Below are 55,350 nucleotides of genomic sequence, written 5' to 3'. Positions count from 1 at the left end.
CGCTCTCCGGCGCCGGCAATTTCCGCTCCGGCTCGACGCCGTTCTCCAATCTCGTGATGCAATTGAAATTCCAGGACGGCATCGCCACGGCGCAGGACATCCGCATCGACGGCCCCGCCTCGAAACTGACCCTCACCGGCACCGCCTCGGTCCCAGCCCGTGAATACGACATGAAGGGCACCGCCAGCCTCAAGGCGGCCGCCAACGGCACCGGCGGCTTCGATCTGCCTTTTGTCATCCAGGGCCCGTGGGACGATCCGCTGATCTTTCCGGACCCGGAGAGCCTGATCCGTCGCTCGCCTGGCGCCGCCCCGCTGCTGGATGCCGTGAAGGACCGCAAGACCAAGGACGCCGTACGTTCGGTGATCGAGCGCTTCACGACAGCACCGAAGGCGCTGCAGCCGGATGCGGAGAAGAAGGACGAAGCACCGGCAGCAGCAGCTCCCGCGGCCACCGCGCCGGTTGAGCCCGAAAAAGCGAACTAGCTCCGCTAAAGCGGCGCAGCGCTCTCACCCTTGCTGCTCGACAGCTTCGTCGCCAGTGACGCCAGCACGATCAGCACCGTGATGAAGCCCACGATCAGCGTGCAGATCGCATTGATCTCCGGCTTCACGCCCAGGCGCACTTCCGAATAGATGCGGATCGGTAGCGTGGCCGAGCCCGGACCTGTCGTGAAACTCGCGATCACCAGATCATCCAGCGACAGCGTGAAAGCCAGCATCCAGCCAGCGGCGATCGCTGGCCAGATCAGCGGCAGCGTCACCGAGACGAACGCGCGAAACGGATCGCGGCCGAGATCCATCGCAGCTTCCTCCAGGCTGCGATCCAGCGCGGCCAGGCGTGACTGCACCACCACCGTGACGAAGCACATAGTCAGCGTCGTATGGGCAATGGTCACCGTCCAGAAGCCGCGGCCGGCGTCGATGGCGACGAACAGCAGCAGCAGCGACAGGCCGGTGATCACCTCGGGCATCACCAGCGGCGCATAGAGCATGCCGGACATGACAGCCCGCCCGCGAAAGCCACCGCCACGCGCCAGCGCCACGGCCGCCAGCGTGCCGAGCACAGTCGCCAAGGTCGCCGAGGCAACGCCGACGCGGATGCTCATCCACGCGGCATCCAGCATCGCGCGGTCGTTGAAGAATTCGGTGTACCAGCGCGTCGACCAGCCGCCCCACACCGTGACAAGGCGCGAGGCGTTGAACGAATAGATGACCAGAATGACGATCGGCAGATACAGGAACGCAAAGCCGAGCACGAGCGAGACGAGATTGAAGCGCGACAGGCGCAGCGGATGCGATGTCATCAGCGGCGCTCCAGCTGGCGGCGCTGCACCTGGTCATAGACCACGAGCGGCACCAGCAGCACGGCGAGCAGCACGACGGCCAGTGCCGAGGCCAGCGGCCAGTCCTTGTTGGTGAAGAATTCCAGCCACAGCGTCTGCCCGATCATCATCGACTCCGAGCCCGCCAGCAAATCGGGGATCACGAATTCGCCGGTGATCGGAATGAAGCACAGCAGCGCACCGGCAAAGATGCCGCGCCAGGACAGCGGCACCGTCACCATCCAGAACGCATCGAAGCGCGATACGCCAAGATCGGCCGCGGCTTCCAGCAGCGACGGATCGGCCTTCGCCAACGTCGCATAAAGCGGCAGGATCATGAAGGGCAGATAGGAATAGACGATGCCGAGATACATGGCGGTATCGGTGGAGAGCCACACCACGGGCGCGCTGACGATATGCAGCGTCATCAGGATCTGGTTGAGCAGGCCATCATGCTGCAGGATATTGATCCAGGCATAGATGCGGATCAGGAACGAGGTCCAGAACGGCACGATCACCAGCATCATGGCGATGCCCTGCCAGCGCGACGGCAGCCGCGCCATGGCATAGGCGATGGGATAGCCGATGATGAGCAACAGCAAGGTCGCGGTGAGCGCAACGATGATGCTGCGGAGATAGGACGAGATGTAAAGCTGGTCCGCCAGCAGCGAGCGGAAATTATCGAAAGACAGCGCGCCAAACGCATCCTTCAAGCCCGCAAAGCCATCGGCCAATCCGAACACCGGCAGATAAGGCGGCTGCGCCAATGTGGTCTGCGACAGGCTTATCTTCACCACGAAAGCAAACGGCAGCAGGAAGAACAGCAGCATCCAGACATAAGGCGGGATCGCCATCCGCCGTGCCGGTGCAGTGAACAGGCGCTTTGCGTTCATCGCGGCAGCACCACGCAATCGTCCGGCGTGAACCAGGCGGTGACGCGCTCGCCGATCCCATAGGCATCGACATCGAGCCGTGCCGTATTCGCCAGAGCCACGCGCAGGGTCGCGCCGTGATCGAGCTTCAATTTGTAGATCGAGCGTCCGCCGAGATAGCCGACCTCATCGACCATGCCCTCGAGGCTATTCATGCCCCCGGAATGATTGAGCCCCGCCGCCAGCCCACGTCGTGACAGTCGGATCTTCTCAGGCCGGATCGCGACACAAATCGCGAGACTATCGATCGGCTCCTTGGGCAGCGTCGCAAACAGCGTGCCGGTGCCGCGGCCTTCGACGGTCAGCCGATGGCCATCGCGCACGCGGATATCGCCTTCGACGAGATTGATGTCGCCGACGAATTCCGCCACCCAGCGCGACGCCGGCGCTTCATAAAGCTGCCGCGGCGTCGCCACCTGCTGCAGGCGGCCGTCCTTCATCACGCCGATGCGGTCCGCCATGGACATCGCCTCGTCCTGATCATGGGTCACGATCACGAAAGTGAGCCCGAGCTGGCGCTGCAGCCGCATCAGCTCCACCTGCGTCTCTTCACGCAGCTTCTTGTCGAGGGCCGCCAGCGGCTCGTCGAGCAGCAGCAGTTTTGGATGCCGCGCCAATGCGCGCGCCAGTGCCACGCGCTGCTTCTGCCCACCGGAGAGCTGGTGCGGCTTGCGCTTCTCCAGCCCGTTCAGCTTGACCAGCGAGATCATCTGCGCCACCCGCGCATCGATGCCGGGGCGCGTCAGGCCAGCGTTCTTCAGCCCGAAGCCGATATTGTCGCGCACGCTGAGATGCGGAAACAGCGCATAGTTCTGGAACATCATATTGACCGGCCGCTGATGCGGCGGCACCGCAGCGATGTCCTCGCCGTTCAGCGCGATACGGCCGCTGTCCGGCGTCTCGAAACCCGCCAGCATGCGCAGCAGCGTGGTCTTGCCGCAGCCCGATGGTCCGAGAAGCGCGAAGAACTCCCCTTCCTTGATATCGAGCGAGAGCTCATTGACGGCCGCATGCGCACCAAAGCGCTTCGACACGGCGTCGATCCGGAGCAGCGGCGTGGGATAGGCGACGGCGAGATTGTCCTCGGTCGCGACATCGATGGTGGCGGCAGGATTCGTCATGCCCGCAAACTAGCGGCGGAACCGGGCGGGCTCAACACTCACCGTCATTGCGCGATCGTAGGATGGGTTGAGCGCAGCGATACCCATCACGGCCGGGCGCTGGTGGTGATGGGTATTGCTACGCTCAACCCATCCTACAACTTATCCAGCCCTGCGCACACCCGTCGCTTTGCCCACCAGTGAGGCATATTGGGCAATCGGCGCGGGGCGACCGATGAAATAGCCCTGCACGCCGTCGCAGCCCTCATTGGCGAGGAACGTCAGCTGCTCCTGCGTCTCGACGCCCTCGGCGACGATGGACACATCGAGACCATGGCCGAGATTGATCACCGCCTTGACGATGGCGGCCGATTGCGGATTGCGGCCGAGATGCATGACGAAAGCGCGGTCGATCTTGATCTTGTCGAACGGGAAGGCCTGCAAATAGGTCAGCGACGAATAGCCCGAGCCGAAATCGTCCATCGAGATGCGCACACCGAGCGCCTTCAGCCGGCGCAGCAAGGCGAGACCGCGGTCAAAATCCTCGATCAGCACGCCTTCGGTGATTTCCAGTTCCAGCCGGCCGGGCGCGAGGCCCGTCTCCAGCAGAATCGCATGCACGACACCCACCACGTCGCCGCGCATGAATTGCGCGGGCGAGAGATTGACGGCGACCTGCAGCGGCACCGTCCATGACGCCGCCTCGCGACACGCCTGGCGCAAGATCCATTCGCCCATCTCGACGATCAGGCCGCTTTCTTCCGCCAGCGGAATGAAATCGGCCGGCGAGACGAAGCCGCGGGTCGGATGGATCCAGCGTGCCAGCGCCTCGAAGCCGGTGATGTCGGCATCCAGCACATTCTCGCTGGCACGCGCCTGCGGCTGGTAATGCAGCGACAATTCGCCATTGCGGATGGCCGTCGACAGATCCTGATGCAGCACGCGACGGTCGCGCAACTGGCGATCCATTTCCGGCTCGAACACGCTGATCGATCCGCGCGAGCGCGATTTGGCACGGAACAAGGCCGCCCCGGAATTGGCCAGCAACGCCGCCGCATCGCCGCCATCGCGCGGAAACAGCGAGAGACCTGTGGTGACCGCGATACGCACGGATTTGCCGTCGATCGGGAACGGCTCGGCCAGTGAGGCCGCAATGCGCTCAGCCAGTGCCTGTCCCACCTTCGGCTGCGCGCCATCGATGATGACGCCGAATTCGTCGCCGCCGAGACGCGCGACGACGCCGCCGCCGACCGCAGCCTCGATCCGGCGCGACACGTCCTTCAGCAGCCTGTCGCCAATGGCGTGACCGAAGACGTCGTTGATCTCCTTGAGGCCGTCGAGATCGATCGACAGCACCGCGAATTCTTCCGAAGCCTCGGTGCAGGCATCGATCATCTGCGTCAGCGCCTGCAGGAAGGCCGCGCGGTTCGGCAGATCGGTGAGGCCGTCGTGATAGGCCATATGCGCCATCCGCGCCTCGGTCTGGCGGCGGTCGGTGACGTCTTCATGGGTCTTGATGAGATATTGCGGTTCACCGTCTTCATCCATCACGGTGACACGGCGGGTGAGGAACAGGCGCAGCCCGTCGCGCGTCGAAATCGGGTGTTCTTCGGCAATGGGCGTCCGGCTATTGATAGCGGCCTGATCGCGCGCCACGATGATCCTGGCCTCTTCCGGCCGCAGCATATCGGGCACGGTCTTGCCGATCGCATCTTCGCGACGCCGGCCGAGGATCACCTCGGAATTGCGATTGGCGAACAGATAGCGGCCGGTGGCCACTTCCTGCACCATCAGCGAAACCGGGATATTATCCAGCACGGTCTGCTGGAACTGCTTGGTGCTCGCCAGTTCATCCTGCATCAGGCGCTGCTGCGTGCAGTCCTCGTGAATGCCGATCCAGCCGCCATTGGGCAGGCGATTGAACTTCACATGGACGAATTGCTCACCGGGCAGCTCGGCGACATAGCCTCCCGACGACAACGCCTTGTCGAAATGGATATCCTCGTTCACATCGGCCGAGCCGCGCTGGCGGCGCAACTCACGGAGACCGGGCCCGGTCATGCCGCGGGTGATATCGGCTCGCGCAAGCCTGTAGATCTCGAGGTAGCGATCATTGCAGAAGACGACGCGCTTCTGCGCATCGAGCATGACGATGCCCTGGCCGAGATGATTGAGCGCGGAGCCGACGAATTCATTGCGTTGCTGCTGCTGGCGCTGGACGCTGCGCAAGGCCGATGCGACCCAGAACACGATCGCCGTGGTGAAGGCACCGACGACCAGTCCGCCGATGACGACATGCCAGATGAAATAGGGATCGGCGCTCTGCGTGACGGCGGTGACGTCTTCGGCGATCGCCCGGCCAGGCGTGGCGAAGAGCCAAGCGGCGGCGCTGACGCACCCGATCGCCCTCTTCGTCACTTGCTCGATCTTGCCAGTCATTGCGCACCCGCGTATTCGCAGAGTGCAAGTCTTCAATTCCAGGTATTGGGATCAGGTAAATGCGTCTGAATGCAGCCTGACCAAATTGCCGAATTGATGGGTAAATAGCTGCGATGCTTAATAATTTGCTAAAATGCGGGATCGCAGGACAACACGGGGCTGGAGCGAATGGACAGGGTTGAATGCGTCGTCGTCGGCGCTGGCGTCGTAGGCCTCGCCATCGCCCGCCGACTGGCCGAAGCTGGCCGCGAAGTCATCGTGCTCGAAGCCGCCGATGCCATCGGCACCGTCACCTCCTCGCGCAACAGCGAAGTGATCCATGCCGGCATCTATTATGCCGCCGGCAGCCTGATGGCGAAGCTCTGCGTCGAGGGTAAGCACAAGCTCTATGATTACTGCCGCAGCCGCGGCATCCCGCACAGCAATTGCGGCAAGCTGATCGTCGCGACCCGGCCGGAGGAAATGGCCAAACTCGCCTCGATCAAGGCCCATGCTGAAGCCAATGGCGTTGCCGACATGCAGGTGCTGTCGGGCGATGAAGCGCGCGCGCTGGAGCCGGCGCTGGCCTGCGAAGGCGCCCTGCTGTCGCCTTCCACAGGGATCATCGACAGCCATTCTTATATGCTGTCGCTACGCGGCGAGGCCGAAGCTGCCGGCGCCGCCTTCGCCTTCCTCGCGCCCTTCGAGCGCGGCCGCGTGACGGCTGATGGGTTCGAGGTCGAGGTCGGCGGCGATGCGCCGATGGTGCTCGGCTGCGACATGCTGATCAATTCCGCCGGCTTGTCAGCGACGATGATCGCACGCCTGCTCGAAGGCATGCCGCTGGATCTGATCCCGCCGGCCTATCTCGCCAAAGGTTGTTATTTTAGCTGTAGTGCAAAGGCACCTTTCTCGCGCCTGATCTATCCCGTGCCCGAGCCCGGCGGCCTCGGCGTGCATCTGACGCTCGATCTCGCCGGCCAGGCGCGTTTCGGCCCCGATGTGGAATGGGTCGATCACATCGACTACGAAGTCGATCCTGCGCGAGGGGAGAAATTCTACCCTGCCATCCGCCGCTACTGGCCATCGCTGCCGGACGGCGCCTTGATGCCAAGCTATTCCGGCATGCGACCGAAGATCGTGCCGCCGGCCGTCGCAACACAGGACTTCATGATCCAAGGCCCGCAGCTGCATGGCGTGCCCGGCCTGATCAACCTGTTCGGCATCGAGTCACCGGGGCTGACGTCGTCGCTGGCGATCGCGGATTATGTGGCGGAGGTGGCGGGGATTGAGAGCGGCGGGTAGCGCCTGAGACCACTGGCGCGCCGTATCAATTTATGATACATATTTTCGATGATCCGGAATTTCAAAAATGAAATGACCCGGGCCGCATTCGATGGCGAAGCTGTAAAAGGCTTCCCCGCCGATCTGCTTTCTGTCGCGCGACGTAAGCTGAATTATTTGGACGCAGCCACATCGCTCAGTGACCTGAGATCACCGCCTGGCAATCGCCTCGAAGCTTTGAAGGCCGACCGGATCGGTCAACATTCCATCCGGGTGAACGATCAGTTTCGTATCTGCTTCGTCTGGACCGTCGAAGGTCCAACGAATGTAGAATTCACCGATTATCACTGACCGGCGAGAAGGAAATCGACATGTCCCGAAAACTTCCGCCCAAAAAACTTCCCCCAATGCATCCGGGTGAAGTGCTGCGTGAAGAATTCCTCGTCCCGCTCGAAATGTCCGCAGGTATGCTGGCAAAGGTCTGCGGCATCCCCCGCACGCGCATCGAGCGGCTTGCTAATGAAGAGACGGGCGTCACAGCCGATACCGCGCTCCGTCTCGGCAAAGCACTCGGCACATCGGCGCAGCTCTGGCTAAACCTGCAAAATGCTTACGACATTCGAGTGGCAGAGAATGAAATCGGCAAGGATCTCGCCGCAATCACGCAGGTAGATGGCGTAGCCGCAGCATAGCTATGCATCACTCTATGTATTGAAGATCCGCGCCTGCGTCCGAAGCAATCTGGTCCAACCATACTCTCAGATGGCTTCGTCGCAAGGCGGAGGCGTATCGCATCATGATTGCGCGATGCGGACACGCAGACCTGACAACGCCATGGGATGAGGCATCATGTCAGGCGTAGTGCGGGGAATGTCAGTGGAGTGTTGCGCGGGTCTGTCGAAGGCGTTCGATCTCGTCCTTGACCATCAGTTTCCGGCGCTTGAGTTCCACGATGCGAAGATCATCCGTGGAGAGATGCAGCAAGGCATCGTGGAGTTCGGTTTCGAGAACCTTGTGCTTGCGTTCCAGTTCGACCAGATGCGCCTGAAGTGCCATTCGAAACTCCTCGGTAGGTTGAGAAACCACATTTCGGATTCGGTTGGACGATGAAGTCTACATGACAGTGGACATCTGTCGATGGGTCTTGAAAATTGTACCGCCGCGCTCCGCACATCGTGAAAAACGAATCGTAACGAATGCAGTGCAAAAATGCCGGAACCGTCCGGCTTGCGCGGTGCGCGCCCACCGGCGATAGTTGTGTTGAGGATTCCCGCCCGTTCGGTGGCGGGCCAGGTCAGCGAAGATTCAGCGAAGATCATGAACGACGACGAAGATCGCGAACTCCCTGCCGAATTGGCCCGATTGCAGCAAGAACACCGCGACCTCGACGCCGCCATCGATGCCTTGCAGCGATCGCCCGCCCCCGATCTGTTACAGTTGCAGCGGCTGAAGAAGCGCAAGCTGCAATTGCGCGATCGCATCTCGGTGATCTCGGATCAGATTACCCCCGACATCATTGCCTGAGACAACGAGTCACGTGCGCCACCCGGCCTGAAAAACGCTGCCGCATAATCGCCGCAAGTCTGCCGCTGTGCTGCCGCACCGACTAGCGCTGAAAGCTCGCCAAACTGCGCCAAATGCAGTCGAGCAGTGCCCGTCCGTCGGGTTTTCTTTTGCATCGGATTTGTTACAAGGCTGTCCCGTCATCATTGACGCGATTATTCGTTCGACGCTCCCTGCCCGGCAGGGGGCGAATTTTGGTATTTCCAGCTATCCTTCTGGATTCGCGAAAGAAATCACGGAATGCCCGCGCCCGTCGCCATTATCATGGGAAGCCAGTCCGACTGGGAAACCATGCGCCACGCCGCCGAAACCCTGACGGCGCTGGGCATTGCCCATGATACCCGCATCGTTTCGGCGCATCGGACGCCTGACCGGCTGGTGGCATTCGCGAAAGGCGCCAAAGCGGCCGGATTCCAGATCATCATCGCCGGCGCCGGTGGCGCGGCGCATCTGCCGGGCATGGCCGCCGCGCTGACGGAGCTGCCGGTATTCGGCGTGCCCGTGGAATCCAAGGCGCTGTCGGGCGTCGATTCCCTTTATTCGATCGTGCAGATGCCCGGCGGTATTCCAGTCGGAACACTGGCCATCGGAAAGCCCGGCGCGATCAATGCAGCGCTGCTCGCAGCCTCCGTGCTTGCTTTGCATGACGATGCCCTCGCGACCCGCCTCAAGGCCTGGCGCAAGGCGCAGACCGATGCCGTGGCCGAGAAGCCGGAAGGCGCGGCGTAATGGCTCCTGCGATCAACGTGCTGAAGCCCGGCGACACGATCGGCATTCTCGGTGGCGGCCAGCTTGGCCGTATGCTCGCGCTTGCTGCTGCGCGGCTTGGTCTGAAGTGCCAGGTGTTTTCGCCAGACCCGGATTCACCGGCGTTCGATGTGGTGCAGAACGCGACTTGTGCCGAATATGCCGATGTCGAAGCGCTCGAACTGTTCGCGAATGATTGCGACGTCATTACCTATGAATTCGAGAATGTTCCCGCTGCGACTGCGCTGATCCTCGATGCGCGGCGTCCCGTTTTGCCGGCACAGAGCATTCTGCAGACAACGCAGGATCGCCTCGTAGAAAAGGACTTCGTCACCGGCCTTGGCATCGCCACGGCCGGCTATGCCGGCGTGTCCAGCGCCGGCGAATTGCGCGATGCTGTGAAGAAGCTAGGCCTGCCCGCGGTCATCAAGACACGCCGTTTCGGCTATGACGGCAAGGGTCAGGCGATGATCCGCGAAGGCGACGATCTCGATCAGGTCTGGGACGATCTCGGCACCAAGGAAGCTATTCTCGAAGCCTTCGTACCTTTCGAGCGCGAAGTCTCGGTGATTGCCGCCCGCAGCGCCGACGGCAATGTCGAGAGCTTCGACGTCACCGAAAACGAGCACCGCGATCACATCCTGAAATTCTCCTACGCGCCCGCCCGCATTCCCGATGCACTCGCCGCCAAGGCCCGCGAGATCGCGGAAAAGATCGGCACCGCGCTCGGTTATGTCGGCACCTTCGCCGTCGAATTGTTCGTCGTGCCGGGCAAGGACGGCCCAACGCTGGTGGTCAACGAGATCGCTCCGCGCGTGCACAATTCCGGCCACTGGACGCTGGACGGCGCCTCGGTGTCGCAATTCGAGCAGCATATCCGCGCCATTGCCGGCTGGCCGCTCGGCAAGCCGGTGCGTCACGGACAGGTCACCATGACCAACCTGATCGGCGACGACATCCTCGATTATCCGAAATGGCTGACGGTCCCCGGCGCGACCGTGCATCTTTACGGAAAGGGCTCGCCCCGCCCCGGCCGTAAGATGGGCCACGTGGTCGAGGTCAAACCGCAGGTTTGAGGGTGCGGACGCCGTTCCGGCCTGAGAGGTCCGGAACCCGTCCGGTTTTTCCCCACAGGCCATGCAGAAACCTCCGATTTTCCGCGGCAAAATCGATCTAATTGCCGCGGCGCGAGGTGGACATTCACTATTTCGTCTGATACATGAGCGCCCTTACAGGTTAAGGGCATGGCCTTCGTCGGCCCTTTAACTTACCCGAAATTCCGGAAATTCCGATCCGATTGAAGAAGAGGATGCCGCGTGCAGGTTCTCGTTCGCGATAACAATGTTGACCAGGCTCTCAAGGCGCTGAAGAAGAAGATGCAGCGCGAGGGCATTTTCCGCGAGATGAAGCTCCGCGGTCACTACGAGAAGCCCTCTGAGAAGAAGGCCCGCGAAAAGGCTGAAGCCGTGCGCCGTGCACGCAAGCTCGCCCGCAAGAAGCTGCAGCGCGAAGGCCTGCTGCCGATGAAGCCGAAGCCGGTGTTCGGCGCTGGCCCCGGCGGCGAGCGCGGTGGCCGTCCCGGTGCTGGCGGCCCAGGTGCCGGCGCTCCGCGTCCGGCTCGCTAAGCAACAGACATTCGATTTCGATAACGCGGGCCTCAAGCCCGCGTTATTTTTTTGCGCTCATGAACAAAAGCGCGCCGCTTTGTCCGGATGCAATTCGCCGGCTGACGCGGTAGGAATCCGCATCGATGTTGCGAGAGATTGCCCTGCATGGACCCACGGCCGACCACATCGCCATCCTGCATCGGCAAGCGCACCTCCTTCGCGCTGGCTCTGCTACTGACGGGCCTGTGCGCGAGCGGCTGTTCGTTCAATCTCGCATCGCTTTCGCCCGGCTCCGACAAGGACGAACCGAAAGCGACCGCGACTGCCGCACCGCAGACACGCAGCCTTACGACCAAGGCCAATCCGCAGGAGGCCAAGGTGCAGGCGGCACGCGGCGCCAGTCTTGCGCAAGCCGGCCAAAGCCGTGAAGCGCTCGCAGCCTACAATACGGCGATCGATCTGGATCCATCCAGCGCGCAGGCCTTCTATCAGCGCGGCCTGCTGTATCAGTCCGAACAGAAATACGAATTCGCGATCGCCGATTTCACCTCGGCCAATGGCCTGACGCCGCAGCAGGCGGATCCATTGCTCGGCCGCGCGCAATGCTATCTCGCGCTCGGTAAGAACCAGGAGGCCGCTGCAGACCTTGACGAAGCCTCCAGCGTGGCGCCGGGCAATGCGCAGATCTGGATCACCCGCGGCAATATCTATGAGAAACTCGGCAATCGCGAGAAAGCCGCGGATTCATTCAGCCGCGCTGTACTGCTGCGACCGGACGACGATGCCGCACGCAACGGCATGACGCGAAACGGCGGACGGGCGGGGTAGCCCCTACCGCTCGAACGACCGTGGGATGACCTTGTCGAACATCGACTTGGCGCCGCTCAGCACGTCCTCAACGACATTGGTGCGGCCACCGCGATCGTCTGCATTCGCCTGCATGTCGCCGCGAATCGGAACGGGGACGCTGCCGGGCGGGCGCGGACCGCGCGATGGCTCGGCGCGATCGGCTGCTTGCGGATTCTCGATATTCGGAGTTGAGACAACGATCGGCGGCGGCAGTTGCTGCATCGGCTGCGCCTGCTGGACCGGCGGCTGCAGGACGATTGGCGCGGTCTGCGGCTGTGCTGACGCCGTACGCTCAGGTGCACGTGTGGCTTCAGGCGCGCGGGGCGCCTCCGCCTTCTCGCCACGGCTCAACCGCTCGATGGCGGCACGTGCGAGATCATTGGCATCGCCTGCAGGCGCGGTGCCGACGGTGGCGAGAACCGGCGTCGGCGCGGGAACGACCACTGTCGGCTCGGCTTTAGCGACGGCCTTTTCACGGGCAGGCGTATGGCGACGCGATTCGGCGGCCTTGTCGGATTTCTCAGTGCTGGCCTTCTCGACCGGCTTCCTGGCAGGCGCCGGCGCAGGCTGCTCGGGCGCATCCACCACATCGGTGGAGGTCTCGGCCGGCTTGGCATCTACAGGCTTCGCCTGGGACGCTTCCGGCGGCTTGGCAGACACGGCAGCGGCGGCCGCAGGCGGGCGATCCTCACGCGCTTTCGGGATGATGTAGTAATTGACGATGTAGGCGCCGACGACCGTCGCAAAAACCGACGGCAAAATATCGATAGTGAATTTCGAGAGATATTTCTTCAGCATGAACCCGGCCTCATTCCCCGGCTGCTACATGCTGGAAATTTGAGGCTGATTCAGGGATCAATCGCGACGGATCAAAGGCAAGTTCCTATCCGTCGCGCGCGAATGTTTCGGAAGATGACAGCGCGGTCTCGTAGGATGGGTTGGGCGTCAGCGATACCCATCACCGCAGGCGCCCGGCCGTGACGGGTATCGCTTCGCTCAACCCATCCTGCGACTACGCCCCTACTTCTGCTTGATCTCGACTTCCAGGAAGACGATTTCCTTGTCGGTCTCGTTGAGCACGTCATGCTCGACGCCCGCTTTCCGGAAATAGGACTTGCCGGCGACGATGTTGGAGGCCGAGCGGGTGCCGTCGGGCGCGACGATGGTCATCGTGCTGGTGGTGACCGGCACGATCACATAGTCCATGCCATGGGTGTGGTGGCCGGTTGCTGCCCCCGGCGCCAGGCGCCATTCGGTGACGCGAACTTCGGGCGTGTCCTGCTGGACGTCAGACTGGGCAGCGAGCATCTGGGCTTCCTTGATTACGGTGCGAATACCGTCAGCAGGAATACAGCAAAGACCAGCATGTGCACCATGCCGAACAGGATGTTCGTCACGCCCGTGGCGAATGTCAGCATGCTGATGGCGAATGTCATGATCAGCAGCGTGGTTTCGCTCGGCGGCAGGCCGAGCACCAGCGGCTGGCCGAGCAGCGTCGCGACCAAAGCGACCGCCGGAATGGTCAGGCTGATGGTGGCGAGCGCCGATCCCAGAGAGAGATTGATGCTCTTCTGCAGCTTGTTGTGGCGGGCCGCGGTAAATGCGGCGACGCCTTCTGGCATCAGAACGAGCAAGGCCACGACAATGCCGGTAAAGGCTGCCGGCGCGCCGATGGCGGCACCGCCGGCATCGACGACCACCGAGAATGACTTGGCGAGCGCCACGACGCTGACCAGCGCGACCACCAGCAGAACGGCGTTCATGGTGATGGAATGTTTGGGCGGCTCGCCGTCATCGTCTTCATCGTCATTGATGAAGTAGTCCCGGTGCAGCACGGTCTGCGTGTAGAGAAACAGGCCATACAGGATCATGGTGACGACGCTGACGAACGCCAGCTGCAGGGCGGAGAACAACGGCCCGGGCGTGGTCAGCGTGTAATTCGGCAAGATCAGCGTGATGGTGGAGAGCACGATCAGCACGCTGAGATAGATCTTGGCGCCCGAGACCTGGAATTCCTGCTCGCTGTAGCGCAGCCCACCCGCGAGGATGCAGAGGCCTACCATACCGTTGCAGACGATCATGACCACGGCGAACACGGTGTCGCGCGCGAGTGTCGGGGCCGACTTGTCGCCGATCATGATGGTGGCGATGACGGCCACCTCGATGATGATAACGGACAGGGTCAGCAGCAGCGTCCCATAGGGCTCGCCGATCTTGTGGGCTATGACCTCGGCATGGTGCACGGCCGCGAAGACCGTCCCGAACAGGATCGCCAGCAGAACGACTGCGAAGACGAGGCCAAACGCGGACGGCGTGAAGCCTATGCCCAGCGCTCCGGTGACAGCAACGAATGCCGCGGCCGCAGCCGGAAACATCCATGACGAACGGGGCACGGGGTGTGCAGACATCGCGCAATAACCTGAGGGATTCGAGAAACGGGAGGGGCAACATATGACAATGCCGACCCCGGCGTCAGGTTGCAGGGCTGCGTCAAGCTGACCCCACTCGCCAACCATCACACGCCTTGCTTATAGTCGGGCATCACCGTGTGGTGAGTTCGAAAAAGAACAAAGGGAGCGAACGAGATGTTTTCGCATGTCATGATCGGCACCAACGACCTGGAAAAGGCAAAAGCCTTCTACGACAAGCTGCTCGGCACACTGGGCGTCGAGCCCGCCGTAGTTGATCGCCACCGCATCTTCTACCGCACCAAGACCGGGACTTTCTCGGTGTCGAAGCCGATCGACGGCAAGCCGGCGACCCCTGCCAATGGCGGTACCATCGGCTTCCTGGCCAAGTCGAAGGAAGAGGCCGACGCCTGGCACGCCACCGGCATCGCCAATGGCGCGACGACCTGCGAAGAGCCGCCCGGCATCCGCGAAGGCGGCGTGAAGATGTATCTGGCCTATCTGCGAGATCCGGATGGCAACAAGCTGTGCGCACTGCACAGGATGCCGAAAGAGGAAGCGACGGGCTGAGCCCGGCAGCGTCTTCTAGCTGAGGAGCGCGGCACTTGGCGTGTCCTCGAACCATGCGCTGACGGCGCTCCGGCTCCATCCTTCGAGACGCGGACGAAGACGCCCGCTCCTCAGGATGAGGGGGAGAGATTGCTGCGCCAAACAAAAATGCCCGGCTTGTCGCCGGGCATTTTCATTCCACTCCGTTCCTCATGGTGAGGAGCGCGCCTCTTCGCGCGCGTGCCGAACCATGCGCTGGCGGGGCTCCGGCTCCATCCTTCGAGACGCGGTCGAAGACGCCCGCTCCTCAGGATGAGGCGGAGAGATTGCCGCGCCAGACAAAAATGCCCGGCTTGTCGCCGGGCATTCTCATTCCACTCCGTCCCTCATGGTGAGGAGCGCGCCTCTTCGCGCGCGTCCCGAACCATGAGCTGGCCTGGCGCCGCCCTTGCAGCCATCCTTCGAGACGCCGCTACGCGGCTCCTCAGGATGAGGGCAAGAGATTGCTGCCCCAAACAAGAATGCCCGGCTTGTCGCCGGGCATTCTCATGCCACTCCGTTCCTCATGGTGAGGAGCGCGCCTCTTCGCGCGCGTCTCGAACCATGAGCTGGCCTGGCGCCGCCCTTGCAGCCATCCTTCGAGACGCCGCTACGCGGCCCCTCAGGATGAGGGGCGGAGCCCTTGAGGGATCGAGAATGATCACATCGCCTTGACGATGTTCTCCGTGACCTTCTTCGCGTCGCCCAGCAGCATCATGGTATTGTCGCGATAGAACAGCGGGTTGTCGATGCCGGCATAGCCCGAGGCCAGCGAGCGCTTGATGAACATCACAGTGCCGGCCTTCCAGACCTGCAGCACCGGCATGCCGTAGATCGGCGAGGTCTTGTCGTCCTCGGCCGCAGGATTGGTGACGTCATTGGCGCCGATGACGAAAGCGATGTCGGCCTGGGCGAATTCCGAATTGATGTCTTCGAGTTCGAACACCTCATCGTAAGGCACATTGGCCTCCGCCAGCAGCACGTTCATGTGGCCTGGCATGCGGCCCGCGACCGGGTGGATGGCGTATTTCACCTCGACGCCTTCCTTCTTCAGCGTGTCGGCCATTTCGCGCAGCGCGTGCTGGGCCTGCGCCACCGCCATGCCGTAGCCAGGCACGATGATGACCTTCTGCGCGTTCTTCATGATGAAGGCCGCATCATCCGCCGAACCGAGCTTGGCCGGCTTCTGCTCACCCGAACCGCCACCGGCGACAGCGCTCTCGCCACCGAAGCCGCCGAGGATGACCGAGATGAAGGAACGGTTCATCGCGTGGCACATGATGTAGGACAGGATCGCGCCCGACGAGCCCACCAGCGCGCCGGTGATGATCAATGCCGAATTGCCCAGCGTGAAACCGATGCCGGCCGCCGCCCAGCCCGAATAGGAATTCAGCATCGAGATCACGACCGGCATGTCGGCGCCGCCGATCGGGATGATCAGGAGGGCGCCAAGCGCCAGAGCGAGCACGGTGACGATCCAGAAGTCGATCGCCGAGCCCGAATGCACGAGGCCGTAGATGAAGAAGATCAATGCCAGGCCGAGCACGATATTGATGATGTGGCGGGCCGGCAGGATGATCGGCGCGCCGCTCATGCGGCCCGACAGTTTGGCGAAAGCGATCACCGAGCCGGTGAAGGTCAGCGCGCCGATGGCGACGCCCAGCGACATTTCGACAAGGCTCGCAGCCACGATCTTGTTGGTGGCGGGATCGAGAATGCCGAAAGCTTCCGGCGCGTAGAAGGCACCGGCGGCGACCAGCACCGCGGCCATGCCGACCAGCGAGTGGAAGGCGGCGACCAGTTCCGGCATCGAGGTCATCGGCACGCGCTTGGCGATGACGGCACCGATGCCGCCGCCGATGGCAATGCCGAGGATGACCAGGATCCAGCCCAGCGCATCGGCCGGCGGATGCGCGGCCAGCGTGGTGCCGACGGCGATGGCCATGCCGACCATGCCGAAGAAATTGCCCTGACGACTCGAGGCCGGGCTCGACAGGCCGCGCAGCGACATGATGAAGAGCACGCCGGCAACAAGATACAGAAGTGCAGACAGATTGGCGTTCATCTCAGAGCCCCGTTGTCAGTGTGATCGCGAGATGCGCCGTTCACTTGGATTTCTTCTTGTACATCGCGAGCATGCGCTGGGTGACCAGGAAGCCGCCAAAGATATTCACGCAGGCAAAAATCAGCGCCACGAAGCCGAAGCCACGGGCGAGCACGCCGCCACTGCCGGCCAGCTTGACGCCGACCGCGAGCAGCGCGCCGACCACGATCACCGAGGAGATCGCGTTGGTCACGGACATCAGCGGCGTATGCAACGCGGGGGTCACCGACCACACCACGAAATAGCCGACGAACACCGCGAGCACGAAAATAGAGAGCTGAAAAACGAAAGGAGAAACCAGCGAAGCATGATCCATAATGGGTCTCCTTAAGCAGTCTTCGGCTGGAAATTCGGATGGATGACGGCGCCGTCATGAGTCAGCGCGGTGGCCTTCACCAGTTCGTCGTCCCAGTTCACCGCGAGCGCCTTGGTCTCCTTATTCACCAGCGTTTCGATGAAGGAGAACAGGTTGCGCGCATAGAGGCTCGAAGCGGAAGCAGCGACACGGCCGGCCACATTGGTGAAGCCGACGATCTTGATGCCATTGACGTCAGCGACTTCGCCAGCCTTGACGCCCTCGACATTGCCGCCGCGCTCGACGGCGAGATCGACCAGCACCGAACCGGGCTTCATGGATGCGACCATCTCGGCGGTGACCAGACGCGGCGCCGGACGGCCCGGAATCAGCGCTGTCGTGATGATGATGTCCTGCTTCTTGATATGCTCGGCGGTGAGCGCGGCCTGTTTGGCCTGATACTCTTTCGACATTTCCTTGGCGTAACCGCCAGCGGTCTGCGCGTTCTTGAACTCGTCGTCCTCGACGGCCAGGAACTTTGCGCCGAGGCTTTCGACCTGCTCCTTGGTGGCGGGGCGCACGTCGGTCGCGGTCACAACAGCGCCGAGACGGCGCGCAGTGGCGATCGCCTGCAGGCCGGCAACACCGACGCCCATCACGAACACTTTTGCCGCCGGAATGGTGCCGGCCGCAGTCATCATCATCGGAAAAGCACGGCCGAAATATTCGGCGGCCTCGATGACGGCGCGGTAGCCGGCGAGATTGGCCTGCGACGACAGGACGTCCATCACCTGCGCACGGGTGATGCGCGGCATCAGCTCCATCGCGAAGGCGGACACGCCGGCGTCCGCAATGGTCTTCAGCGCGGCTTCATTGCCATAGGGGTCCATGATCGCGATCACCAGCGCACCGCGCTTGTAGTTCGCAAGCTCGGAGGCTTCTGGACGCTTCACCTTGATGACGATATCGGCGTCCTTCACTGCATCAGCGGCGATGGTCGCGCCGACAGCCGTGTATTCGGTGTCCGGCAGGCCCGATTTGATGCCGGCACCCGGCTCGATTGCCACTTCGGCACCAAGCGCTTTGAACTTCTTGATCGTGTCCGGCGAGACCGCAACGCGCGGTTCGAGCGGATCGATTTCCTTGGCAATGGCAATCTTCATGGGTCCTCCGGCGGCATCGCGCCGCGCGTGGGCAATCAGGGCAGGGATGAACGCCGCGGCGCTGCGGCAAAAGGCAGGATCAGGTGAGGAAAATGCCCATCAGTGCGACGATCGCCACGACGGAGATCGTCCCCCACTTCACGAGCACGAGGAAACCTTCATAGGTCTGCTCATGGGCGGGGTAATCGTTGCCATCCGCGGTGGTATAGGCAACTTCGCTATGATCAGCCATTCAGTCTCTCCCGCCCTATTATGATCTGTTGCCACGGAATTAGCGCAATTGGATTTGGACGGCAACGGCTGTTGGCATGCCAAGGCAATGTTTGAATGATGCAGTGCATCAGGCCGGTGGATGTTTCACCCACCAGCCGGCACTTGCCCAATGAAATTGCAGGCTGCCTTATCCCATAGCTTCGAGCTCATCGATCATCCCTGCGATGACCGACAGGCCGCCGTCCCAGAAGGTCGGGTCCTTCGCGTCGAGGCCAAACGGCGCAAGTAGTTCGGAATAGTGCTTCGTCCCGCCGGCTGCGAGCATCGCGAGATAGCGTTCGGCAAAGCCTTCCTGCGCATTCTCGTAGACCGCATAGAGCGAGTTCACGAGGCAGTCGCCGAAGGCATAGGCGTAGACGTAGAACGGCGAATGGATGAAATGCGGGATATACATCCAGAAGTTTTCATAGCCTGGCTTGATCTCGATCGCCGGGCCGAGGCTTTCCGTCTGCACGCTCAACCAGAGCTGGCCGATCCGCTCGGCGGTAAGCTCGCCATTACGGCGCTCGGTGTGGACGGCGCGCTCGAATGAGTAGAACGCGATCTGCCGCACCACCGTGTTGATCATGTCCTCGACCTTGCCGGCAAGCAGCGCCTGACGCTGCTTGGCGCTCCTGGTCTGGGCCAGCAGGCGCTTGAAGGTCAGCATCTCGCCGAACACACTGGCCGTCTCGGCCAAGGTCAGCGGCGTCGGCGCCATCAGCGCGCCGTTCTTCGCGGCCAGCACCTGATGCACGCCATGGCCGAGTTCATGGGCCAGCGTCATCACGTCACGCGGCTTGCCCTGATAGTTCATCAGCACATAGGGATGCGCCGAGGGCGTGGTCGGATGCGAGAAGGCGCCCGGTGCCTTGCCGGGCCGTACCGGCGCATCGATCCAGCGATCGGTGAAGAAGCGCTTTGCGATCCCCGCCATTTCCGGCGAGAACGCGCCGTAAGCCGTCAGCACCATGTCCTGCGCATCGGACCACGGGATTGTACCGGTCGGTGCAAAGGGCAGCGGCGCGTTGCGGTCCCAATGGGGCAGCTTCTTCTTGCCGAACCATTTTGCCTTCAGCTGGTAATAGCGATGCGACAGCTTTGGATAGGCTGCCTGCACCGAAGCCACCAGCGCATCGACGACCTCACGCTCCACGCGGTTATTCAGATGGCGACTATCCGCGACATCCTGAAAGCCGCGCCAGCGGTCGGAGATTTCCTTGTCCTTGGACAGGGTGTTGGTGATCAGGGCAAAGGTGCGCTCATTGGCCTTGAAGGTATTCGCCAGCGCCTGGCCCGCGGCTTTGCGCTTCGCGCCATCGCGGTCCTGCAGCAGTGTCAGCGTTGGCTCGATAGCCAGCTCCTTGCCCCCGACCTTGAAGCGCAAGCCCGCAATGGTCTGGTCGAACAGGCGATTGAAAGCGCCGTAGCCAGTCTGCGACTTTTCATGGAAGAGCTGCTCGACACGGTCTTCGAGCTGGTAAGGCTTGTCCTTGCGGCTGTCCTCTATCCAAGGACGGTAGTGGCCGAGCTCCGGCGCCTGCATCGCGCGCTCGATCACCGCGTCGTCGATACGGTTCAGTTCGAGCGCAAAGAACAGGAGATGCACCGAAGCAGCCGTGATGCGCTCGGAGACGTCGCCGTAGAATTTCGAGATCGCGGGATCGACGGTATTGCCGGCATGGATGAGGCCGGCATAGGAGCCGAGACGTCCGGCGAGGTCATCGATCGCTTCATAGCTGCGCACAGCTTTAGCGAGCCAGACACCGCCATTCGGCTTCGCCGTCTCTTCCGCCAGCTTGCCCTTATAGGCCGCCTCGAACGCCGCGCAGTCCGCATCGATCTTGTCGAGATCGCGCGCGATCTCCGGCGCGGTGATCGACGTATAGAGATCGGCCAAATTCCACTCGGGCAGCTTGCCGGCCGGCGACTTGGCCGCAGCCTTCGGCGCGACCTTGCGAGTCGGCTTCTTCATAACAGCGGTCTTCTTGGCAGCGGACTTACGAGCAGCTTTGGCAGGAACGGATTTCGGCATGAAAACTTTCGGCTAGATGCAGCGGCGGTCACACATAGGCGGCCAGCTGCGGGGCGACATGGACAAGCAACTCTTCACCCTCAAGCAGGAGCGGCTCGACCCGGTCATTCATCATATGACGAATCGTACACCACACCATGACAATCCGTGCGACAAGCGGCCAGCGGGTTGTCCGCAACGCGCCGCGGGCATGCATCGCCACCAATGGCAGGCTGCGATGCTCGAAAAGCAGCACGCCCTTGCCGTCCTCCAGCACGTAGAGCCCGCCGATCCGCGACACGCACAGAGTGCAGGCTCCGTCGCGCCCGAGCAGATAGAACTGCGCATCGCCGGACTCGGTCAGACCGGTGTCCCAGCCCTCCCCGCGCCGGCCCATATTCAGGCTTTCGCCAAGGGTGCAAAGCTCCGTCTCGCTCCAGGCGCCCGTTTGCGGCTTCCGAAATGCGACGATGTTCATTTGGATGCTCCGAACAGCAGCCGATGCAATTCCGGCTCGTAATAGACCAGCAAATGTTTTGCGAAATCTGCAGGGTCGAGCTTCAGGGCGAGCGCCCAGGCTTCCATGGTCTCGGTCGGCACCCGGCTGAAGCCGTTCTCAACCTGCGAAATGAACGTGTAGTATTTGAGACCCAGTCGTGCCGCGAGATCGACCTGCGACAGCCCCGCCTCGGTCCGCCGTGACTTCAGCCAATTGCCCGCTTCTTTCCGCAGTGCACGCGTTTGTGACGCGGCTTTGCTCACGACCGCGCCGCCTGAAACGTCTTGATCTTTTTCAAGTTTCATGTTTACGAAACTACTCAAGATGAATTGCCCGAACTGACGACTTTTCGTAGCAGCTTTGGAGGCGCACGAAAACGTTGCAGGCGCAGTGAGACGGTCATGGCGTTTACCGATCGCAGCTTCACGGATCGCAATGATGCGCCCGCCACCCCGGGTGGGGTCAAGGAGCTGTTTGCCGCAACTCTGCTCCTGACCCTGGCCGCCGGGCTGGCCTTGCGCGCTTTTGTCTCGCTCGATGCTCTGGCGCCGATTGTCGCAACTTTGCTATTCGCACTTGCAGCATCGATCGCTGGTGGCGCGCTGATTCCGCGCAATCGCAAACGCCGCGCTGCCTGGCTCGATGTCGCCGGCGTCCTGACCTTCATTGGCGTCGGCATTTCGATCGTGATCGATCCGGACCAGATGGTCCGCTTGGTCACGCTGTCGGATCAACCTGACTAACAACTGGATCAACCCGCGGGAATGTCCCCGCATTTTAGACGTCCTGGACCGGGCCCCTCTGGCAGCTCCCACAAGCTGTGATGTCGGACTGGACGTTCATACACAGAGAGGCCCGTATGTCGGAACTATTCACGCCCGAAGCCCTATCCGCATTGCTCCAGGTCATCATGATCGACCTGGTTCTCGCCGGTGACAACGCCATCGTCATCGGCCTCGCCGCCGCCGGCCTTCCCAAGGAGCAGCGCGCCAAGGCGATCCTGGTCGGCATCATTGCCGCCACTTTGCTCCGTATCGGCTTTGCCAGCATCACCGTCCAGTTGCTGCAGATCATCGGTCTTCTGCTCGCCGGCGGCCTCCTGCTGTTGTGGGTCTGCTGGAAGATGTGGAGCGAGCTGCGCGCCGGCCATGAGCACGATCTCGACGAAATCGAGAAGATGAATGCCGACGACAGCGCCCCGCGCAAGACGATGGGCCAGGCGATCTGGCAGATCACCCTCGCCGACGTCTCGATGTCGCTCGACAACGTGCTGGCCGTGGCCGGCGCCGCCCGCGAGCACCCGACCATCCTGATCTTCGGCCTGGTGCTGTCGATCGCGCTGATGGGTCTGGCTGCCAGCTTCATCGCCAAACTGCTGCAGAAGCACCGCTGGATCGCCTATGTCGGCCTCGCCATCATCCTCTATGTGGCCGGCGACATGATCTATCGCGGCGGCCTCGAAGTCTGGCCGCACGCAACGGCCTATCTGCAAAAGAGCTAAGTCCCCGGGGGCGGGCACGGTTTGCCGTGTCCGCCCTGCGGATATTATCAAAGCATTAAACTCTGCCCGCCATTTTGGCTCAATTCGGGACACTCCATTCTTGGGGGGGCCCGTCCGGAGCACTCATGGCCGAACGAATTCTGATTGCCGATGACGATGCGGTTCAGCGCCGCCTTGTCGAGAACATGGTTCAGCGCTGCGGCTACGAGGCCATCGTGGTCGAGAGCGGCGAAGATGCCGTAACGCGCCTGATCGATCCGGATGCTCCGGCCATCGATGCCCTGCTGCTTGATCTCGTGATGCCCGGCCTCGATGGCATGGGCGTGCTCGAGCGCATCCGCGATGCCGGCCTCACCATTCCCGTCATCGTCCAGACCGCCCATGGCGGCATCGACAATGTGGTCTCGGCCATGCGCGCCGGCGCCCATGATTTCGTCGTCAAGCCGGTCAGCGCCGAGCGCTTGCAGGTGAGCCTGCGCAACGCCCTCAACACCAGCGCGCTGAAAGGCGAATTGCAGCGCATCCGCCATGCCCGCGAAGGCAAGCTGACGTTCGCCGACATCGTCACCCGCAGCGCCGCGATGGAGAACGTCCTCCGTTCCGCGCGCAAGGCCGCCACCTCATCGATCCCCGTCCTGATCGAAGGCGAATCCGGCGTCGGCAAGGAAGTCATCGCCCGCGCCATCCATGGCTCCGGCGAGCGCAGCAGCAAGCCTTTCGTCGCCGTCAATTGCGGCGCCATCCCCGACAATCTTGTCGAGTCCATCCTGTTCGGCCATGAGAAGGGCGCCTTCACCGGCGCCACCGAGCGCCATGCCGGCAAGTTCGTTGAGGCCTCGGGCGGCACTCTCTTCCTTGATGAAGTCGGTGAACTGCCGCTGAGCGCCCAGGTCAAACTGCTGCGCGCGCTGCAGGAAGGCTCCGTCGAAGCCGTCGGCGGGCGTCGTCCGGTCAAGGTCGATGTCCGCATCATCTCGGCCACCAACCGGCAGCTGCTCGATCTCGTCAAAGCTGGCCATTTCCGCGAGGATCTTTTCTACCGCCTGCATGTGCTGCCGCTGACAGTGCCGCCGCTGCGCGCGCGCCGCGAGGATATCCCGCATCTGCTGCGTCACTTCCTGGCGCGGTTCTGCGCCGAGGAGAACCGGCCGATTACCAGCATTTCGGGCGAGGCCATGTCGGTGCTCACCCAGTTGGACTGGCCGGGCAACATTCGGCAGCTCGAAAACGCCGTGTACCGCGCTGTGGTCATGAGCGAGGGCGACCAGCTCGGCCTCGCCGATTTTCCGCAAGCCACATCGTCGGCTTCGATACAATCCCACGCGGCCGCCCCGTTGATCGTCGAGCCCGTCTATCACGCCAGCGCACCGACCATGGTCCCGGACGCAGCGCCGCTGTTGGCCGCTGCCGGTAGCCTGAGCATGCTTTCATCGGACCATGAGGTCCGGCCGCTGGACGAGCTGGAATCGGAAATTATCCGCTTCGCCATCTCGCATTACCGTGGCCAGATGTCGGAAGTGGCGCGCCGCCTCAAAATCGGGCGCTCGACGCTGTATCGGAAGCTCGATGAGGCTTCGGAGAAGAGCGCAGCATCAGCGGACGAAACTTAGCTGATCAGCGCTCTCCCCCTCATCCTGAGGAGCCGCGCAACGCGCGTCGTCTCGAAGGATGGCCACGAGCTCGGAGCCAAGCCAGCTCATGGTTCGAGACGGCGCTTCGCGCCTCCTCACCATGAGCGCACAACGTGGCTACGGCCTGCCGCGGGGCCGCCTTAATTTATTGTCCCGCGCGCACCGAACATGTCCTTGTTGCGGCAGGGGAACTTGAACCGTTGCGGTGTGGTGACACACGAAGTCAAAAGCAGCGCTTGGCTAGGGCTGCGGCGTTGCAAACCATGTGGGTTGGGGTCAGTTTGTATTGAAACAAACTCGCCGGGTGCTGGAACCTGGGGCGGGTCGATGTATCGTCTGCGTATTGAATCGCGACATACGCGTGCTTCAGCCGAAGCTTTGATGATGAGATGAGAACTGTTCCAAACGACTGGAGCAGCTTCACTGGAGAGGAGCGAGAATGCGAGACCTCAACAAGAGCCGTTCTGGATTCGACCGCGTGCTGCTGGCCGTGGCTGCGACATTCCTGACGGTCTCCGCCGGCGCCGCTGCGGCACAGCAGACAGCATCGCCGCGCGACAGCGTCTCCGAACTCGCCATCGATGCGGCCGTGCCGCGCCCCGAGCCTGTCAATGTCCCGCCGCTCACCGCGAGCGACGTCAAGGCCGAGACCACCACCGACACGACCGCATCAGTCCCCGATGCGAGCAAGGCATCGGAAAAGACCGTCGGTGCCACATCGACTGAAGTGCCGAAGGTCGCAGAGACACCGAAGCCTGCCGAAGAGACCAAGCCCGCCGAGGCTGCGACTGCTCCGGCCGCGCCAGCGCCTGCTGCGGCACCGGCCGCAACCGCCGTCGCGCCAGTTGCCCCCGCAGCCGAGCCACCGAAGGATGTCGCTAGGGACATCGCCAAGCCGGCTTCCATGATCGCCACTGCCGATCAGCCCGTCGCCGATAAACTGCGTGACCTGCTTGGCAACAAGACGCTGCGCCAGTTCGATCGCAAGGGCGAGCGCGCGGCCGTCGAGAAATTCTATGCCGGCCGCGATTACGCGCCGCTCTGGACCCAGGGCGGTATCGCCAGCTCCGCCGCCAAGGGCGTGATTGCGCGCCTCAAGGACGCTGGCAGCGAAGGCCTCGACACTGCCGACTATCCGGTGCCGGACTTTACCGTCGCCAGCACGCCGGATGCGCTTGCGGAAGCCGAGCTGAAGCTCACCGCTAGCATGCTCGATTATGCCCGTCAGGCGCAAAGCGGCCGCATGCATTGGTCGCAGCTCGATGGCGACATCATGTATCCCGAACACCCGACCGATCCGGCCCAGGTGCTCGCCAATATTTCGGCGGCCAAGGACGCCTCCGCTGCGCTTGCCAGCTACAATCCGCCCCATGACGGCTACAAGAAGCTGAAGGCGAAGCTGGCAGAACTGCGCGGCGAAAGCGAAATGCCGGTGCAGCCGATCGCCGAAGGTCCGGCGCTGAAATTCGTCAAGGCGACGAAGAAGAATCCGAGCCCCGAAGTGATGGCTGATGACCGCGTGCCGCTGGTGCGCGCGCGTCTTCATGTCGCCAACGCCAATGACACCAAATACGATGCCGACGTCGCCGAAGCCGTTCGCAAATTCCAGTCGGGCAATGGCGTGAAGGTCACCGGCATCCTCGACGATGCCACCGTGCGCGCCATCAATGCACCGAAGCGCGATCGGCAGATCGATACGCTGCTGGTCAACCTGGAGCGCTGGCGCTGGCTGCCGCGCCAACTCGGCGCCTCCTCGCTCGGCAACGCCTATGTGATGCTGAACATTCCCGACTATACGCTGAAGGTGATGCAGAACGGCGGTCAGGTCTGGACCACCCGCGTCGTCGTCGGCAAGGTCGGCAAGCACGCCACCCCGCTGATGACCGAGACGATGAAATACATCACGGTCAACCCGACCTGGAATGTGCCGCCCTCGATCATCTACAACGAATACCTGCCGGCTTTGCAGCAGGACCCGACCGTGCTCGACCGCATGGGCCTGAAGCTGTCGCGCAACGCGGATGGCAGCATCCACGTCTCGCAGCCGCCCGGTGAAGCCAATGCGCTCGGCCGCATCCGTTTCAACTTCCCGAACAAGTTCCTCGTCTATCAGCATGACACACCGGACAAGAATTTGTTCTCGCGCGAGGAGCGCGCCTTCAGCCATGGCTGCATGCGCGTGCAGAACCCGGACCAATACGCGGCGACGCTGCTCAACATCACCATGCCGAACGAGCGCTACTCACCTGAGAAGGTGCGCGGCATGTACGGACGCAGCGAGATCGACCTGAAATTCCCGACGCCGATTCCGGTCAACATCACCTACCAGACCGCCTTTGTGGACGACGCCGGCAAGCTGCAGACACGCCGGGACGTCTACGGCCGCGATTCGCAGATGCTGGCGATCCTGAAGAACGCCAAGGGCAAGGATCTGGAGCAGGTCGTCGCCCGCGCCCAGCCGAGCTATGCGCGCCCGAAGGCCAACATCCCGCAGGGCGTGAATTTCGAGGGCGCCTCCTCGCGCAGCAGCGAGCCGAACTTCTTTGAGCGCCTGTTCGGCGGCGGCAATCCGGCGCCACAGCCAATGGCACAGGGTCAGAATCGCCGGACCGTGACCCGTTAATCGCTAACCGTTTTAAAACGCAAATAGATCAAGGGCTTCGTCTTCGGACGGAGCCCTTTTTAGCTTCTGCCCGGTTGCAACATTAACCATCGTCCACCTGCAAGGCGGCAAAGGGCTAGTTTTCGCCATAGTCAGCGGGTTAATCTTGACAGTGGCAGAAATGCCGACTTTGGGGGGATTGGTGTAAATGTCGATTAACCCTCCCGTTTTAAGACTCGATTCACCCTCTTTCGTCACACGGGGTAACGAGAGAGTTTGAGTAACTTGGGTGGGTTTGACGTGCCGCTTGGCTTCGCACGCAGAGTAACATGGCGCCCTTCGCGCGCCGGCTTGAACGCCGGTCTGGCTTCGCTGGTGCTGATGGCCAGCGCGAGCTCCGTCCATAATGCGACGGCGAATGGTGAAACACGCACCCTCTCATTCTACCACACCCATTCGCGCGAAAGCGTCACCGTCACCTTCAAGCGCAACGGGCGCTATGACGAAGACGGCCTGAAGAAGCTCAATCACTTCCTGCGCGACTGGCGCAACCAGGACTCGACCACGATGGATCGACGCCTGTTCGACATCGTCTGGGAAGTCTATCGCGACGTCGACGGCACGCAGCCGATCCAGATTATTTCCGCCTATCGTTCGCCGGCCACCAACGCCATGCTGCGCCGTCGCTCATCCGGCGTGGCGCGCCACAGCCAGCACATGCTCGGCCACGCGATGGACTTCTTCATTCCAGGCGTGGCTCTCGAGAAAGTCCGCATCGCCGGCCTGCGCCTGCAGCGCGGCGGCGTCGGCTTCTATCCGACCTCCGGCTCGCCTTTCGTACATCTCGACACCGGCAGCGTGCGCCACTGGCCGCGCATGACCTATGCGCAGCTCGAGCGCGTTTTCCCGAATGGCCGCACGGTGCATCTCCCAGCCAGCGGCGGCACCATGCCGGGCTATCAGCTCGCGGCCGCCGAGATCCAGAAGCGCGGCTCCGGCGACAGCGTGAGCCTCGCCAGCAGCAAGCCGGGCAACCTGCTCGCTTCGCTGTTCGGCCGGAAGTCCTCGTCCGAAGATGAGGACGAGACAGCAGCACCGGCGATCGCGCCGAGCAAGCCGACGCCTGCCGCCACCGTCGTCGCTGCGCCTGCGCCTGCGCCTGCGGCCGATCCGGTGCCGATGCCGCGCGCCAAGCCGCCGGCGGCCAATGTGCAGCTCGCCTCGGCTGACACCGAGACCATCCCGCTGCCGCGTCCGAAGATGCCGATCCCGGCCACTGCTGCGCCGAAAAATGACGGCCGCCCGCAGACGCCGAGCGACATCATCAATGCTCGCGGGTTCTGGGATGACATCCCCGAGCCGAAGCAGGCGACGCCGCAACAGGTTGCCGCCCTCACCGCCCGTCAGGCGCTCGATCGCATTGCCGAGCAGGAACAGGGTGTCAACGAATCCACCTTCGCCAAGGCGCTGGCTTATGCGCCGCCGCGCAGCTCGCCGGTCGATCGCTCGCATGTGGTCGCCGCCAGCGCGCCGATCCCGCGCAGCATCCGCCCGAATGTGCCGAACAGGAATTCGATGGTCGTGAACGAAGTCACGACTGTGATCGGCAAGAGCCTTGGCCAGTCCGGCCCGGTGGCGATTTCAACGCGTCTCACGGCAGCCTACATTCCAGAAAATCACATCTGGACCCGCGCGATGATCATCGCACCGAGCGTGACGACGACGATGTCGGTCTCATCGATCGGCGACGGCGATCTCACCGTGCTGCGCGCCCATTTCGCCAAGCCACAGACGGTGGTGGCGATGAGCTTCTCGGATGATCCGCAGGCGGGCCTGGTGAGCGATCAGTTCACCGGCTCGGCGACCGCGAAGCTGGTGACCACGAGCTTCGCGATGCGGACAGCATCGCTGCGCTAGTCACCGCCTCTGCCAACACGTACCGTCTGTCATCACCCGCGAAAGCGGGTGATCCGGTAACCGGCGACGGCGGTAATGAAATCGGAAAGTCAGTGTCTACTGGATCCCCGCTTTCGCGGGGATGACAGTCAGCGAACGAGGCTCAAGCCTCACAGCATCCCGAGCGCCTGCAGATAGGTCTCGAGAATCGTCTCCTGCTCGGCGCGCTCATTCGCGTCCTGCTTGCGCATGCGGATGATGGTGCGCAGCGCCTTCACGTCGTAGCCATTGCCCTTGGCTTCGCCATAGACATCCTTGATGTCGTCCGAGATGGTCTTCTTCTCTTCCTCAAGACGCTCGATACGCTCGACGATGGCCTTGAGCTGGTCTTTGGCGAAAGAATGCGTTGCCTGATCGTCCAGCACGGACGCAGCATTGGTGGCCATCGGAAACTCCTGAACTGATGGGATGTGATGTCGTGGGCGAGAGGCGCCGGTTATGGGCACCAGTCTCTTAAAAACTTGTCTCTATTTCGACACTCGCGGCGATGCCCGGCAGGGTCAAGCCGCGAGAAATGTCATCCACAGCGCCCCCACAGCTTTGATGGCGCGCCGTGGTTGCAGGCCACCTCAATGCGCCGGCTTCGCTTTCTCAAAGGCCGCAAGCTGGTCCGGCTTGGCCTCGCCCTGATGCAGCTGCTTCCAGGCCTCGTAAGGCATGCCATAGACCGCTGCGCGGCTCTCATCCTTGCTTAGCCCGATGCCCCGCTCGTCCGCGGCATCCTTCAGCCAGTTCGACAAGCAGTTGCGGCAGAAGCCGGCGAGATTCATCAGGTCGATGTTCTGGACGTCGGTGCGGCCCTGCAGATGCGCCACCAGGCGGCGGAACGCTGCGGCCTCCAGTTCGGTTTGTGTCTTGTCGTCGATCGCCATGACTGCATCCATTCATCCGGTAAGCTCGTAAGATGGGTTCTTTACCAGATTTCGCCATAACGCAGTGCAAACTGCGCAATCCCGCCGCTTTCGGTTCCTGACATTGACAGGCCAGTCATGCCACGCGAAACCGTCAAGGAACTGATATATATCGACGGCGAATGATCATCACGAATCCCCACCACTCCACTTGCATCCGCTGGGCCAGCCTGCTGCCAGTTCTGGCGGTTATGCTCGCCTGCATGTGGGCGACACCTGCGGCGGCGGATTTCCGGCTTTGCAACAACACGTCGAGCCGGGTCGGCATCGCGCTCGGCTACAAGGACGCCGACGGCTGGACCACCGAAGGCTGGTGGAACGTCTCGTCGCGGGCCTGCGAGACCCTGCTGCGTGGAACTCTGGTGGCCCGGTACTATTATATCTATGCCATTGACTATGACCGTGGCGGTGAATGGTCGGGTCAGGCCTTCATGTGCTCGCGCGATAAGGAATTCACCATCAAGGGCACCGAAAACTGCCTGGCGCGCGGTTTTGACCGGACAGGCTTCTTCGAAGTCGATACCGGTGAACAGCGGGCCTGGACGGTGCAACTGACCGAGACCAACGAACAACCGCCGAAGTTGCCGGGCCTGCCGGGCCCCGGTCCTGGAGGACCGCCTCCGGGGGCACCGGGTGCAGGTTTCCCTGCTTTGCCGAACAATCCGGGCAATGCCCCCGCCGGGCCGGCTCCCGCTCCGCCGGCCAAGCAATAAGACGAGCTGCGACATGAGACGACAACGCCGAATCAAGATTCTGGCCACGCTCGGCCCCGCCTCCTCCGACAGCGCGATGATCCGCAAGCTGTTCGAGGCCGGCGCCGACGTGTTCCGCATCAATATGAGCCACACGCCGCATGACAAGATGCGCGAGCTCGTGAAAACCATCCGCAATGTCGAGAGCAGCTATGGCCGCCCGATCGGCATTCTCGTCGATCTCCAGGGTCCAAAGCTGCGTGTCGGCGCCTTCGCCGATGGCGGTGTTCAGCTCAAGAACGGTGAAGCCTTTACGCTCGATTCCAATCCCGAGCCGGGCGACGGCACCCGCGTGCACCTGCCGCATCCGGAAATCCTCGCAGCGCTCCGCCCCGGCCACGCGCTGCTCATCGATGACGGTAAGCTCAAGCTGATCGCCGAGGAGACCTCCTCCGATCGCGCTGTGACCCGCGTCGTCGTCGGCGGTCGCATCTCGGACCGCAAGGGCGTCAGCCTCCCGGATACTGACCTCCCTGTCTCGGCCATGACGCCGAAGGATCGCAGCGATCTCGAAGCAGCGCTGGAAACCGGCATCGACTGGGTCGCGCTCTCCTTCGTGCAGCGCGCCGAGGACGTGCACGAAGCCAAGCGTTTGGTGCGCGGCCGCGCCGCCATCATGTCGAAGATCGAGAAGCCGCAGGCGATCGAGCGCCTCGACTCCATTCTCGAAGCCTCTGACGCGCTGATGGTCGCCCGCGGCGATCTCGGCGTGGAATTGCCGCTGGAGCGCGTGCCGAGCCTGCAGAAGCGCATGACGCGCATGGCACGCCGCGCCGGCAAGCCGGTGGTCGTCGCCACCCAGATGCTGGAATCGATGATCCAGAGCCCGGTGCCGACCCGCGCCGAAGTCTCCGACGTCGCCACCGCCATTTATGAAGGCGCGGATGCCGTGATGCTCTCGGCGGAATCCGCCGCCGGAAAATTCCCGGTGGAAGCGGTCGCGACCATGAACCGCATCGGCGAAGAGGTCGAACGCGATCCGACCTATCGCAGCGTGCTCACGGCGCAGCGCCCCGGCCCCGAAGCCACCGTCGGCGACGCCATCGCTGATGCTGCGCGGCAGATTGCAGAGACGCTGGAATTGTCGGCGATCATCTGCTGGACCAGTTCGGGCTCGACCGCCATGCGCGTCGCCCGCGAACGCCCCAAGCCGCCGATCGTCGCCATCACGCCAAACCTCGCCGGCGGCCGCAAGCTCTCCGTCGCGTGGGGCGTGCATTGCGTCGTGGCCGAGGATGCGAAGGATCAGGATGACATGGTGGACCGCGCAGGACGCATCGCGTTTCGCGATGGATTCGCCAAGGCCGGCCAGCGCGTGATCGTCGTGGCGGGCGTGCCGCTGGGCACGCCGGGCGCGACCAACATGCTGCGCATTGCGTATGTGGGATCGAGCGATACGGGCGAGTAGTTTTTTCTAACCTCTCCCCGCTCTTTGCGGGGAGAGGTCGCCGCTTCTTAGCGGCGGGTGAGGGGCATGGCACGCGCGTGCCGCAAGCATGCGCCATCGGATCTCTCAGAGATCCAAACACCGTCCGACAAAATTCTTCGTATCGATAGTTCAGAGCAAGGTGCTGGCCTGGTGCCCCGCCCTCACCCGCCCCGGCTGTGCCGGGTCGACCTCTCCCCGTAAAGAACGGGGAGAGGTTAGACACCTCAGCCTTCCAGCTTTGCGTCCAGCGTGATCTCGGCGTTCAGCACCTTCGACACCGGACATCCCGCCTTTGCCTTGGCAGTGAGCTCGTCGAACTTCGCCTGATCCGCTCCCGGCACCTTGGCTGACAGCGTCAAATGCACTTTGGTGATCGCAAAGCCTTCGCCCTGCTTCTCCAGCGTGACATCCGCCTTCGTCTCCATCGCATCAGCCTTCAGCCCGGCTTCGCCGAGAATCAGCGACAGCGCCATGGTGAAGCACGCGGCGTGTGCGGCGCCGATCAGTTCTTCCGGATTGGAGCCGGGCTTGCCCTCGAAGCGGCTGGCGAAGCCGTAGGGATAGTCCGCGAGCGCACCGCTCTTGGTCGAGATCGATCCCTTGCCGTCCTTGATTCCGCCCTGCCATTTGGCCGATCCGAATGTCGTGGTCATGCTCGTGTCCTCATCTGGTTGTGAAATCGATCAGATATGATCCTAGCGCGACGCAGCCGTCGGATTTGTGTCAGCGGAGATCAATTTCTCGATCTCGCCGACCACCAGATCCGGCACCGCATTCTGCACCATATGACCAACGCCCGGCAGGAGAATTAGTTTGCCTTTCGAGACGGTCTCAATGAGCCGTCTTGAATGAATCTCGGGTGAGACGGTGGTGTCCGCATCGCCGGTGATGGCGACCACCGGCATCTGCAATTCGCCATAGCGTGGCGACTGCTCGGTCACTGCGGCCTTTAGTGTCACCAGATCCCAGGCATTGGCCAGAAATTCGCGCGGCCGCAGCAACAGCGGTACCGCGCTTTTGGCCATGTAATCATGCGGCATGGCTTGCGGCGCGAACACGCCGCGCGTGCCGGGTTCGGCCAGCAACAGGCCGAGCGGCAATGTGATCGTATAGGCCAGCAACGGCCCGATCACTGGCGTCGTCACCACAGCATTGTAGGTGCCGACACCACCTGGCCAGGAATAGGCCACGCCGGCGAGCGATACGAGACCTGCCACGCGCTGCGGATAATCGAGTGCCATGCGCAGGCCGAGCACACCGGCCAGCGAATGCACGACGATGATCGCCCGCTCGATCTTCAACTGACCGAGCACATCATCGATCATCTTGGCCTGAAGTGCCGGCGACAGTTTCTCGCTGCGCGTGCTCCAGCCATGGCCGGGGCGATCAATCAAAATGACGCGATGCCTGTTCGCCAGCATGTCGCCGAGCGGCACGCGCATGGTGCCGAGATTGGAGCTGGCGCCATGCACCAGCACGATCGGCGGCCCCTTCGCATCGCGCGGGCCGAGATCGAGGACATGCAGGCGCGCACCCGTCACATCGAAGAACTGGCCAGTCGGCGGATACTGCCTCTCAAGAAAGAACACGCCCACCCGCGTGGCCAGCGCCAACACGGCAAGCGTGGCAACCAGCGCGACGGCGATCATCGAAAATGTCCGAGAGATTTTGTGCACGCATCAGCTACGCATGGGCGCCGGACAGGTTTCGTATCCCATCCTGTCACGCGTCCATTCCAAGTCGGCCCAGGCCCGGCAGCTTGATAGCAGGACGCCTGATGTCGAGACCAAGTACGGCGCCGAGCACGTTCAACTCCACGCCCTCGATCCAGCCGACCGTCAGGCCGAGATAGCCGCCAAGCGTCGCGCGCACCCCGGTGCCCGAAGGCGTCCAGCCAAACGCATTGCCTGCGTAAGGAAAATCCTTGCCGATCGCAGTGGGCGGTAGCGTCACCTGCAGTTCCGGTACGGCGGCCAGAATGGCCGTCACGAATGTATTGGAATTGGGCCCCGGCCAGGCGCGGTAATCGCCATCGGCGCGCCAGGAATAGCTGGCAATTGCCGCCTTGATCTTTGGGATCATCGCCTCCGCGGACGCGCCTTCCGCCGCCGCGATTGCCATCGGTTCGTCACCGAACCAGCGGCCATCGGCAGCAAAGCCGTTGAGACGAATCGGATCGCCCCAGGCGGTATAATCATAGCGCGTGTAGCGCGTTGCGCCCTTCTCCTTGAATACGACCCAGCTATGGACAGCGAGAATACCGCGCCAACGTACCGTGCGGGCAGCGAAGACACGCACCAGTGCATCTGGATGTTCTGCAGCCGGCGGCAACAAGCCCGCGCTGGAGCGATCCGCGCTTTGCCAATTCACCGAACGATCGCCCGCAAAATATTTTGCGGCCGATACGCCGATCGGCACGACAAGCAGCGCGAGCAGAATGAGCACGATTTTTCTCACCGAAATGACCCGGAAGCGGAAGAAAGCGGGGATATCAGTGTGGATATGGGGCTTGCGCGGGCCTTCGCCACATTCCCTGCGACACAAAGTCAGCAGAAGCTGTCCACGCTATCCACAGGAACAGGACGCAATTGGGCAGGTTATTGCCACGATCGCGATGCGGAATGTCCGCCATGATCGCAAATGATCGAAGGTGGAGAATGAAAATGGCGCCCGATCTGATCGAAACCGATATCGACGAAATCGTGTCGACCTGTAACGGAGATCTGCGCGGCGCCGTGAAGGCTCTGTTGCTTGTCAACGAACAGCTCGAGACGGAATTGCAGCAACTCTACGCGGCGTCTGTTCGCGGTGGCGCGATCCGTCCCGGTACGGGCGCCGTGCATTAAGTAGCTTTAATTATACCCTTACTGTCATCGCCCGGCTCGACCGGGCGATCCAGTCCGTAGGGCGGATAAGCGCAGCGTCATCCGCCGGCCGGTTTTATGGTTGAAACTCCGCGGCGGATGACGGCTTTGCCTCATCCGCCCTACGATTGTTCAGGATCGCCGCGCATCACGCGCGGCGCTTTTCCTGTTTCGAATCGACCGCCTCACCCTCGCCCGCAGCCTCTTCCTTCTCCGGCGGCGGCAATTGCATGATCACCGTCTGACTGCCCGGCGAGGCGATCTCGATTCCTTCCTCCTGCAGACGCATCTTCATGCGGCGATTGAATTCGCGCTGGACGGCCCATCGGCCGGTATCCGTGCAACGGATCTGACCCGCGAGCGTCGCCATCGACCCATCGACCTTGTCGACGCCCCACAATTCGAGATCGCCGCGCATCAGCGGACGGAACGCATCTTCCTTGCGCATCTCGACCGCGATCTCCTTGAGGATCTCGCCGACGCGATCGGTGTCTTCCTTGAAACCGACGCTGACGGCGACTGCCGCATTACCGGCGCCGCGGCTTGAATTGGTAATGGTCGTCACTGCGCTGAACGGAATGATATGCACCGAGCCGTCACCGGCGCGCAGGCGAATGGTGCGGATCGACAGGTTCTCGACCACGCCACTCAGTCCCGACACGGCGACCGTGTCGCCCACCTGCACCGTGCTTTCCAGCAGCAGGAACAGGCCGGTAATGACATCCTGCACCAGCTTTTGCGAGCCGAAGCCGATGGCGACGCCGAGAATGCCGGCGCCGGCCAGCAGCGGCGCGACATTGACGCCGATTTCGCTGAGCACAGTGAGCGCGATCACCGCAATGATCACGCCGAGCAAAGTGGTGCGGAGCATCGGCTGGAACGTGCGCAACCGCGCCGCACGTGCGTAGTGGCCATCACGCGTGAGCGACGTGAGCTGACGCTCCATCACTGCATTTGTGCCTTCCCACACCACGGCTGCAGCGATCGCCGCAATCGCGACAGTGACGACGGCAGAGACCATTCGGCTGCCGATCTGTCCCCCATAGAACCAGACGATGGCGTTGACGCCCCAGACTTCCAGCAAAGCGACAAAGCCGATCACGGCGATGGTGGCAGCGACCACCTTGCGCAGCAGCGGCAGATAGCGATTGGCGCGTGTCTCCAGTCCAGGAAAGCGCTTCAGGACTTCCGGCTTGATACGGAAGCCGCGGTCGATCAGGCTGAGCGCCATCATCGAGACCAGGCGCGTGATCAGCACGACGATCACGGTGCCAACAATATATTGCAGCAGCAGTGCATAGCCGTTGCGGATGTTGAGCGCCCAGATGCCCCAGGCTGCCATCACGATGACGATGCCGAATACATGCCAGAGGCTCGCAAAACGGTTGCGCATGCCATTCAGGAAACCGGTCGCGCCGACGGGCCCACGCAGCGCATCGGCCACCGGCTTGCGACACTGCAGGATGATCACGACCACGAACATATGCACGACCAGCATCACCAGCTTGATCAGCGCGAGATGGGCGGAGCGATACAGGCCCATCATCAGTGCAACATTGGCAATGGCGATGCCGGTGGCGCCGACACCGACAATGCGGCGCGTCCAGATTTCGAGATAGGCCGCCGTCTCTTCCTTCACCCGGAACAAAGCGAGCGGGCCAAACAAGGCGCGCATGCCGCAGACGATGGCGCGTGCCACGATGTAAGAGTTCACGATCGCGAGGATCGCGAGACGCGTGGTGCCGGCGTCACCGATCTGCGTGCCGAGCAGCAACGAGACGGTGCCGGTGAAGACGAAGATCGGGAACAATTCGAGCAACAATCGGCCGATCACATACGGCAGCCGCAGCAGCGATTGCCAGGCGCGAGTCAGGCTGCGCCGGCGCGTGTTGAGGTCTGGCACCTCGGTGACATCCGCCGTCGATGACGGCGGATCGGAGCGTTCGATCAATGCCGAAGGAGCGCGCGCGATAAACGGAATGCGCGCCTCGAGCGCCGCCTGTGGCCTGCGCAGCAGCCAGACCACGAGCCACTCGGCCGCAAGCGCGCCACCGAACACGACAACCAGCTTCCAGGCGATGTCGAACAGCAGATGATAGGTGTCGGGATCGTTGGCCGCGCTTTGCAGCCAGTACCAAAGCGCCGGAAAGCGAGTGACCGATTGCACCGCGGACGAGATTTCACGCGAGATGTCACCAAGCTGGTCCGCAATCGTCACCAGCAGCTGCGCGCCAAGACTGTCGGCATCGAGCGGGATCGCAGGCTTCTTCTCGGGCTCTGCGGGCTTCGCCTGCGCGATCGCCTGCAGCGTGTCGATCATCTCCTTGCGCTTGACATCGTTTTGCAGCGTCTCCAGCGCCGCCTTGGCCTGCTCGGGCGTCAGTGTCGGTGCTGCGGCAGCCGCCGGCGCATCGGCCTTCTGCGCCAGCGCAGGCGCGCTGAAAGGCGCAGCCAGCAAAAGACATAGCAATGCGAAAAGCGGGAAAGACTTCTTCGCCAAAACGGGCCCCTTCACAGAATCCTGGAAAGCGCCCTTTTCGCCCATGTCATGTGTCGGAAGTTTGGTTCCTGGCGCCGAATGGTGCGAAAAACTGCTAAAGCACGGCAGAGCTGCGCTGGGCGGGACGCGTCAGATGTCGCGGCCTTCGACCTTTTCGGTCAGCGATTTAACTAAATCCGGTACCTTTTCGAGATGCGGATTGACGGCGAGGGCCTTGCGATAGGCCTCTAAGGCCCGCTTATCATCGCCGAATTCCTGCATGATCATGCCGAGACCGGCCAGCGCCCCGAAATGCCGGGGCTCGCGCGCCAGCACCTGCTCGATGTCCTCAAGCGCGCGGGTGTAGTCGTTTTGCAGGTAATACAATGTCGCACGCCGGTTCCAGCCCTCGATGTAGTCGGGCTTTAACTTGATGACAGCGCTGAGCAATTTCACCGAAACGTCGATCTGCTTGGCATCCAGCGCTGTTTTCGCGCGGGTCATCAGCAAAGCCGCGGTGTCGCTTTGGGTTTGCGACCACTGCGCCCAGATTCGACCTTCCACATGTTTGGCGCTGGCTTCATCCGGCGCGGCCTTCAGCGCGCCGAACAGGAAATCCAGCCCGCGGACTTTGTCCGCACCGATTTTCGGAAGCTTTTCAGGGGCTTGGGGGATGGCCTTTGGCGTGCTGGGCTGGACCGACTTGGGATCCTTGACCTGCGCGAACACCGGTCCTGCCACCAAAAGGGTGGTGAGCAGAACGCCAAAGCCTGTGGTCCGGACTCGCGATGCCATTCAAGAAGTCTAGACACGAAAAAACGCGCTGCAAAGCGGCAGCGCGTCAAAGACCTGTGATATCGTGACGTCAGCCAGCAAAATGCCAGCCGAGCAACAACTTAGCCCTGGCGAGCCTTGAAGCGGCGCTGGGTCTTGTTGATCACGTAAACGCGGCCCTTGCGGCGGACCAGGCGGTTGTCGCGGTGGCGAGCGCGCAGCGACTTCAACGAGTTACGGACTTTCATCGGTCAATCCTGAGTACTTGCGATCGTGACTTCAAAAGCCGCGCGTTGCAGGCTCCAAAATCAGCGAAAATGGGCTTTAACCCGCTGGCAGCCGAGCCGCCCGGGACCCGCGGTTTCTAGCCACCACCGATCCCACTGTCAATCGGAACGGGCAAAATCACGGCCCTACGGGGGACATTTGCAGCCATTTATCGCGTCACGCGCCAAATTCGGTGCGGCAACACAGCGTCATTCTTGCGGCACGTTTGCGGCCTTCACCACCGCGCTCCATTTGGTGATCTCCGAATCCACGAAGGCGGCAAATTCGCGCCCTGTTCGCTTGCCGGGCTCAACGCCCTGCGTGGCGAACTTCTCGCGGGTGGACGGCGCCGCCAGGATCTCCTGCATCGCCACGACCAGTTTGCTGTAGATCGGGTTGCCGTTCGCTTGCGGCATATACATGCCGAACCACGAGGTCGCCTCAAACCCCTTCACGCCGGCCTCGTCGAGGGTCGGCACATCGGGCAGCGACGCCGCGCGCTGCAGGCTCGTGACCGCGAGCACGCGGATATTGCCGGCCTGGGCTGCGGGGAGCACCGTTGGCAGCGTATCGAACATGATCGGGATATGGCCGCCAATCAGATCGTTCATCGCGGGAGCTGCGCCCTTATAGGGAATGTGCTCGATATTGACGCCGGCCATCTGTTCGAACAATTCGCCGGACAGATGATTGGCGCCACCGATGCCGGAGGAGCCGAACGACAATGTGCCCGGCTGCGCCTTCGCCATCGCGATCAGTTCGGCCACCGTCTTCGCCGGGAAATCCTTCGCCACACATAATGCATTCGGCGCCGTTGCCACCACGGCGATCGGCGAGAAATCCTTTTGCGTGTCGTATGGCAGGCTCTTGCGCAGGCTGGGATTGATCACGTGATGCGTGGCCGTGATCAGCACCACGCTGCCATCCGGCGGCGACTTCGCCACCATGTCGGAGCCGATGGTGCCCGATGCGCCCGGACGGTTCTCGACGATCGCCGTCACGCCGAGCTTGTCGCCGAGATATTGCGCAACGAAGCGCGCAAGGATGTCGGTGGTGCCGCCGGCCGGGAACGGCACGACGATCTTCACCTGATTGCCGGGAATGGTCTGTGCCTGGGCAACCGAAACACCGATGCAGGCAAAGGCCATCACCGCCAGCGCGCGTCTGGTGAGCAATGTCAATTCGTCCTCCAACATCGATTCACTATTGAATGACGCATAACGCTAGCCGCACGTCATGGTGCAAGGCTGTCACTTCAAATCGATCGGAGTATAGAACAATCAGGATGCGGTCGGAAACTCCACCATGGCCTCGCCGGTGGCGACCTTCTCACCAATCTGGTTCTTGACCAGCACATCGATCAGCACCCAGCGTGATTTGTGCGTCACCTGCTTGGCCTTGATGATGCCCTCGGGCCTGATCGTATCGCCGGGCTTCACCGGCTTGACCCAGCGCGTCTCCAGCCGCCGATGAATCGCACCGGCCGGATAGGCCCAGTCGGTCAGCATGCGGGTGATGAGCCCAAAATTATTCATGCCATGCATGATGATGCCGCCGAAATTGGTCTTGCCGAACGCGTTCTTCATATAGTCGTCGTCGAGATGCAGCGGATTGTAATCGAGCGAGCCGTCGCAGAACAGGCGGATCGACTCGCGCGAAACTGCAAAGCTCGGCCCATCGATGGTGTCGCCGGCGTTCAGTGATTCAAAATTCATGCTCATGAATCGTCTCCCTCACATCGGACGAATGGTCTGGCCACGGCCAGAACAGATGACGTCGCCGTGCTGATTGAAGAACACGTTGTCGTGCACGACGAACAGCCGTTCGCGCTTGATGAATTTGTCGAGCGCACGGGCCTGCAGCGTGATGGTGTCGCCCGGCCGCGCGGGGATGTTGTAGCTCCAGCTCTGGCCGGCATTCACGGTGCCGGGCGTGCGCATCCAGTCGTCGGTCGGCGTGCAGGAAAACATCAGCAGGATGTGAATCGACGGCGGCGCGATCAGCCCCTTCCAGGGCGACGCCTTCGCGTAAGCTTCATCGAAGTACAGTGGATGATCTTCACCGACCGAGCGGCAATACAACTGGATCGCTTCCTTGGTCAGCAGATAAGGCAGCGTTTTGCGGGGGACGCCGGGGACGATCTCATCCCAGACCTTCCGTAAATTCGCGTCTTTCCAGAAATCGGTTTCAAAATCTTGCGCTTGCACCATGGCGCCGGCTCCCATAATGTTCATCAGGCGAACTTTTTATTCATTTTGCGAATGATTTTTATGCGAATTCGATTGACCTGCAAAGCGGGCTGAGGGGACACGACGTGGCTAAAGAGAGTGATGGTTTCGTCCGCGCGATCGCGCGTGGCTTTGCGACGGTCGAAGCATTGGGCAAGGCGCCGGGGCGCCACACGCTCTCGGAAGTCGCGGCGACCGCCGGCCTCAGCCGCGCCACGGCCCGTCGAATGCTAGCGACACTGGTGGTGATGAAATATTGCGAGGCCGATGGCCGCTATTTCAGCCTGCGCCCGCGCGCGCTCGGCCTCGGCCTGTCCTATCTCAACGCGCTGCCCTATTGGGCCTATGCCCAGCGCGCGCTGGAAGATCTCCGCAACGAAACCGGCGAATCCTGCGCGCTGGCGGTGCTGGACGAGACCGAAATCGTCTATGCGCTGCGCCTGCCCGCCCGGCGGATTCTCTCCGCCAATCTCGCCGTCGGCAGCCGCCTGCCCGCCAATGTCGTCTCGCTCGGCCGTGTGCTGCTGGCGGCACTGCCGGCCGACAAGCGCGCGGACTATCTCACCACCACCGTCTTCGAGCAGATCACCGCGCGCACCGTCACCGACCCCGCTGCACTGGAGCGCGAACTCATCCGCGTGGACCGTGACGGCTATGGCTGGATCGACGGCGAACTGGATCCCGCGATCTGCGGCATCGCCGTGCCCGTGCGCGACCAAGCCGGCCGCGTGGTGGCCGCGATCAGCATCAACACGATCTCGGGGACGCTGAGCGAGGAGCAGGCGAAGGAGAAGTATCTCGTGCCGCTGCGACGAACCGCGCAGGATATCTGCATGCAGGCGTCGCAGGCGGGGTGAGTGAGGAGCCTAGTCGCTCAAACCGCCTGCAGCTCGTTCCCAGAAATTAACGTGGCAACACAGTGCTGTGGGTAGCTACCTGGTGAAGACGCCCCCAAAAGTAATTTCGGATATCGGCGTGATCCGCATATTCCATGGATCGCAACGCGGAAGCCCGCGCTATGCGATAGCACGGGCCCCTGAATGAGCGCGTAATCATCCTTCAGGGACAACCTCGCATCTCAACTTCCAACATATGCCGACCTCCTGCCTATTGCGAGAACTGCGACGATATCCTGTCAGTCAGGCCGTAGGGCGGATGAGCCGAAGGCGTCTTCCGCCGGCCGAGTACATGGTTGAAACTCCGCGGCGGATGGCGCTTACGCTAATCCGCCCTACGGCTGAGTGCCTTCGCGATCACCAGCAACGGTACGGCGAGCAGCAACCAGCTCAGCGCCCACCAGGTGCCGCCCTCGCCGACCAAGGCTGCGAGCAGGCCGAACACGGTTACCATCGCCAACACGATCGGCCACAGCCATTGTCGCATGAAGCTGCTCATCGCGCTGCCGCCTGCAATCCGGCGATCGTCGTGCCGGTCGAGCGGCGCCGTCGGCGCTTTGCCCACCACAGATACAAGCCGCTGATCAGCACAACGATGGTCACCACATCCAGCAGCGCCCAGATGATTTTCAACGGCAGGCCGCCATAGTCGCCGAAGTGGAGCGGCTGCGACATGAAGAGAGCTGTCGCATACCAGGGCATGTCGCGCACCGAGACGATCTGCCCGGTGGTCGCATCGGCCAATGCGGGCTTGAGGATGCGGCTGGTGATCGGCGTGTTGCCGGTGAGGAAGATCGCGACATGTGATGGCGTCGCAAACGGCGTGCCGGGGAAAGCGACGGTCATCACATTCATGCCGGGCACAGCGATGCGGACTTCGCGCAGCACGTCGTCGATGCGGGCGCGCTTCGTGGGATCCTCGGCAGGCTTGGCCTGGGCGGCCATCTCGACAAGCTGATTGGCCTGCCACGCAAGCTCGATAGGCGCCGCCAGCGTGTTGATCACGCCGGTGAAGCTGACGACGGCGAACCAGGCGAGCGTGCCGATGCCGAGCAGATTGTGCAGATCGAGCCATGTGCGCTGCGGCTTGCCGCGTCTGATAGCGCCGAAATCCAGCCGGCGCGTGAACGGGCCATAGAGCACGACACCGGAGACGATGGCGATGCACAGCAACAGGCCCATGAAGCCGAGAAACAGCGTGCCGCCGATGCCGGCGAACAGATCGAGATGCAGCCGCAGCATGATGTAGAGAAAGCCCTCATTGGGCTGCGGCACCTCGATCTGCCGGCCCGTGCGGGTGTCGAACACCTGATAGTGGAAATCGCCGGGATCGGTGGTCATCAACGGCGATGTCGGCACTTTCACGATGGGGTGGTCGCGGTCGTAAAACAGATAGGGCACGACCTGCCCTGGACGCGCAGCCTTGGCACGCGCGATGATGTCGTCGATGGAGGCTGTACCCGGCGCTGTCGTGGTGGCCTCTAACTTGAGGTCTGGGCCGAGCTCATCCTTGAAGATCAAGGGCAGACCGGTGATGCACAGCATCAGCGCGAACAGCGTGCAGATAAGGCTGGTCCAGCGATGCAGCCATGACCAGATGCGGATGGTGCGCGGGGTCATGAGGGCACAGACATCTCTGCCTGTCTTCGCCCGGCTTGACCGGGCGATCCAGTAGACACCGCTGCGCCTGAGGTTACTGGGTCACCCGGTCGAGCCGGGTGACGACAAGCGGAACGCATCACCACCGATACCGCAGCCCCGCCAGCACCGTGCGGCGATTGGCGTATTGGCAATAGAAGCCCGACGAGCAGCTCGAATAATATTCCTTGTCGAACAGGTTGTTGACGTTGAGTGTCAGCGCCGCGCCGTTCAGCGTGCGATTGAGATTGCCGAGTTCATATTTCAGCGCAAGGTCCGCAACCGTATAGGCTGCCGTCTGCAATGTGTTGTAGTCGTCGCCGAAGGTCGCGCCGACATGGCGGACACCGGCACCGACAGTCAGGCCCGTCACCGGACCGGTGCGGAAGGTGTAGTTTGCCCAGGCCGAACCGTAGAAATCCGGCACGGCCTGCGGACGCATGCCGAGCAGCAGCGCATCCGTGGATTTGGTCACGCGCGTGTCGAGGAAAGTCAGTGCGCCGACGAGCTCAAGGCTATCGGTGATATTGCCGCGTGCTTCCAACTCCACACCGGTGGAGCGCACCTCGCCCTGCTGGACGAAGAAGCCGGGCGTCGATGACGGCGACTGCACATTCTGCTGGCGGATATCGAACACCGCGGCGGTGAGCAGGATCGGCAGGAAAGTCGGCTGATATTTGACGCCGGCTTCATATTGCTCGCCGGTGGTCGGCACGAAAGGCAGGCCGTTGGCGCTGACGCCGGACACCGGCTCGAACGAGGTGGCATAGCTCACATAGGGCGCGACGCCATTGTCGAAGCGATACAGCAATCCGGCGCGATAGGTGGTCTTGGCATCGGACTGGGTGGCGCGCGATGTCGCAAGGCGGTTGTCGGTCGTCTGATCAGCCCAGTCGTGGCGCACGCCGAGCGTGGCACGCCAGCCGCCGAGGCTGATCTGGTCCTGCGCATAGAGGCCGGCCTGGGACAGGGTCTGGCCGTTATTGATGAAAGTCGCGAACGGACCGACCGGCTGGCCGTAGACGGGATTGACCACGTCGAGCGCCGTGGCGCCGCCGATCTGATAGATCCAGTTGCTGCGCGTCTCCTGATAGTCGACGCCGGTGACAAGCTTGTGCTGCAGGGCGCCGGTGCCGAAATCGAATTGCAGGCGATTGTCGGCGGCGAGGTTATCGACATCCTCCAGCGAGCGGATGCCCCAGCGCGGCAGCTGGCCGGTCGCGGTCATCGGCGCATTCATCTGCAGCGACTGGAAGTCGGTCTGCACATGGCCGTAGCGCAGGGTCGAATACAGGCTGACCACGTCATTCAAGCGTTTGTCGAACTGATAGCCGACACCATATTGCTCGCGCTTGAAGTGATCGAACGAGGGATCGCCGACATTGAGGTTCGAACTCAGATAAGGCCGATATTGCGCGGGCGCGAGCGACTTCGCGTAGATGGAGTTGAAGTAGCCGCCCTGCGGATCGTTCTGATAGTAGCTCTGGATGGTCAGGCGCGTGTCCATGTCCGGCGCCCAGGTGATGGCAGGAGCGACGGCAACGCGCTGCTCATCGACTCCGTCATAGCGCGTGCCGGACTGGCGGCCGATGGCGGTGAGGCTGTAGAGCCAGTGCCCTTCCTGATCCAGCTTGCCCTGGCTGGTGAGGCCCGCCTGGATACGGCCATAGGTGCCGCCTTCGAGACGGAATTCGTTGAAGGGCGTGGCGCTCGGCATGCGGCTGATCATGTTGACGAGACCGCCGGGGCTGCTCTGGCCGTAGAGCATGGCCGAAGGGCCTTTCAGTACATCGACGCGATCAAGCAGGAACGGATCGATGGACGCGACGGCAAAGGCCTGGCCGCGTGGCAGCTTCAGCCCGTCGAGATAGCTGACATAACTGGTGGTCAGACCGAACGAACCGAAGCCGCGGATGAAAATCGAATCGTAGCGGGAGTTGGTATCGGCATCGGAGATGACGCCTGCGGTGTAGCGCAGCGCATTGCCGACGGTCTGGACATTCTGGTCGTCCATCTGGCGGCGCGTCACGGTGGAGATCGACTGCGACGTTTCCAGCACGGGCGTATTGGTTTTGGTGGCGGTGCCGGAGCTCTTGTCGAGATAGCGATCGGACGTGTTGGTGGCGCTCACCGGCTGCATGACGGGCGCCGTGGCTGCAGGCGCGCGGGCCGCAACGCGCGGCGTGCCACGCTGGGCTGTGCGGCGGGAGGCGGCGGGCCGTGCGGCGCGACGCTCCGGCGACTGCACGGTGACTGCGGGAAGCGATACCGACGGGTCGCGGGTCGTCTGCGCCACGGCATCCGGACTGCTGATCAGAGCCGCGGCAATCGCCGCGCCGACGATGACCTTGTGTTCGCTTCCCATTCGAATTCCCCGTATCCCCAACCGCAATGGGTGCGACAAATAAACGGGACGGGACCGTCCTGTCCAGATTGATTGCCAAGACTGGGCAAATCTGAGATTGGAATTGCTCGAAACACGAAGGACGTGAATGCCGGCTGCATCGACACCATCCAGAGGCGGACGCCCGCGCAAAGGCGATGTGGAGGCCAAATCGCTCCACATCATCGAGACGGCGTCGCGGCTGTTCGCGCAGCAGGGCTTTGCGGCGACCTCGGTGGAGCAGGTCGTGGCGGCCTGCGGCGTCGGCAAGGACACGGTGTATCGGCGCTATCCGTCCAAGCTCGCTTTGTTCGAAGGCGTGGTGGCGCATGCGCGGGTGCAGACCGAGGCGCATTTCCAGACCGCCATGGCTGAAGCCACCGGCGACGTGATGCAGCAGCTGCGCGCAGCCGCGCGCTGGCTGCTGGAGGTCAATCTCGATCCGACCCTGGTGGCGTTCAAGCGCATCGCCTTCAGCGAAGCGCTGGTGGTGGGGCAATCGGCGGCGAACCGGACGGTGGACCCGATCATGGACCGGCTGTTCGCCCTGCTGCGCGCAGCGCAGGAGGCGGGAGAGATCGGGCCCGGCGATGTTGCGTTTCTCGCGACGCATCTGATCAACAGCATCGCGGTCGGTCCGATGATCGGGGCGATGCTGGGCAGCACGACCTACGCGTCGAGCGACGCGCAGGATGCGTATTTCGAGAAGGCGTGGCGGTTGTTCATCGACGGCGCGCGCGGCGTAGGGCGGATGAGCGAAGCGTAATCCGCCGGCCGATTGCATGGTTGAAACGCCGCGGCGGATGACGGCTTCGCCTCATCCGCCCTACGGTTGGCGCACATGTAATCCCGTCCAATGCGCGATGAAGGCCCATTGATCGGCGGTCTCATCGATCACTTTGTCCGTAGGCTTGCCCGCGCCATGTCCCGCGCGGGTTTCGACGCGGAGGAGATGCGGTCTGTCGCCGATATCCGCCGCCTGCAGCGCCGCGACATATTTGAAACTGTGGCCGGGGATGACGCGATCATCCGTATCCGCCGTCGTGACGAGGATCGCGGGATAGTCCCTACCTGACTCCACATTGTGATAGGGCGAGTAGCTGCGCAGTGCGTGGAAATGTTTGTCTTGCCGGGGATCGCCAAAATCCTCCATCCACATCTTGCCGCCGGTGAAGAGCGGAAAGCGCAGCATGTCCATCACGCCGACACCGGGCAGCACTGCAGCGAACAAATCCGGCCGCTGATTGGTGACGGCGCCCATCAGCAGGCCGCCATTGGACTCGCCCTGGATCGCGAGACCGTCGGGCGACGTGATGCCTTCGGCCTTGAGGTATTCGCCGGCCGCGATGAAATCATCGAAGGCGTTCTGCCGGTTCGCGAAGCGGCCGGCGTCGTGCCATGATTTTCCATATTCGCCGCCACCACGGATGTTTGCGACGACGGAGACGCCGCCCTGCTCCACCCAGGCCATCTGGGTCGGTGCATAGAACGGGATCATGCTGATGCCGAAGCCGCCATAGGCGTAGAGCAGGGTCGGCGCCGGACCGGCGACATCCTTGCGGCGGATGATGAACATCGGAATCCGGGTGCCATCCTTCGACGGATAGAAGCGCTGCTCGACATTGATGCGATCGAGATCGATGCCGGCATCGGGCCTGGCCCAGACATAGGTGGTGTTGTTCGCAACGTCGTAGCGATAGATCGTGGTGGGGATATTGTAGCTGGTGAAGACGAAGAACACCTCGTTGCTGTCCTGTTCGCCGCGGAAGCCGCCGACGGTGCCGATGCCGGGCAGATCGATCATGCCTTCGAACGTGCCGTCGAGAGCGTAGCGACGCATCTCGGCCTTTGCATCGACGAGATAGGTGGCCAGCAGCTTGCCGCCGAGTAGCGCGGCATAACCCAGCGTCGCCTCCTGCTCGGGGACGACGTCTTCGAACACCAGGTCAGGCTGCGCGAGATCCGCGGACACGATCTTCTTGCGCTCGGCGCCCTTGTTGGTGCCGATGAAGAGTTGGGTGCCGACATTACCGTAGATCATCCAGTCGGAGTCAATCTCCGTGATCAACTGGCGTGGCGTCCAAACGGGATCGTCGAGATCGATAATCGCAAGCGCATTGGCGCCCGGCCCCGGCGTGGACATCAGCACGAGATAGCGGCCGTCGTCGGTGGTGTAGCCGATATTGATCAGGTGCGGCTGATCCGGTGTCGCATAAACCAAACGGTCCTCGGCCTGTGATGTGCCAAGTGCATGATAATAGACCGCGTGGTTTTGCACGCCGGCCTGCGAGGTCTCATCGCCGGCGGCATCGGGATAGCGCGAATAGAAGAAGCCTCTGCTATCCTTCGTCCAGGCGATGGTCATGAAGCGTGCGCGCGTGACGTCATCGGCGAGGATCTCACGCGCATGCACATCGAACACCTTGATGGTGCGCCAGTCGGTGCCGGCCTGCTGGATCGTATAGGCGATCAGCGCGCCGTCATCGGAGATCGCCCATTCGCCCAGGGCCGTGGTGCCGTCGGACGACCAGTCATTGGGATCGATCAGCACGCGCTCGGCGCCTTCGAGGCCGTGGCGCATCACCAGCACTGGCTGGTTCTGCAGGCCGGTCTGGCGCGTGTAGACATAGCGGCCACCGCGTGCCCAGGGTGGGCTGACGCGCTCATGATCGAACAGTTTTTGCAGGCGGGATTTGAAGATGTCACGGCCTGGCAGCGTCGCGAGATAGCTTTGGGTGACGTCGTTCTGCGTCCTGGCCCATGCGGCGACCTCGGCGTCGTTGCGGACATCTTCCTCCAGCCAGCGATAGGGATCGGCGACCTGTTGGCCAAAATGCTCTTCGACGAGATCGAGGCGGCGGGTTTTTGGATACGCGAATGCTGATGCCATCGGGAGGGACTCCGTTGGTTGACGAAAACAGATGGGGACTTGGTGGTCGGCCGATCTAGGCCTCGACGGGATCGCAGATCGGCAAGGTGCTTGCGGTTCGTATCGCTTCGGCCATCCGGTCGATCACCTCCGGCAGCGTGAAGGCGCGACGATCGGTGATCGCCGCGGTTGCGATGTCTTCATCGACGATGCGCAGCGCCGTCATCACGGCTGCGCCACAGAGGCGAACGTCGAAATCCGTGCTCCATCGCTTGGTCCGCCGCGCCACCATCTCGATGATGGTTTCCTCGGCGGCGTGGCAAGACATCAGCCAGGCCGAGCGCAGCGCCGGCTCCTTCGGCAGCAGCGCGACCAGGCGCACGGCGAGGACGTCATCGGCGATCTCGCGCGGGGTCTGGTCCTGCGGGCGGACCACCGCATGCAGATAGGCCTCGATGGAGACGTCGAGCGGCCATGCGCTGAGATGGTTGGCAAAGCGCAGGGAAGAAACAGCAAAAAGCGGTTCCACGGCACTCTCCTTTGAACGGAAGTATCGCCAGACGGTGCGTTTCGAGAGACCGGCCGCGGCCGCGATGTCATCGCCGCTGGTCGCTGCGACGCCGCGTTCCAGAAACAGTTCGGCGGCGTGGCGGGAAACCGTCAGGCGCGGATCTTCGCGGTCGGGGGGCATTGGCGGGATCTCGTTGTGTCACTTAGTGACAAGAACCTATGTCACTAAGTGACACGGGTCAACCGGGCGATGCTGTCGCAGGGCTTCTCCTTTTGTCGTCACCCGGCTTGACCGGGTGACCCAGTACACACGGCTGCTTCCTCGTTTACTGGATCGCCCGGTCGAGCCGGGCGATGACAATGGGTGCCGGGCGATGACAGTGGGAGTGCTGGGTAATGATCGCGCAAGCGCCCCTCGCCTTCCTTTGCTCCCGCCGCTTTGCTAATTGACCAGTCAACCACAACGACAAAAATTCCAGGAAGCGCACGGCCATGAAGCTGCTCAATCCCGACGACCTCGTCGCCATCGACATCCACACCCATGCGGAAGAGCCCTGCGGCTGCCACGCGGATGACGGCTATGACGATTTCCAGGCGCGGATGGCGGAATATTTCAAATCGCCCCACAAGCATCCGCCCACCGTCGAGGAAACCGCGGCCTATTATCGTGCCAAGAAAATCGCCGCCGTGATCTTCCCTGTCGATGCCGAGCGCGAGACCGGCTTCCGCCGCTACAACAATTACGAGATGCTGGAGATCGCCCAGCAAAACGCTGACGTGCTGATCCCGTTCGCCTCCATCGACCCGCACAAGGGCAAGCTCGGTGTGCGCGAAGCACGCAAGCTGATCTCGGAATACGGCGTGAAGGGCTTCAAATTCCACCCGACCATGCAGGGCTTCTATGCCAATGACCGGATGGCCTATCCACTCTATGAGGCGATCCAGGAAGGCGGCGCCATCGCGCTGTTCCACACCGGGCAGACCGGCGTCGGCTCAGGCATGCCGGGCGGCATGGGGATGCGGCTGAAATATTCCAACCCGATGTATATGGACGATGTCGCGGTGGATTTTCCCGACATGAAGATCATTCTCGCGCATCCGTCCTTCCCCTGGCAGGAGGAAGCTTTGTCGGTGGCGACCCACAAGCCGAACGTGTATATCGACCTCTCCGGCTGGTCGCCGAAATATTTCCCACCGATCCTGGTGCGCTATATCAATTCCATTCTTCAGGATAAGATGTTGTTCGGCTCCGACTGGCCGGTGATCATGCCGGACCGCTGGATGGCCGATTTTGCCAAGCTCGACATTCGCGACGAGGTGCGTCCGAAGGTCTTGAAGAACAACGCACGGAAACTACTGGGTATATGACGAAAGCCGATCTGCCTGAAAAGCTTGCTGCCTCAAGGCAGATCGCTGCTATCGCCACCGCCTTCTTCCTGCCCTTCTCCACCAGCGGACAGGCGATCGGGGTGTCCGTCTTCGCCGTATTGGCGCTGCTGACGCTCGATCGCGCGCGCTTCCTCGCCACCATCAGACGGCCGGCATCCTCGCTGCCGGTGGCGCTGTTTGCGCTGATCCTGGTTGGCGTGCTGTGGTCCATGCTGCCGCTGAACGGCGCGATCAAATGGGTCGGCCCTTACGCCAAACTGCTGCTGATCCCGCTGCTGCTGGCGACTGCCTTCACGGAGAAGCAGGCGCTGCATATCGGCTATGGATTTCTGGCCTCCTGCCTTGTGATCCTCGCCTTGTCTTATGCATATCTGCTCTGGCCGACTGGCCCATGGAGCTGGTTCAAGTCGATCGGCGTGCCGTTCAAGGACAATGCGGTGCAGAGCGAATGCTTTGCGATTTGCGCCCTTGGCCTCGCTCTTGGCGCAAGGCGTGTCTGGACGGATGGCGATCGCCGCCGCGCCATCGCGCTTGGTCTGCTGGCGCTGCTGTTCTTCGCCGATATCTTCCTGATCTATGTGTCAAAGACCGGCATGCTGGTGGCCTTCACCATGGTCGCGATCCTCGTCATCACCATCGGCGGATGGCGAACGGCGTTCATCGTCGGTCTTCCGATCATCGCAATCGTGGCCGCCACGCTAGCAATGTCGCCGGGCGCGAAATCGCGTTTCAACGAAATGGCAACCGATGTGACCGCCGGTACCGAGACCAAGAATGTCTCGACCGCATCGCGCATCGATTTCTGGAGCAAGGCTTCTGAGTTCGTGAAGCAGGCCCCTCTGCTCGGCCACGGCACCGGCAGCATCCGGCCGCTGTATCAGAGCCTGGAAGCCACGCGCCCGTCGCCTTATGGCGAGGCCGTGGCGGACCCGCACAACCAGTTTCTGCACACCACGCTTCAGGTCGGCCTGATCGGCGGCGCGATCCTGCTGGCCATGTGGGCCGCGCATTTCTGGCTGCTGCGTGGGCGCGATTTCGCCAGCGCCATGGGCCTCGGGATTTTCGCGATGACCGTCGTCGGCTCGCTGTTCAACAGCCATATCTCGCAGGTCACCCAAGGCATGTTGTATTGCCTCGGCGTCGGCCTGCTCGGCGCAGTGGTGCTGCATCGCGGCGCCGTCGCCCCCCCTCCGCAACCAGATCATCACGACGCAGCGTAAATCTCCTTATGTCCCTCGAATCCGTCCGCGCCGATCTTGCCGCCAAGGCGCCTGATCTCACCATCCTCGTCACCGACAAAAGCTCCGCCACCGTGGCCCTCGCCGCCGAAGCACTGGGTGTCGAGCCCGGGCAGATTGCCAAGACGCTATCGGTCCGGGTCGGCGATCGCGTCGTGCTGGTGGTCACCAAAGGCACCGCGCGGCTCGACAACAAGAAGGCGCGCGAGGCATTGGGCGGCAAGCCGCGCATGCTGGGCGCTGAGGAGGTTGTGGCGCTGACCGGCCATCCCGTTGGCGGGGTCTGCCCGTTCGGCCTGGCCACGCCGCTGCAGGTCTATTGCGACGTGTCGCTGCAGGAATATGCCGAGGTGTGGCCGGCGGCGGGCTCGATCAACAGCTCGGTTCGCGTCACCCCGGAACGTATGGCGGAATTGACCGGGGCCACCTGGGTCGATGTGGCCCAGGCACCGGCAAAGCCCGAGGCATAGAGGCGCCCGGCCGCAGGTGGGTTCAGCGGAGCGAAAACCCACCACCTCTTCGGGCGACAGGATCGGCCGATGGGTTTTCGCCGGTGCCGCGCGCCTGCGCTCAACCCACCCTACGGCAGCGGCCAATGGCCGAGAAGAAACAAGCTGCCTCACTACAACGACAAAGAATAAAACCGCTGCCCGCAAGCCCACTGGCAGTACGCGCATTGCTATTTTTCCAGCCCCCTCGACTTCGACGGCGGGGACCCCGATTTTCCGGGAATGGCGACACAAAAGCCGCTGACTGGAACTTGACCCATGCGCAACAAGACCACGGCCTCGACCTCCAAGACGTCCCGCACCTGGCGGATTTTCGGCGCCATGATCGCCGCCGCCGCGGCCGGCCTGAGCACCGCTGGCGTCTGACGTCCAGCAATCGTCGGGCCTTTACGCTCGCTGCGTGTGGCCCGCAAACGAAGCATCTCCGCGTTATCCAATTCTTGAAGGTATTTACCTAAACTCCCGACCCGGTCGCGCATGATGCCGATCTGGGAGGGCGGAATGCGGCTGTTGCCGATCAGCGATGCCGATCGCAGCTGGGCGAAACTGAAATCGCACTGGCGCAAGGCTGCCGAAGCCGTCGAGGAGGATTTCTCGACCTATGCGCTTGGCGCTTTCGCAGCACTCGATCCCCTCGTGCAAAGCGGCAAAGGCTCGTTGTACGGCCTTTACGACGGCGCCGAACCGCGCGCCTTTTGCCAGGTCAGCAAATTGCTGATGCCGAAATTCGAAGGCCCGGTGCTGCGCGCCCGCTTCATGACGATCTCGCCAACCTACGACCTCGGGATCGCCGGCGCGGATACCTATGGCCAGTTGCTGATCGAGCTGTTTTCCGGCGTGGTCTGGCTGTCGCGCAATGCGCTGGCCGCGCACCATGTGCAGTTTCATCTGCGCAGCCCTGCGGATGCGCAGTTCCTGGCGCCGCTGCAGACACCGGTGCCGGACTCGCCGTTCCAGCGCTTTGCCATTCATGGCGCCTGGGTGGAATGCGATCTCAAGCTGCACGAGCTGGAAGAGGCCTGATGCCGCGATGCGGCAGCGTGCGAACTTGCGCGCTGTCATGGTCAATGATAGCCCGGTTGTACGATGACCGGACAAGCTAAACATTCTGCACGCAAGAACGGTGGCGGATCGACGCGACCTGGCCTGCTGCGTCCGCTCAATCCGGTCCGCCGCCGCACCGAGGAAGTGGTCGAGCGCATCGCAGCCCAGATCACCGATGGCCATCTGCAGGCCGGGGCGCGGCTGCCGACCGAGCAGGCGATGATGACCGCCATGGGCGTCAGCCGCACGGTGGTGCGGGAGGCCATCTCGGCGCTGCGCGCCCGCGGCCTCGTCACCACACGACAGGGCGCCGGCGCCTTTGTCAACAATGATGCCAGCCAGCAGCCATATGCCATCGATCCCGAGGGCCTGGGATCGCTGGACAGCGTGATCGAGATCCTCGAACTGCGCACGGCGGTGGAGATGGAAGCCGCAGCGATTGCCAGCGAGCGCGCCACGGCGGCGCAGATCAAGGTGATCGCCAAGGCGGCCAATGTCTTCACCCGCGCCATCGCCAAGGGCGACCGTGCGATCAAGGAAGATTTCGATTTTCATTATGCCATCGCTGTCGGCACGCAGAATTCGCGTTTCGTCGGCTTTCTGGAATTTTTGGGCGGGTTGATCATTCCGCGGCAGAGCATCCGCACCTTCGACGGCAAGGCCGAGCTGCAGACGCGCTATCTCGAAAGCATCGAGAAAGAGCATCAGATGATCGTCGCTGCCATCACCGAGCGCTCGCCACGCAAGGCGCGCGAGGCGATGCGGCGGCATCTGGTGAATGGCAAGGCGCGGTATAAGCAGCTGGCGGATGAGGTAGGATAGCAGCGACCTCCGCCCTCATGGTGAGGAGCGCGCTCTGGCGCGCGTCTCGAACCATGAGATGCCGGCACTCCGAGCTTGCAGCCATCCTTCGAGACGCGCGCGTTGCGCGCTCCTCAGGATGAGGAGCCGAGGGTGCGTCTAGCGAAACCCAAACGCATGCGGCAGGGCCATCGAGAACCATGGCACATAGGTCACCAGCATCAGAACGGCGAACATCACCCAGTAGAACGGCCAGATGCCGCGCATCACCTCGTCCACCGACACCTTGCCGATGGCGCAGCCGACGAACAGCGTGGTGCCGACCGGCGGGGTCAGCAGGCCGATACCGAGATTGAGCAGCATGATGATGCCGAAATGCACGGGATCGATGCCGAAGCTCTTCACCACCGGCAGCAGGATGGGCGTGCAGATCAGCAGCAGCGGCGCGAGATCCAGTGCCGTGCCGAGGATCAGCAGCATGATGTTGAGCCACATCAGCAGCACATATTTGTTCGATGAGATGGCGACGAAGAAGTCGGTCATCTTGGCCGGCATCTGCATCAAGGCGGCGACATAGCCGAAGCAGGAGGCTGTCGCGACCAATGTGAGCACCATCGCCACGGTCTGCAGCGTGCGATAGGTCAGCATCGGCAATTCCGACCATTTGTAGTCGCGATAGATGAACATGGTGACGAAGAACGCCCAGACGCAGGCGACGGCGCCGGCCTCGATCGGCGTGAAGATGCCGGTGAGAATCCCGCCGAGCACGATGATCAGCGTGATGATGCCCCAGGTGGCATCGACCAGCATTTTCAGCGCCTGCCTCAATGGCACCGGCTCGCCTTTCGGATGGCCGTCGCGATAGGCGAAATACAGGCACAGCAGCATGATGGCGAAGCCGAGCAGCAGGCCCGGCACGATGCCGGCGAGAAACAGGCTGGTGATCGACACCACGCCGCCGGTGGCGAGCGAATAGATCACGGCATTATGGCTGGGCGGCACCATGATGGCCTGCACCGAGGCGGAGATGGTGACATTGGTGGCGAACACGCGCGGATAGCCCTGCTTGGCCATTTGCGGGATCATCACCGAGCCGATCGCGGATGTATCCGCCACCGACGAGCCGGAGATGCCGGACATGATGGTGGTGGCGAGGATGTTGACCTGCGAGAGGCCGCCGCGGATGCGGGTGAAGCCGATGACGACGGCGGCGAAATCGACCAGGCGCTTGGCCATGCCGCCTTCGGCCATGATGGCACCGGCCAGCACGAAGAATGGCACCGTGAGCATCGACACCTTGCCGACACCGGATGAGAGCTGCTGCATCACGGCTTCGACGGGGAGATCGATCCACAGCGCGCCGACCAGCGCCGCCAGCGCCAGCGCGAAGGCGATCGGCATGCCGATGGCGAAGAACAGACACATGCTGAGCAGAAGAACGGCGATATCCATTGACGGAGTCCTCAAGTCGCAAAGAGCTCAGGCAGGTTCCCTCTCCCCTCCGGGGAGAGGGTTAGGGTGAGGGGGCGCCG

Annotated in this window: 57 protein-coding genes (1 of these 57 only partly in view); 25 read left to right on the top strand and 32 right to left on the bottom strand. The window is 62.6% G+C overall.

The window, feature by feature from the left end; all coding sequences use genetic code 11:
* Positions 1-485, top strand: the end of a protein-coding gene (locus ACIQ2A_RS01225; protein WP_398474992.1) for an AsmA family protein. The gene continues 1,450 nt to the left of window position 1, outside the view; the window shows 485 of its 1,935 coding nt (coding positions 1,451-1,935); the start codon falls outside the window, past its left edge; its stop codon occupies positions 483-485.
* A gap of 5 nt (positions 486-490) precedes the next feature.
* Here the strand turns inward: ACIQ2A_RS01225 and ACIQ2A_RS01220 are convergent, their stop codons facing one another.
* The 4 genes from ACIQ2A_RS01220 to ACIQ2A_RS01205 all read right to left on the bottom strand — a co-directional run bounded on the left by ACIQ2A_RS01220 (position 491) and on the right by ACIQ2A_RS01205 (position 5,795).
* Positions 491-1,306 (bottom strand): ABC transporter permease, encoded by an 816-nt coding sequence (locus tag ACIQ2A_RS01220; protein ID WP_398474880.1) that lies wholly within the window; start codon positions 1,304-1,306, stop codon positions 491-493.
* Positions 1,306-2,217, bottom strand: coding sequence for an ABC transporter permease (locus ACIQ2A_RS01215; protein WP_398474878.1), 912 nt, complete (start codon positions 2,215-2,217; stop codon positions 1,306-1,308). The genes ACIQ2A_RS01220 and ACIQ2A_RS01215 overlap by 1 nt, the downstream gene beginning before the upstream one ends.
* Complete coding sequence (locus ACIQ2A_RS01210; protein WP_398474876.1) at positions 2,214-3,377, bottom strand: ABC transporter ATP-binding protein; 1,164 nt, start codon at positions 3,375-3,377, stop codon at positions 2,214-2,216. The genes ACIQ2A_RS01215 and ACIQ2A_RS01210 overlap by 4 nt, the downstream gene beginning before the upstream one ends.
* 141 nt (positions 3,378-3,518) lie before the next feature.
* Positions 3,519-5,795: an EAL domain-containing protein gene (locus ACIQ2A_RS01205; RefSeq protein ID WP_398474874.1), complete on the bottom strand. Its 2,277-nt coding sequence runs from the start codon at positions 5,793-5,795 to the stop codon at positions 3,519-3,521.
* A gap of 168 nt (positions 5,796-5,963) precedes the next feature.
* Between ACIQ2A_RS01205 and ACIQ2A_RS01200 the strand changes: the two genes are divergently transcribed.
* Genes ACIQ2A_RS01200 through ACIQ2A_RS01190 form a run of 3 tightly spaced genes read left to right on the top strand, consistent with a single transcriptional unit; the run spans position 5,964 to position 7,750 of the window.
* Entirely contained in the window at positions 5,964-7,079 is a 1,116-nt protein-coding gene (locus ACIQ2A_RS01200; protein ID WP_398474872.1) for an NAD(P)/FAD-dependent oxidoreductase, read from the top strand.
* Positions 7,080-7,127: 48 nt separating this feature from the next.
* Positions 7,128-7,409 (top strand): type II toxin-antitoxin system RelE/ParE family toxin, encoded by a 282-nt coding sequence (locus ACIQ2A_RS01195; RefSeq protein WP_398474870.1) that lies wholly within the window; start codon positions 7,128-7,130, stop codon positions 7,407-7,409.
* Positions 7,410-7,429: 20 nt separating this feature from the next.
* Entirely contained in the window at positions 7,430-7,750 is a 321-nt protein-coding gene (locus tag ACIQ2A_RS01190; RefSeq protein ID WP_398474868.1) for a HigA family addiction module antitoxin, read from the top strand.
* A 181-nt stretch (positions 7,751-7,931) separates the two neighbouring features.
* Here ACIQ2A_RS01190 and ACIQ2A_RS01185 read toward each other — a convergent pair whose 3' ends face one another.
* On the bottom strand, positions 7,932-8,114 hold the full coding sequence (locus ACIQ2A_RS01185; RefSeq protein WP_398474866.1) for a YdcH family protein: 183 nt from the start codon (positions 8,112-8,114) through the stop codon (positions 7,932-7,934).
* 261 nt (positions 8,115-8,375) lie between these two features.
* Between ACIQ2A_RS01185 and ACIQ2A_RS01180 the strand changes: the two genes are divergently transcribed.
* From ACIQ2A_RS01180 to ACIQ2A_RS01160, 5 genes are all read left to right on the top strand, one after another.
* On the top strand, positions 8,376-8,582 hold the full coding sequence (locus ACIQ2A_RS01180) for a YdcH family protein (protein WP_233023067.1): 207 nt from the start codon (positions 8,376-8,378) through the stop codon (positions 8,580-8,582).
* A gap of 279 nt (positions 8,583-8,861) precedes the next feature.
* Positions 8,862-9,350 carry a 5-(carboxyamino)imidazole ribonucleotide mutase gene (gene purE, locus ACIQ2A_RS01175; RefSeq protein ID WP_398474864.1) on the top strand — a complete coding sequence of 163 codons (489 nt, stop codon included), beginning with the start codon at positions 8,862-8,864 and terminating at the stop codon, positions 9,348-9,350.
* On the top strand, positions 9,350-10,444 hold the full coding sequence (locus ACIQ2A_RS01170) for a 5-(carboxyamino)imidazole ribonucleotide synthase (protein WP_398474862.1): 1,095 nt from the start codon (positions 9,350-9,352) through the stop codon (positions 10,442-10,444). Before purE ends, ACIQ2A_RS01170 begins: the two co-directional genes overlap by 1 nt.
* A 240-nt stretch (positions 10,445-10,684) precedes the next feature.
* Positions 10,685-10,993, top strand: coding sequence for a 30S ribosomal protein S21 (gene rpsU / locus ACIQ2A_RS01165; RefSeq protein ID WP_398474860.1), 309 nt, complete (start codon positions 10,685-10,687; stop codon positions 10,991-10,993).
* Positions 10,994-11,140: 147 nt separating this feature from the next.
* Positions 11,141-11,803 (top strand): tetratricopeptide repeat protein, encoded by a 663-nt coding sequence (locus ACIQ2A_RS01160; RefSeq protein ID WP_398474858.1) that lies wholly within the window; start codon positions 11,141-11,143, stop codon positions 11,801-11,803.
* 3 nt (positions 11,804-11,806) lie between these two features.
* On the opposite strand, the gene ACIQ2A_RS01155 is transcribed toward ACIQ2A_RS01160, so the two are convergent.
* The 3 genes from ACIQ2A_RS01155 to ACIQ2A_RS01145 form a co-directional block, all read right to left on the bottom strand.
* Complete coding sequence (locus ACIQ2A_RS01155; RefSeq protein WP_398474856.1) at positions 11,807-12,622, bottom strand: hypothetical protein; 816 nt, start codon at positions 12,620-12,622, stop codon at positions 11,807-11,809.
* Between the two features lie 222 nt (positions 12,623-12,844).
* Positions 12,845-13,132 carry a cupin domain-containing protein gene (locus ACIQ2A_RS01150; RefSeq protein WP_398474854.1) on the bottom strand — a complete coding sequence of 96 codons (288 nt, stop codon included), beginning with the start codon at positions 13,130-13,132 and terminating at the stop codon, positions 12,845-12,847.
* 14 nt (positions 13,133-13,146) lie between these two features.
* Positions 13,147-14,232, bottom strand: a complete 1,086-nt coding sequence (locus ACIQ2A_RS01145; RefSeq protein ID WP_398474852.1) for a calcium:proton antiporter — start codon at positions 14,230-14,232, stop codon at positions 13,147-13,149.
* Between the two features lie 177 nt (positions 14,233-14,409).
* Between ACIQ2A_RS01145 and ACIQ2A_RS01140 the strand changes: the two genes are divergently transcribed.
* The gene (locus tag ACIQ2A_RS01140; RefSeq protein ID WP_398474850.1) at positions 14,410-14,802 is read left to right on the top strand and encodes a VOC family protein; all 393 of its coding nucleotides are present in this window, start codon (positions 14,410-14,412) and stop codon (positions 14,800-14,802) included.
* A 679-nt stretch (positions 14,803-15,481) separates the two neighbouring features.
* Here ACIQ2A_RS01140 and ACIQ2A_RS01135 read toward each other — a convergent pair.
* The 7 genes from ACIQ2A_RS01135 to ACIQ2A_RS01105 form a co-directional block, all read right to left on the bottom strand.
* On the bottom strand, positions 15,482-16,885 hold the full coding sequence (locus ACIQ2A_RS01135) for an NAD(P)(+) transhydrogenase (Re/Si-specific) subunit beta (protein WP_398474848.1): 1,404 nt from the start codon (positions 16,883-16,885) through the stop codon (positions 15,482-15,484).
* A 40-nt stretch (positions 16,886-16,925) separates the two neighbouring features.
* Positions 16,926-17,240, bottom strand: coding sequence for a proton-translocating transhydrogenase family protein (locus ACIQ2A_RS01130; protein WP_092145745.1), 315 nt, complete (start codon positions 17,238-17,240; stop codon positions 16,926-16,928).
* 11 nt (positions 17,241-17,251) lie between these two features.
* Entirely contained in the window at positions 17,252-18,382 is a 1,131-nt protein-coding gene (locus tag ACIQ2A_RS01125; protein WP_398474845.1) for a Re/Si-specific NAD(P)(+) transhydrogenase subunit alpha, read from the bottom strand.
* Positions 18,383-18,461: 79 nt separating this feature from the next.
* Positions 18,462-18,614, bottom strand: coding sequence for an aa3-type cytochrome c oxidase subunit IV (locus tag ACIQ2A_RS01120; RefSeq protein WP_211910240.1), 153 nt, complete (start codon positions 18,612-18,614; stop codon positions 18,462-18,464).
* A gap of 168 nt (positions 18,615-18,782) precedes the next feature.
* Entirely contained in the window at positions 18,783-20,669 is a 1,887-nt protein-coding gene (locus ACIQ2A_RS01115; protein WP_398474843.1) for a M3 family oligoendopeptidase, read from the bottom strand.
* Positions 20,670-20,697: 28 nt separating this feature from the next.
* A complete protein-coding gene (locus ACIQ2A_RS01110; protein ID WP_398474841.1) occupies positions 20,698-21,126 on the bottom strand; it encodes a hypothetical protein in 429 nt (142 codons plus the stop codon).
* Positions 21,123-21,410, bottom strand: a complete 288-nt coding sequence (locus tag ACIQ2A_RS01105) for a helix-turn-helix domain-containing protein (RefSeq protein ID WP_398474839.1) — start codon at positions 21,408-21,410, stop codon at positions 21,123-21,125. Before ACIQ2A_RS01105 ends, ACIQ2A_RS01110 begins: the two co-directional genes overlap by 4 nt.
* A 21-nt stretch (positions 21,411-21,431) precedes the next feature.
* Here ACIQ2A_RS01105 and ACIQ2A_RS01100 point away from each other — a divergent pair, with 21 nt between their 5' ends.
* The 5 genes from ACIQ2A_RS01100 to ACIQ2A_RS01080 all read left to right on the top strand — a co-directional run bounded on the left by ACIQ2A_RS01100 (position 21,432) and on the right by ACIQ2A_RS01080 (position 28,798).
* Positions 21,432-21,890 carry a hypothetical protein gene (locus tag ACIQ2A_RS01100; protein ID WP_398474837.1) on the top strand — a complete coding sequence of 153 codons (459 nt, stop codon included), beginning with the start codon at positions 21,432-21,434 and terminating at the stop codon, positions 21,888-21,890.
* Between the two features lie 116 nt (positions 21,891-22,006).
* Entirely contained in the window at positions 22,007-22,648 is a 642-nt protein-coding gene (locus ACIQ2A_RS01095) for a TerC family protein (protein WP_398474835.1), read from the top strand.
* Positions 22,649-22,773: 125 nt separating this feature from the next.
* Entirely contained in the window at positions 22,774-24,258 is a 1,485-nt protein-coding gene (locus ACIQ2A_RS01090) for a sigma-54-dependent transcriptional regulator (RefSeq protein WP_398474833.1), read from the top strand.
* 460 nt (positions 24,259-24,718) lie between these two features.
* On the top strand, positions 24,719-26,902 hold the full coding sequence (locus tag ACIQ2A_RS01085) for a murein L,D-transpeptidase (RefSeq protein ID WP_398474831.1): 2,184 nt from the start codon (positions 24,719-24,721) through the stop codon (positions 26,900-26,902).
* A 360-nt stretch (positions 26,903-27,262) separates the two neighbouring features.
* Positions 27,263-28,798, top strand: a complete 1,536-nt coding sequence (locus ACIQ2A_RS01080; protein ID WP_398474989.1) for a DUF882 domain-containing protein — start codon at positions 27,263-27,265, stop codon at positions 28,796-28,798.
* Between the two features lie 149 nt (positions 28,799-28,947).
* Here ACIQ2A_RS01080 and ACIQ2A_RS01075 read toward each other — a convergent pair whose 3' ends face one another.
* Both ACIQ2A_RS01075 and ACIQ2A_RS01070 read right to left on the bottom strand, forming a co-directional pair.
* Complete coding sequence (locus tag ACIQ2A_RS01075; RefSeq protein WP_211910252.1) at positions 28,948-29,223, bottom strand: DUF2312 domain-containing protein; 276 nt, start codon at positions 29,221-29,223, stop codon at positions 28,948-28,950.
* A gap of 183 nt (positions 29,224-29,406) precedes the next feature.
* Positions 29,407-29,709, bottom strand: coding sequence for a DUF1244 domain-containing protein (locus tag ACIQ2A_RS01070; RefSeq protein WP_398474829.1), 303 nt, complete (start codon positions 29,707-29,709; stop codon positions 29,407-29,409).
* A gap of 161 nt (positions 29,710-29,870) precedes the next feature.
* Between ACIQ2A_RS01070 and ACIQ2A_RS01065 the strand changes: the two genes are divergently transcribed.
* Together ACIQ2A_RS01065 and pyk are read left to right on the top strand one after the other, a co-directional pair.
* Positions 29,871-30,461, top strand: a complete 591-nt coding sequence (locus ACIQ2A_RS01065) for a DUF1036 domain-containing protein (RefSeq protein ID WP_398474827.1) — start codon at positions 29,871-29,873, stop codon at positions 30,459-30,461.
* A gap of 13 nt (positions 30,462-30,474) precedes the next feature.
* The gene (gene pyk, locus ACIQ2A_RS01060; RefSeq protein WP_398474825.1) at positions 30,475-31,908 is read left to right on the top strand and encodes a pyruvate kinase; all 1,434 of its coding nucleotides are present in this window, start codon (positions 30,475-30,477) and stop codon (positions 31,906-31,908) included.
* Between the two features lie 245 nt (positions 31,909-32,153).
* Here pyk and ACIQ2A_RS01055 read toward each other — a convergent pair whose 3' ends face one another.
* From ACIQ2A_RS01055 to ACIQ2A_RS01045, 3 genes are all read right to left on the bottom strand, one after another.
* Positions 32,154-32,582 (bottom strand): OsmC family protein, encoded by a 429-nt coding sequence (locus tag ACIQ2A_RS01055; RefSeq protein WP_398474823.1) that lies wholly within the window; start codon positions 32,580-32,582, stop codon positions 32,154-32,156.
* 42 nt (positions 32,583-32,624) lie between these two features.
* On the bottom strand, positions 32,625-33,578 hold the full coding sequence (locus ACIQ2A_RS01050; protein WP_398474821.1) for an alpha/beta fold hydrolase: 954 nt from the start codon (positions 33,576-33,578) through the stop codon (positions 32,625-32,627).
* Positions 33,579-33,651: 73 nt separating this feature from the next.
* A complete protein-coding gene (locus tag ACIQ2A_RS01045; RefSeq protein ID WP_398474819.1) occupies positions 33,652-34,374 on the bottom strand; it encodes a DUF3750 domain-containing protein in 723 nt (240 codons plus the stop codon).
* Between the two features lie 218 nt (positions 34,375-34,592).
* Between ACIQ2A_RS01045 and ACIQ2A_RS01040 the strand changes: the two genes are divergently transcribed.
* Positions 34,593-34,775: a hypothetical protein gene (locus tag ACIQ2A_RS01040; RefSeq protein ID WP_398472507.1), complete on the top strand. Its 183-nt coding sequence runs from the start codon at positions 34,593-34,595 to the stop codon at positions 34,773-34,775.
* 166 nt (positions 34,776-34,941) lie between these two features.
* Here ACIQ2A_RS01040 and ACIQ2A_RS01035 read toward each other — a convergent pair whose 3' ends face one another.
* The 6 genes from ACIQ2A_RS01035 to ACIQ2A_RS01010 form a co-directional block, all read right to left on the bottom strand.
* Positions 34,942-37,338, bottom strand: a complete 2,397-nt coding sequence (locus ACIQ2A_RS01035) for a mechanosensitive ion channel domain-containing protein (protein ID WP_398474816.1) — start codon at positions 37,336-37,338, stop codon at positions 34,942-34,944.
* 84 nt (positions 37,339-37,422) lie between these two features.
* On the bottom strand, positions 37,423-38,067 hold the full coding sequence (locus ACIQ2A_RS01030; protein WP_398474814.1) for a tetratricopeptide repeat protein: 645 nt from the start codon (positions 38,065-38,067) through the stop codon (positions 37,423-37,425).
* Between the two features lie 101 nt (positions 38,068-38,168).
* Positions 38,169-38,294 carry a type B 50S ribosomal protein L36 gene (gene ykgO, locus ACIQ2A_RS01025; RefSeq protein ID WP_011509735.1) on the bottom strand — a complete coding sequence of 42 codons (126 nt, stop codon included), beginning with the start codon at positions 38,292-38,294 and terminating at the stop codon, positions 38,169-38,171.
* A gap of 228 nt (positions 38,295-38,522) precedes the next feature.
* On the bottom strand, positions 38,523-39,461 hold the full coding sequence (locus tag ACIQ2A_RS01020) for a tripartite tricarboxylate transporter substrate binding protein (protein ID WP_398474987.1): 939 nt from the start codon (positions 39,459-39,461) through the stop codon (positions 38,523-38,525).
* Between the two features lie 132 nt (positions 39,462-39,593).
* On the bottom strand, positions 39,594-40,034 hold the full coding sequence (locus ACIQ2A_RS01015; protein WP_398474812.1) for a MaoC family dehydratase: 441 nt from the start codon (positions 40,032-40,034) through the stop codon (positions 39,594-39,596).
* 12 nt (positions 40,035-40,046) lie between these two features.
* On the bottom strand, positions 40,047-40,523 hold the full coding sequence (locus tag ACIQ2A_RS01010; RefSeq protein ID WP_398474810.1) for a MaoC family dehydratase: 477 nt from the start codon (positions 40,521-40,523) through the stop codon (positions 40,047-40,049).
* Positions 40,524-40,627: 104 nt separating this feature from the next.
* On the opposite strand from ACIQ2A_RS01010, the gene ACIQ2A_RS01005 reads away from it, so the two are divergent.
* Positions 40,628-41,398, top strand: a complete 771-nt coding sequence (locus ACIQ2A_RS01005) for an IclR family transcriptional regulator C-terminal domain-containing protein (RefSeq protein ID WP_398474808.1) — start codon at positions 40,628-40,630, stop codon at positions 41,396-41,398.
* Positions 41,399-41,762: 364 nt separating this feature from the next.
* Here the strand turns inward: ACIQ2A_RS01005 and ACIQ2A_RS01000 are convergent, their stop codons facing one another.
* From ACIQ2A_RS01000 to ACIQ2A_RS00990, 3 genes are all read right to left on the bottom strand, one after another.
* Positions 41,763-41,936: a hypothetical protein gene (locus ACIQ2A_RS01000; RefSeq protein ID WP_398474806.1), complete on the bottom strand. Its 174-nt coding sequence runs from the start codon at positions 41,934-41,936 to the stop codon at positions 41,763-41,765.
* Positions 41,933-43,057: a PepSY-associated TM helix domain-containing protein gene (locus ACIQ2A_RS00995; RefSeq protein ID WP_398474804.1), complete on the bottom strand. Its 1,125-nt coding sequence runs from the start codon at positions 43,055-43,057 to the stop codon at positions 41,933-41,935. Before ACIQ2A_RS00995 ends, ACIQ2A_RS01000 begins: the two co-directional genes overlap by 4 nt.
* 118 nt (positions 43,058-43,175) lie before the next feature.
* On the bottom strand, positions 43,176-45,440 hold the full coding sequence (locus ACIQ2A_RS00990; RefSeq protein ID WP_398474802.1) for a TonB-dependent siderophore receptor: 2,265 nt from the start codon (positions 45,438-45,440) through the stop codon (positions 43,176-43,178).
* Positions 45,441-45,567: 127 nt separating this feature from the next.
* Here ACIQ2A_RS00990 and ACIQ2A_RS00985 point away from each other — a divergent pair, with 127 nt between their 5' ends.
* On the top strand, positions 45,568-46,224 hold the full coding sequence (locus ACIQ2A_RS00985; RefSeq protein ID WP_398474799.1) for a TetR/AcrR family transcriptional regulator: 657 nt from the start codon (positions 45,568-45,570) through the stop codon (positions 46,222-46,224).
* A gap of 60 nt (positions 46,225-46,284) precedes the next feature.
* Here ACIQ2A_RS00985 and ACIQ2A_RS00980 read toward each other — a convergent pair whose 3' ends face one another.
* Both ACIQ2A_RS00980 and ACIQ2A_RS00975 read right to left on the bottom strand, forming a co-directional pair.
* Positions 46,285-48,348, bottom strand: a complete 2,064-nt coding sequence (locus tag ACIQ2A_RS00980; protein WP_398474797.1) for a prolyl oligopeptidase family protein — start codon at positions 48,346-48,348, stop codon at positions 46,285-46,287.
* Positions 48,349-48,403: 55 nt separating this feature from the next.
* The gene (locus ACIQ2A_RS00975) at positions 48,404-49,018 is read right to left on the bottom strand and encodes a helix-turn-helix domain-containing protein (RefSeq protein WP_398474795.1); all 615 of its coding nucleotides are present in this window, start codon (positions 49,016-49,018) and stop codon (positions 48,404-48,406) included.
* A 311-nt stretch (positions 49,019-49,329) separates the two neighbouring features.
* Here ACIQ2A_RS00975 and ACIQ2A_RS00970 point away from each other — a divergent pair, with 311 nt between their 5' ends.
* The 5 genes from ACIQ2A_RS00970 to ACIQ2A_RS00950 all read left to right on the top strand — a co-directional run bounded on the left by ACIQ2A_RS00970 (position 49,330) and on the right by ACIQ2A_RS00950 (position 53,839).
* On the top strand, positions 49,330-50,205 hold the full coding sequence (locus tag ACIQ2A_RS00970) for an amidohydrolase family protein (RefSeq protein ID WP_398474793.1): 876 nt from the start codon (positions 49,330-49,332) through the stop codon (positions 50,203-50,205).
* On the top strand, positions 50,202-51,446 hold the full coding sequence (locus tag ACIQ2A_RS00965) for an O-antigen ligase family protein (RefSeq protein WP_398474791.1): 1,245 nt from the start codon (positions 50,202-50,204) through the stop codon (positions 51,444-51,446). Before ACIQ2A_RS00970 ends, ACIQ2A_RS00965 begins: the two co-directional genes overlap by 4 nt.
* A gap of 8 nt (positions 51,447-51,454) precedes the next feature.
* Complete coding sequence (locus ACIQ2A_RS00960) at positions 51,455-51,934, top strand: YbaK/EbsC family protein (RefSeq protein ID WP_398474789.1); 480 nt, start codon at positions 51,455-51,457, stop codon at positions 51,932-51,934.
* A 540-nt stretch (positions 51,935-52,474) separates the two neighbouring features.
* On the top strand, positions 52,475-52,996 hold the full coding sequence (locus ACIQ2A_RS00955) for a hypothetical protein (RefSeq protein WP_398474787.1): 522 nt from the start codon (positions 52,475-52,477) through the stop codon (positions 52,994-52,996).
* A gap of 63 nt (positions 52,997-53,059) precedes the next feature.
* On the top strand, positions 53,060-53,839 hold the full coding sequence (locus ACIQ2A_RS00950; protein ID WP_398474785.1) for a FadR/GntR family transcriptional regulator: 780 nt from the start codon (positions 53,060-53,062) through the stop codon (positions 53,837-53,839).
* 138 nt (positions 53,840-53,977) lie between these two features.
* Here ACIQ2A_RS00950 and ACIQ2A_RS00945 read toward each other — a convergent pair whose 3' ends face one another.
* Positions 53,978-55,270 (bottom strand): TRAP transporter large permease, encoded by a 1,293-nt coding sequence (locus ACIQ2A_RS00945; protein ID WP_398474783.1) that lies wholly within the window; start codon positions 55,268-55,270, stop codon positions 53,978-53,980.
* Between the last annotated feature and the right edge of the window lie 80 nt (positions 55,271-55,350).

Origin of the sequence: Tardiphaga sp., from assembly GCF_044336785.1 — a bacterium.
Classification (GTDB): Bacteria; Pseudomonadota; Alphaproteobacteria; order Rhizobiales; family Xanthobacteraceae; genus Tardiphaga.
This window is presented reverse-complemented; position numbering and strand designations above follow the sequence as displayed.

Bases quoted from the DNA above. Each gene is read 5' to 3' on its own strand.
- ACIQ2A_RS01035 (WP_398474816.1), bottom strand. From the start codon at position 37,338: ATGGGCGAAAAGGGCGCTTTCCAGGATTCTGTGAAGGGGCCCGTTTTG.
- ACIQ2A_RS00965 (WP_398474791.1), top strand. From the start codon at position 50,202: ATGACGAAAGCCGATCTGCCTGAAAAGCTTGCTGCCTCAAGGCAGATC.
- ACIQ2A_RS01140 (WP_398474850.1), top strand. From the start codon at position 14,410: ATGTTTTCGCATGTCATGATCGGCACCAACGACCTGGAAAAGGCAAAA.
- ACIQ2A_RS01115 (WP_398474843.1), bottom strand. From the start codon at position 20,669: ATGCCGAAATCCGTTCCTGCCAAAGCTGCTCGTAAGTCCGCTGCCAAG.
- ACIQ2A_RS01090 (WP_398474833.1), top strand. From the start codon at position 22,774: ATGGCCGAACGAATTCTGATTGCCGATGACGATGCGGTTCAGCGCCGC.
- ACIQ2A_RS01220 (WP_398474880.1), bottom strand. From the start codon at position 1,306: ATGACATCGCATCCGCTGCGCCTGTCGCGCTTCAATCTCGTCTCGCTC.
- ACIQ2A_RS01170 (WP_398474862.1), top strand. From the start codon at position 9,350: ATGGCTCCTGCGATCAACGTGCTGAAGCCCGGCGACACGATCGGCATT.
- ACIQ2A_RS01210 (WP_398474876.1), bottom strand. From the start codon at position 3,377: ATGACGAATCCTGCCGCCACCATCGATGTCGCGACCGAGGACAATCTC.
- ACIQ2A_RS00990 (WP_398474802.1), bottom strand. From the start codon at position 45,440: ATGGGAAGCGAACACAAGGTCATCGTCGGCGCGGCGATTGCCGCGGCT.
- ACIQ2A_RS00950 (WP_398474785.1), top strand. From the start codon at position 53,060: ATGACCGGACAAGCTAAACATTCTGCACGCAAGAACGGTGGCGGATCG.
- ACIQ2A_RS01095 (WP_398474835.1), top strand. From the start codon at position 22,007: ATGTCGGAACTATTCACGCCCGAAGCCCTATCCGCATTGCTCCAGGTC.
- ACIQ2A_RS01120 (WP_211910240.1), bottom strand. From the start codon at position 18,614: ATGGCTGATCATAGCGAAGTTGCCTATACCACCGCGGATGGCAACGAT.
- ACIQ2A_RS01065 (WP_398474827.1), top strand. From the start codon at position 29,871: ATGATCATCACGAATCCCCACCACTCCACTTGCATCCGCTGGGCCAGC.
- ACIQ2A_RS01180 (WP_233023067.1), top strand. From the start codon at position 8,376: ATGAACGACGACGAAGATCGCGAACTCCCTGCCGAATTGGCCCGATTG.
- ACIQ2A_RS01000 (WP_398474806.1), bottom strand. From the start codon at position 41,936: ATGAGCAGCTTCATGCGACAATGGCTGTGGCCGATCGTGTTGGCGATG.
- ACIQ2A_RS01130 (WP_092145745.1), bottom strand. From the start codon at position 17,240: ATGGATCATGCTTCGCTGGTTTCTCCTTTCGTTTTTCAGCTCTCTATT.
- ACIQ2A_RS00955 (WP_398474787.1), top strand. From the start codon at position 52,475: ATGCGGCTGTTGCCGATCAGCGATGCCGATCGCAGCTGGGCGAAACTG.
- ACIQ2A_RS01155 (WP_398474856.1), bottom strand. From the start codon at position 12,622: ATGCTGAAGAAATATCTCTCGAAATTCACTATCGATATTTTGCCGTCG.
- ACIQ2A_RS00985 (WP_398474799.1), top strand. From the start codon at position 45,568: ATGCCGGCTGCATCGACACCATCCAGAGGCGGACGCCCGCGCAAAGGC.
- ACIQ2A_RS00945 (WP_398474783.1), bottom strand. From the start codon at position 55,270: ATGGATATCGCCGTTCTTCTGCTCAGCATGTGTCTGTTCTTCGCCATC.
- pyk (WP_398474825.1), top strand. From the start codon at position 30,475: ATGAGACGACAACGCCGAATCAAGATTCTGGCCACGCTCGGCCCCGCC.
- ACIQ2A_RS01010 (WP_398474810.1), bottom strand. From the start codon at position 40,523: ATGGTGCAAGCGCAAGATTTTGAAACCGATTTCTGGAAAGACGCGAAT.
- ACIQ2A_RS01075 (WP_211910252.1), bottom strand. From the start codon at position 29,223: ATGGCCACCAATGCTGCGTCCGTGCTGGACGATCAGGCAACGCATTCT.
- ACIQ2A_RS00975 (WP_398474795.1), bottom strand. From the start codon at position 49,018: ATGCCCCCCGACCGCGAAGATCCGCGCCTGACGGTTTCCCGCCACGCC.
- ACIQ2A_RS00970 (WP_398474793.1), top strand. From the start codon at position 49,330: ATGAAGCTGCTCAATCCCGACGACCTCGTCGCCATCGACATCCACACC.
- ACIQ2A_RS01205 (WP_398474874.1), bottom strand. From the start codon at position 5,795: ATGACTGGCAAGATCGAGCAAGTGACGAAGAGGGCGATCGGGTGCGTC.
- ACIQ2A_RS01085 (WP_398474831.1), top strand. From the start codon at position 24,719: ATGCGAGACCTCAACAAGAGCCGTTCTGGATTCGACCGCGTGCTGCTG.
- ACIQ2A_RS01080 (WP_398474989.1), top strand. From the start codon at position 27,263: ATGGCCAGCGCGAGCTCCGTCCATAATGCGACGGCGAATGGTGAAACA.
- ACIQ2A_RS01055 (WP_398474823.1), bottom strand. From the start codon at position 32,582: ATGACCACGACATTCGGATCGGCCAAATGGCAGGGCGGAATCAAGGAC.
- ACIQ2A_RS01185 (WP_398474866.1), bottom strand. From the start codon at position 8,114: ATGGCACTTCAGGCGCATCTGGTCGAACTGGAACGCAAGCACAAGGTT.
- ACIQ2A_RS01020 (WP_398474987.1), bottom strand. From the start codon at position 39,461: ATGGCCTTTGCCTGCATCGGTGTTTCGGTTGCCCAGGCACAGACCATT.
- ACIQ2A_RS01110 (WP_398474841.1), bottom strand. From the start codon at position 21,126: ATGAACATCGTCGCATTTCGGAAGCCGCAAACGGGCGCCTGGAGCGAG.
- ACIQ2A_RS01040 (WP_398472507.1), top strand. From the start codon at position 34,593: ATGGCGCCCGATCTGATCGAAACCGATATCGACGAAATCGTGTCGACC.
- ACIQ2A_RS01215 (WP_398474878.1), bottom strand. From the start codon at position 2,217: ATGAACGCAAAGCGCCTGTTCACTGCACCGGCACGGCGGATGGCGATC.
- ACIQ2A_RS00995 (WP_398474804.1), bottom strand. From the start codon at position 43,057: ATGACCCCGCGCACCATCCGCATCTGGTCATGGCTGCATCGCTGGACC.
- ACIQ2A_RS01160 (WP_398474858.1), top strand. From the start codon at position 11,141: ATGGACCCACGGCCGACCACATCGCCATCCTGCATCGGCAAGCGCACC.
- ACIQ2A_RS01070 (WP_398474829.1), bottom strand. From the start codon at position 29,709: ATGGCGATCGACGACAAGACACAAACCGAACTGGAGGCCGCAGCGTTC.
- ACIQ2A_RS01145 (WP_398474852.1), bottom strand. From the start codon at position 14,232: ATGTCTGCACACCCCGTGCCCCGTTCGTCATGGATGTTTCCGGCTGCG.
- ACIQ2A_RS01125 (WP_398474845.1), bottom strand. From the start codon at position 18,382: ATGAAGATTGCCATTGCCAAGGAAATCGATCCGCTCGAACCGCGCGTT.
- ACIQ2A_RS01030 (WP_398474814.1), bottom strand. From the start codon at position 38,067: ATGGCATCGCGAGTCCGGACCACAGGCTTTGGCGTTCTGCTCACCACC.
- ykgO (WP_011509735.1), bottom strand. From the start codon at position 38,294: ATGAAAGTCCGTAACTCGTTGAAGTCGCTGCGCGCTCGCCACCGCGAC.
- ACIQ2A_RS01135 (WP_398474848.1), bottom strand. From the start codon at position 16,885: ATGAACGCCAATCTGTCTGCACTTCTGTATCTTGTTGCCGGCGTGCTC.
- ACIQ2A_RS01195 (WP_398474870.1), top strand. From the start codon at position 7,128: ATGATCCGGAATTTCAAAAATGAAATGACCCGGGCCGCATTCGATGGC.
- ACIQ2A_RS01050 (WP_398474821.1), bottom strand. From the start codon at position 33,578: ATGATCGCCGTCGCGCTGGTTGCCACGCTTGCCGTGTTGGCGCTGGCC.
- ACIQ2A_RS01015 (WP_398474812.1), bottom strand. From the start codon at position 40,034: ATGAGCATGAATTTTGAATCACTGAACGCCGGCGACACCATCGATGGG.
- ACIQ2A_RS01150 (WP_398474854.1), bottom strand. From the start codon at position 13,132: ATGCTCGCTGCCCAGTCTGACGTCCAGCAGGACACGCCCGAAGTTCGC.
- ACIQ2A_RS00980 (WP_398474797.1), bottom strand. From the start codon at position 48,348: ATGGCATCAGCATTCGCGTATCCAAAAACCCGCCGCCTCGATCTCGTC.
- ACIQ2A_RS01190 (WP_398474868.1), top strand. From the start codon at position 7,430: ATGTCCCGAAAACTTCCGCCCAAAAAACTTCCCCCAATGCATCCGGGT.
- ACIQ2A_RS01200 (WP_398474872.1), top strand. From the start codon at position 5,964: ATGGACAGGGTTGAATGCGTCGTCGTCGGCGCTGGCGTCGTAGGCCTC.
- ACIQ2A_RS00960 (WP_398474789.1), top strand. From the start codon at position 51,455: ATGTCCCTCGAATCCGTCCGCGCCGATCTTGCCGCCAAGGCGCCTGAT.
- purE (WP_398474864.1), top strand. From the start codon at position 8,862: ATGCCCGCGCCCGTCGCCATTATCATGGGAAGCCAGTCCGACTGGGAA.